Consider the following 46,979-nt stretch of genomic DNA (forward strand, 5'->3'; position numbering starts at 1 on the left):
TCCAGCCGACCATCGTGCCGAGGCCGAGCGCGATCGCAACCGCGACCTTGACCCACGTCGGGATGAATTTCGTCGCGCGATCCATCTGCTTCTTGAACGCATCGAGCGCGCTCGCGTCCTCGACCGGGAACGCCGGCGCCTTCGCCTTCACCATCAGGCGGATCGCCTCGGACGCGACGTACATGTTGTTGCGCACGTTATCGACGAGGTTCTGCGGCACGCTCGAGATGCCGCCGGCCTGCGCGACCTGGTCGGCGATCGTGTCGGTCAGCTTACCCAGCGCAGGAATCGTCGCGGGCGTCAGCTTGTGCGTGCGCACATATGCTTCGACGTCGGCGCGCGGGTCGGCGGACTGCGCGGCCGGGTCCGTGTACTTGACGAGCGTCGTCGACGCGTGGCGCGCGACCGCGACGAACGTGCTCGTCTGGTCGGGCGTCACGGCCTTGTTCAGCGCGTATGCGGTCGGCATCACGCCGATCAGGATCAGCATGATCAGCCCCATGCCCTTCTGCCCGTCGTTCGAGCCGTGCGCGAACGACACGCCCGTGCAGGTAAGGATCAGCAGCAGGCGGATCCAGAACGGCGGCGGCTTGTTGCCCTTCGGCTCCTGGTACAGCGCCGGCGCGCGCACCAGCGCCTTCAGCAGCAGCAACACGAGTGCGGACAGCACGAAGCCGATCAGCGGCGAGAGCAGCAGCGCCTTGCCGACGCCGAGCGCCTGGTTCCAGTCGACGCCGCTCGTGCCCGACGGGCCGCTGACGATCTGGTTCATCAGGCCGACGCCGATGATCGAGCCGACCAGCGTGTGCGAGCTCGACGACGGCAGCCCGAAATACCAGGTCGCGAGGTTCCACGTGACGGCCGCGATCAGCAGCGAGAACACCATCGCGAAGCCGGCGCCGCTGCCGACCTGCAGGATCAACTCGACGGGCAGCAACTGCACGATGCCGAATGCGACGGCGCCGCTCGACACGAGCACGCCGAACAGGTTCCAGAGGCCCGACCAGACGACCGCCAGGTGCGGGTCGAGCGAATGCGTGTAGATGACGGTCGCGACCGCGTTCGCGGTGTCGTGAAAGCCGTTCACGAACTCGAAGCCGAGCGCGATCAGCAGCGCGACGACGAGCAGCAGGAACGGCAGGACCGAACTTTCCCGGACCGGACTGAGGTCGGCGCTCAGGTGAATCGCGATATAGACGATGCCGCAGGCAATGATCAGAAAAAACAGCGCGAAGCTGAGGGTGCGCGTGCGGTGGCTGGCCGCGCCGCTGGTTTCCGTTGCCGCGAGATTCGGCATGAAGGAGGCTCCGGATAGGTGACTCGGTGTCGCAGGCTATCGGGCGGCCATGACGCAAATGTGACGTATCGATTACAGGACATTAACAAGTCATCGTTCGGCATCCCGACGGCCGCCTTTCGGGCCGCCGGCACCGGTTGCCGAATTCAAATATCGCGGGAATAAAACCGTCGCCAAGCCGGTATGGCACACGAAGGCGCCGGTTTATTCCAGGACGACCCGGCCGTCCCGTTTCGTCATACGATTGCGAGGCTCCCATGTCTTCATCGAATCCCACCCGCCCGTCGCGCCGCAAGGCCCTGCAGTGCATGGCCTTCGGCGGCCTCGGCACGCTGTTTACGCTGTCGGGCGGCATCCTGACGCCGTTCGACCTCGCGCTCGCGCAAACCGGCGACGCGCGCCCCACCGATGCGGGCCGGCCGCTGTTCGTACAGATCAGCGACACGCACATCGGCTTCAACAAGGACGCCAATCCCGACGTGTCGGCCACGCTGCGGCAGACGATCGAACTCGTCAACGGGATGCCGGCGATGCCCGCGCTGGCCATCCATACCGGCGACATCACGCACCTGTCCAAGCCGGAGGAGTTCGACCATGCATCGCAACTGCTGTCCGCGCTGCGCGTACCGGAACTGCACACGGTGCCCGGCGAGCACGACGTCACCGACGGATCGGGCGCCGAATATTTCGGCCGGTTCGGCAAGGCGTCGGACAACCGCGGCTATTACAGCTTCGATCACGCGGGCGTGCATTTCATCGGCCTCGTCAACGTGATGCATTTCAAGCCGAACGGGCTCGGCAGCTTCGGCGACGACCAGCTCGCATGGCTCGCGCAGGATCTGAAGGGCCGCTCGTCGAGCACGCCGATCGTCGTGTTCTCGCACATGCCGATGTGGACCATCTACGAGCCGTGGGGCTGGGGCACCGGCGACGCACCGCAGACGATGGCGATACTGCGCCGCTTCGGCTCGGTCACCGTGCTGAACGGGCACATCCACCAGATCGTGTCCAAGGTCGAGGGCAACATCACCTTCCACACCGCGCGCTCGACCGCTTTCCCGCAGCCGACGGCCGGCAACGGCCCGGGCCCCGTACCGCTCACGGTGCCGCGCGACCAGTTGCCGAAGATGCTCGGCGTGACGACGGTGGAGTTCGCCGGCCACCCGGCCGCGTCGGCGCTGCACGACGCGACGCTGGCCTGATAGCCATAAGGAGACCGACATGACCCGCTTCAAGCAACCAAAAATCATCGCGGCGCTGATCCTGTGCGCGGCCGCCGCCGGTACGCCGCTCGCCGCGTTCGCGCAGGGCCCGGACGGCCCTCTGGTCACGATCCGCAACTTCATGTTTTCGCCGATGTCGACCACGATCAAGGCCGGCACGACGGTTACCTGGAAGAACCTCGACGGGGAGCCGCACACCGTCGTCAACGACGCGGGCATCTTTCATTCGAAGGCGCTCGACCAGGACGAGACATACTCGTTCCGCTTCGACAAGCCGGGCGTCTACAAGGTGTTCTGCGGGATTCACCCGTACATGAAGGAGACGATCACCGTCGAATGACGCGGCCCGCCACGAAACGCGCGGACGAACGGCAGGCGGCGGCCGCCTACAATGGCAACCGTCCCATTCGCCCGCGTGGCAAACGGAGCCGCCCATGCCCAGGATCGACCTCAGCGCCGTGCCCGAACGCCGCGGCAGCGGCTATCCGCGGCCGTTCGACGGCCCGTGCGCGCAGCGCATCCGCCAGCGCCTCGGCGACGCCGGCGGGCTGCGCGATTTCGGCGTCAACCTGATGCGCGTGCCGCCGGGCGGCTGGTCGAGCCAGCGCCACTGGCATTCCGACGAAGACGAATTCGTGTACGTGCTCGAAGGCGAACTCGTGATGATCGAGGACGGCGGCGAGACCGTGCTGCGCGCGGGCGACTGCGCGGCGTTTCCGAAAGGCTCGGGCAACGGCCATCACCTGATCAACCGGTCGGACACGGTCGCCGTCTATCTCGAGGTCGGCTCGCGCTCGCCTGACGACGTGATCACCTGCCCCGACATCGACATGATGAGCCCGAGCCGCGACGGCCGGTTCCTGCACAAGGACGGCACGCCGTACCCGGACGCGTGACGCCGGCCATACGGCGGCGCATGCGTGCGGATGCGCGTCAGGCGATCCCCCGCCGCCGATCGCCTACACTGAATCGAACTGTTCGGATCCGACCCACCGTCACACGCAGCGAGGCAAGCCATGACCGCGAGCCAGCCGGCACGAATGGACCTCCCCGGGCAAGTCGTGCTCGTGCTCCAGGGCGGCGGCGCCCTGGGTGCGTACCAGCTCGGCGTGTTCCAGGCGATGGACGAAGCCGGCATCCGGCCCGACTGGGTGGTCGGCACGTCGATCGGCGCGATCAACGCGGCGCTGATCGCCGGGAATCCGCCGGAACGACGCTACGAGAAGATGCTGGCGTTCTGGCAACGCGTGACCGAACGGACCCGCTTCGACGTGCCCGCGCTGCTGCCCGGCTGGGACAAGACGCTGGCCGAACTGATGATTATCGGCGGCGGCATCACGGGCTTCTTCCAGCCCAATCCGGCGTCGTGGCTCGGCCCGATGGTCCGTCTCGGCGTCGATCGCGCGTCGTACTACCGGATCGCGCCGCTGCGCGACACGCTCGCGTCGCTGATCGACCACGACCTGCTGAACGCGGGCCACCCGCGCCTGACCGTCAGCGCGGTCAATGCGTGCACGGGCACGATGCGCTATTTCGATTCGCGCGACACGCACCTGGGAATCGACCACATCATGAGTTCGGGCGCGCTGCCGCCCGCGTTCCCGGCGATCCGGATCGACGGCGAGCCGTACTGGGATGGCGGCGTGTATTCGAATACGCCGGTCGAGGTCGTGCTCGACGACAACCCGCGCCGGAGCTCGATCATCTTCTCGGTGCAGATGTGGAATCCGGCCGGCCCCGAGCCCGAGAGCATCTGGCAGGTGTCGGAACGGCAGAAGGACATCCAGTACGCGAGCCGCACCGACAGCCACATCGCGCGCCAGCAGCAGATCCACCGGCTGCGCCACGTGATCCGCGAGTTGGTCCGGCACGTGCCGGAAGCCGAACGCGCGTCGCCGGCCGTGCACCGGCTGGCCGCATGGGGATGCGAGACCACGATGCACCTGATCAAGCTCGCGGCACCGCGGCTCGACGGCGACAATCAGTTGAAGGACATCGATTTCACGCCGGCCGGCATCGCGGCCCGCCGGCAGGCCGGCTACGACGCCGCGCAACGGGCCATCGCCGCCCGTCCGTGGGACCTGCCGATGGACCCGACGGAAGGATTGACGGTATTCGATCCGGACACGCCGCCGGTTGCTGAAAAACCGGCATGACGCGCGGCGCCGCACCGCGCGCCGGTTGCAACGGCGCGATCAGGTGGGCGCGGCCGGCGCGGTTCCGGCGACGATCGGACACGATTGCGGCAACGCCTGGCCGAACAGCACGGCCAGCCCGCAAGCGGATGTGAACATGCCGAGATTGTCGTGCCCGACGCCCGGCACTTCGACGACCTGCTGCGCGAGATCGTCCGGATGCCGCTTCTTCAGGTAATCGAAATACGCGAGCCCGCGCGCGAGCCGGTACGGCCCTTGCGCCATCGCCGCGCACGAGCGGTCGATGAAATGCGTGTACGGGTTCGTATCGGCCTGGCCGAGCAGGTACACGACATGGCGCGCGACGTAGCGCGTTTCGAGTTCGCGCACGTCCTGCGACGCGACGTAAGGCGGCGCCGACTTCAGCCCGTATTTCCATTCCGTCGCGCGCGGGCAGGCACCGCCCGCGATTGCCTGCGCGTCCGGCCGTTCGTCGTCGAAATACAGGTAGCTCGACGGGTTCGCGACCACATAACGCACGGCGATGCCTGCCTGCGCCAGCGCATCGCCTTCGTGCCCGGCCACCGCGTAGCGCTGCAGCAATTGCGCACCGGCGGAATGGCCGATCACGACCACGGTCGACAGCGCGGGGTACAGGCTGCGATCGGCGAAATGCGCGAGCAATGCATCGAGCGCGGCGAACGAACTGACCGGGCCCGGCTGGCGTGCCGGTTCGCCGCCCTTCCATCCTTCCTGGGTCCAGGCCAGCGTCTGCACGGGAAGCGAGAACGCGTGCGTATCGGCGCGCGTCAGGAACTGCGGGGCGACGACCATCGTGCCCTTGCCGGCCACGCCGGCCTTCTCGACGACCTTGAGCCCCGACGCGTAGTACGCGTCGGCATTCCGCAACGTGCCGTGAATCACGATGAAGACGCGCGTGACATCGGGCGCGGCCGTGTCGAGCGGATGATCGGCGTAGACGGGTAACACTGCACCGGCCTGCGGCGTAGCGACGGCCACGCGCTGGTCGGCGACGGCCTTGACCGGGGCCTCGAGACGTTCGCGCTGCGTGGCGGCATCGGCCGGACGCAAGCCGCCCAGCACGCCGATTGCGGCACAGGCTGCCGCGAGCGGAATCGCGTATGACAGGGCTCGGGCGGCCGGCAGCACGCGCGAGAGCCGGATTCTTGCAAAGGCGACGGAAATGAGCGACATGGCGACGGACCTGGATGCGGATATGACTTTAACGGCGATGGTCGCAGAATCCGTCGCGCGCTGCCGACCCGTTTCCAGCATGATCCGGCACGATGCACGGCTTCGCATGAAGCTGCTGTATCGTAACGGCTTCCGATATTCCCGGGTGTGATGTGTCAGATGACTCCGCTCCTTCGCAATCCAGCCTTCTATCAGTTGCTTGCCGACAGCCATGCTCGACTGCTCGGTCGCCCGCTCGTGCCGGCCACCATTCCCGAGAATGACGCAACCGAGTGGCTCTATGAGAGCGCCCCGTTCGCAGTGCTTGCACACAACACCGACCCCGATCCGCTTTTTATCTATGCCAACAAGGCCGCGCAGCGCCGATTCGGATATGGCTGGGATGAAATCACCCGACTGCCGTCCCGGCTCTCTGCGGAAGCGCCGAATCGCGAGGAACGGCAGCAATTCCTCGCACGCGTACAGCGGCTTGGTTACGAGACCGGATACAAAGGGGTTCGCATCACGAAATCCGGCCAGCGCTTCATGATCGAGGAAGCAACACTGTGGCAACTTCTCGATACGGACGGCAGATTGCACGGCCAGGCAGTCGTCATTCCCCGTACACGTGACATCTGATTGCATTACCCGCGGTCCGCGCGAGACAACGCAAAGCCGGAATGGGTTGCGTCCGCCAACTGTAGAAGGAGCACCTGCGGCAGCCATGCGTGCAGCGCCGGACCACCCGGCGCATCGTGATCGATGGTTGGCTCTGGCCCCATGGCATGTGCCGGTCAACCTCGCGCGACGATAGCGAATCGCCTCGATCGACAGCTATCTGTGGGTACACAAAAAAGACCGTACATCGACTGCTTGTCTGCACGGGGTTCGGGAGTTCCACGTTTACTGCCTGAAATCGTGGAAAGTCTGCACCTAGCGTGATAACGTGACTGCATCGCCGCCGTAGATACACGAGTATCCGCACTCGGCAGTAGCGACGAGCAGTTTGGAGCAAACATTAAATGGGGATGCATCGAAAGACTAGCGAACGTTGACGGCACAAGTAGCGACGTCCGCTCGTTGAGGAGTTTTCTTGTGTATCGAAGCTACCGGCACGAACGATGTTTCGGCGATTTCCGCGATGCAATCGGCGTACTCGGCTGAGCACGAGTACGTAATCGCTCGTCGATCGATAACATAGAAGAAACGGTGGCTTGGGGCGCCCCAATTCGACGGGCGATTGCTGCGGCCTTCATGCAAAAGCTTTTTAATCGACGCGCCTCATTATCGCAATCAGCCGACCATCGAGTGCACGTAACAATATAATATCTTCCGCCGTCACAGCACATATAAAACGCATAATGCAATCACGATCGACATGTAACGGCCCCAATCGCCGATGCACCTTCGGAAATATGTGATCAGATTATCCGTGGCAAATTCTTTCTCGCTTGCCGAACTGGAATTTCGCGCGGCGACAAATAGTCGTAGATATCTTTAAATCGCCAGTCAGCGAGAAGCGACGGTTGCTCCTCGACGAGACGCATTAACGATAACGCAATCACGTTGCGGATAGGATATTCCCTACTCCGCTCACAAAGAGTATTGAAAAATGGCAGCCCCCTTCTTAACACACCATGCATTCTCAAATATTCGTCACCAAAACACTGACTCATTAATCTATTCATACAGTCTCCATGCTTCGCGCCGCACAGATAGCCTGAAGTACTACGCATAAATTCCCGAAAGCTTTCTGCAAATCTAAAAGTGGCAATCGAAAGACTACCGCTGAGTAGATCTACGGACACTTGCGCGACCCTCTGGCAACACTTCTTTTGTCGATTGGTCAGATTCAGGTCGATCCGTGCAGCGCCACCGATCCGAATGGCTGCGGAAGGCGACACATATCCCGAGCGCCAGTTATTGGCGTACTTGCCAAGTTCCCATAGCACCTCCCCGTGCATAGGACAGACGACAACACCGGGAAGTTGGTGACTCCGGCGCCAATGCGTAACGCCATCTGCCATCTTGTCCTCGCGCAGACACGCGCGACAATATCGATGCCCGTGCCAACCAATGGTCCTGCTCGCCACCATGTGCACGCTCTTCATCCCGACGGGTCGATTTCCGCACATCCTCTCAAGAATGAGTTGGGTTCGTGCCGATGATAAAATTGCAGCGCAATACGGAAAGACCGTCATCTTTTCGGCAATCTGCACCGGCAAAAGGCCCCAACAGGCTTCGGTTTCGCGCGCCACGTGATCCAGTCCACCGTTCATGTAAGACGCTCCGAATTTCCGCCCGAACAAGCGGTGAATCGTCGGCTTGATAGCATGAGCAGGCCCGGACTCAAGGTAGCGAGCTATGATACCAAAGAGCGGTTCGTCGTCCAGTTGCTCATCAAGATAGATCGCCATGTTTCGCCACCTTAGGAGACGTACCTTTCGTTGGGATCAATTGGTTCGGCAGACTGCGTTCCAGAGCAGCGATAAAACGCCAATGCCTACAGTCCATTGCCAGCGCAGTGTCCGCTTCGCCACATCGATCAATAAGCTCAATCCAGGCAGCAAGATGTCTCGCACGCCCCCGTTGACATCGCCACGAACTGACATTGATCTGCTGTTCCAGCATGCTTTCTAGCGCTCCCTTTTTGACACCCAAACGATGGGCCACTTTGGCAATCGAATAGTTACGATTGATAAGGTACGCAGCAGCCATCGAAAGATCGAGGCCGTCATGCGTCGGCCGCAAAGCTTTGGTGCCACTAACCGGATCGCTGACGTAGAGAAATGAGAACCCACACATACAAACGCAGTGTGCTTCGCATTCGGACAGATCCCGAACCATGAGCCGATGTCGGCGATCGTGCGCTGACGCGGCTCTAGGACATACGGGAACTCTCATCATTTCCATTCGGTCTGCGCGGTCTTGAAGCAGAAATTCCACGAGCATGTATTTCAAGACACTGTTAGGTTCCCCCCTACTTCGAAAAAAAGCACGACGTATCCACGATTCGTTATGCAAAGATATGCCGACCTTCTCAAAATAAGCAGGTCCCAACATATCCACGAGATCGTCGGCCATACGCGCGATGTCGACGAAGTCGTTGGTTGAATATCCGACGGTTCGCGCGCAATTGATTCTGACGCCTCTCTCGAGATACCGGCAAGCGTTGCTCGTGCCAAGTAGCACCTTGGCGCAGAGCGAGGCGAATCGAAAGCGTGCTTCACACTGATCTGTTGAGCCGCGCAGTTCCATGCGGTGTCCCACGTCGAACCGAGTGCTGGTTTCAAGGAGTGTTTGCGAGGCCCCACAACCGCTATAGTTAAGCGGATGTCGGTGCGACAAGCATGTGAGCACGCCGGGTATTTGATGTGTTCGCCGCCAATACCGAGGAACGCCGATAGCAATATCCTCCTTCCAGCACATTTCGCAATGTCGCAAACCTAGGCGACCCAGAGTCGCGCTACTCGCCCCCGACGGCCGATAGACTCCGTCGCCCTTTATTGATTCGGCCGTGCTCGTGTTGCACAGCACCACATAGTATGGGTAAAGTGTCAACCGATCGCGTATTTCGGCCGCGCTCATTCCCCATATCATGGTGGTTTCGCTAGCGATGCGATCCAGGCTGCGTGCAATACCAGTCAACAGGCTGACGCTTGGGTCGGTGGTGGCTTTCAGAAACGTGTTACGAGGCGTAACTCTGGCGTCCACCAGATACCGTGCAATTACGCTGAACAGCGCTTCATCAGGCAATGGTTCATCGAGAAAGAGAGCCACTGGGACCTCCGTTTACCTATCTGGCGCGAGATTTTGCGGATGCAAGTCAGGTACGTTTCGACCTCGCCCGCCCGCGCGCCTTTGGTGCAGTAGACGCATTTGGCGATTCCGCCTCTGCCAGAGCTCGACGTATCACTTCTTCGGAAGATAATTTTCGGTCGGTCTCCAGAATTCGACGTACAAGGGATTCGGCTTCGATCTCCGTCCGCCCCATTTCAATCAGCATCGCGACGGAGAGCGAAAACGTTAACAGGAATCGTTCGCTCGCCGCATCTGTACCGAGTTGGTGCCGCCGACCTTCACGCTCCACCCTTTCTCGAAATGCGTCGACGTCCGCGGTTGCCAGGTCTTCGCATTTGGCCAGGGTTACGTAGTCCCTAGTACGCAACGCTTGTAGCAAGCCGTCAACCGGGCCGAAGCCGACCTTGACCGCTTTCCGGATTAACGCCGGTGTAATCCTCTTTTCTCCCGCGCGCAGCCCCATGTACTGCGTGAGCGTCAACGCCAGTTTGGCGAAAGCGGGTAATCCAGCACTCACCTCATGCAACACGCGTATGATCTCGTCGGGATCGCTCGGCGGAAGCGGAAGGAAATCGATATTGATAATTGCTTTCGCTAGACGCGTCCATTGCTCATCTGCCGAAAACGGGTCAATCGGCATATACCCGTCACTGCTCGCACGACGGGAAGTACGCAAGCTCTTCACGATGTATCGGCGGGCGTCAGGCGTTCCGAGCAAGATGAATGTGCAGTGGTTACTATTGAGCAGATTAGTTAAAAAGTCTATCAGCTGAGTCTTCTCTGCTGACTTCAGAGCAAATTGGATTTCATCAATCACCAGGGTGCCCGCAAAATGGCGACGCAGCACGTCATCCACCTTCAAGATGTAGTCCGTAGTATTCGAGCGGTACTTCACTTCGTTGACATAGTGTGTTCCAAGGTGGAGATCAAACCAATGCAAGATACCCTTCATCAGCGTCAAGACAGAACCGTTGGGCGGACAAGAAACCAAAACCCATACCACCTGCACGAACCGTGCAGCAACTCCCTGATACTCTCGATGCTCGATGATCATCGGAAACGTGCTCAATACCATCTTCGCAAGTGTCGTCTTTCCCGCGCCCGAAATGCCGAATATCAGTTTGCATGCTGCATGTGAATCGCCCGGATGACAGATCGGCCTCGGAGTTCCCGCCTGAGTCAAGGCATAGTTTTCTTGCGCACGCTTCTTCAAGGAGCGCGTCGGTGTAAGGCCGTGGTAGCGATGTCGCAATGCGATATGCAGCCAACTCAACAACTCAACATGAGCAGTGGTCAGCACCAACACCCGTGAGACACGATTGACCGCTAGAAGCCGCCGCTCTAAGGGCCACGCTCGATAGCTCTGAGCATGGGGCACAGCAAACGCCATCGCCATTCCTTCTGTAATGTCCGCCATCGGACCGAATGGCGGCAATGCGAGGATAAGTGGATTATCGGCATTCTCATCTAACTCGAACTCTTTCGCATGATAGAGCGCGGAAACAGATGGACACACCTTGAGAAAGATACGATCACTCTCGATGTCGACCGGCACTTTTTTATAATCATCTTCCTCAGAATTTACACTAGATCTACTTTTCATAATAGTACTCCTAATAAAAATATCTTCAAATAACGATGCGATTCGATACGGCAGCGTCACTCTCTGTCAGAGCTCATGCGCCGCTCATCGCCACCCGTCTAGTCGCCGAGCAAATCAAGCGTGTTGCGGCGGAGACGATCCGCGATGTCCGATTCGGTTGGATCCTCCGTCTGGTCTGAGTCGTATGGACCAACCGTTGACGTCGGCACCTGCGGCGCCTTGGCAGTCCTCCTTTCTTGTTTGCGCGCCGCATGCATCCCGACGGTCTCAGGATGAGTTAGCCCGGCGCGATCCAATGCCTCCCTTTGCTCCCGCTTCGCACGATGACTTTCCCGCGCATTGTTGAGGTTTTCCATCACGCGCTCAGATTGCATCGCCTGTTTCTGTTTCCTGGAGTTCGCCCGATCGACCAGACACTTGATGTTCCACTCCATAAGGTTGACGTCGCCTGGCATCTGCTTGTTTGTACCAGATTGATAGCCATATTCCGGGCGGTCCTTCCCAACCAGGATGATTTGAGACATATCGCCAGGATTGAACTGAATCGGCACTGCCTCGCGATGCTGTTTTCCCCAGCAATGAATAAGGGTGCTTTCAATGTAGGGAGAGGTGTAATACACACCTTGCCACTCGAGTCCTCGGTCCGTGGACGTGGCGGTCGCACGCGGCCACGTAGCCAGACGGATTTCGTCCAGCGAATGCTGACGCAATGCCCCCGTGCGATTGTCCATGCCCCAGTTCCAGCGATTGAGCGGCGTATCGGCCATGCCCCGGAAAATCATGTCAGGGTCTGCGCCTTCGCAGCCAATGGGCGTTTGGATATAGACAAGGATGGCTCGCAGCAGCTTTTTGGTGAACTCGCTCAGCGTGTCCGTCGCATCCCAGGCATAGTGCGGCGCGCCGCGTATAGTCGCGTCTTTTTCAACAACACCGAAGCTCTCGCGCTGGAAGTGAACCGGAATCACCCCAAACCTGCGCTCAACCAGTGCGCGCATCAGAGGATCACGTACTTTGACGTTGCTGATTGAAAGATGCATGTGTTGAGTGACCATCTTCCACGCATCGGCCTTCATGTAGTCGCTGCCGCGATCGGCCACAAATCCGATCGACGGAAGGTATTGACAAGGCCACCGCTGCTGCTCAATCTGGATCCCATACCTCGCACAGAACTCAGCTTTGGGCGTGATGATGTTCTCGAGAACCAGCGCTACCGCCGCAAAGGATGGCGGGTCCAAGGTGACGAGAACCCCGACAATCATGCGACTCCAGACGTCCATGGCCAGATAGACAGTCGGCCTCCCGACCACAAAAATCCGGCTGAATCGCGATACCAAGTACACGTCTGCGACGGTAGCGTCGATCATGAATTCGGCACCAGGTCCGACACTGTGTTGCAGCGCGTGCCCATGTTTCGGACGTCCTGTCAGCGCGTACGTTCGCTCTCCCATGGCGCGGCGCTTGCGAACCGCGACCGGAACCCGCGTCAGCCAATAGTGTTGAAATTGCCGCAGGGTGACCTCTTCAAACGGTGCCAGCTCAAGCGTGATGACTTCGCCAGCGGCATCCCGCAATTCCCGAGTGCAGCGACAAACATAGTTGAGGTGATCCACCATCTCTTGCATGGTTCGACGCCGGCGCTTGCCATCTCGCGTCGGCGCCGCGTGCGGCCATTGCCCGGCGCGTGCTCGGCCGGTCTGCCGAGCTTGCTTCTCTTGTTTGGCTGGGCGCCGCGCTGGAAACGTTGCTCCAGCGCTGGCGCGCCTGATGTGCTCCATTAGCTCATCGGGCACGTCAACGTGCCATGGCCCCTCCTTGTTGGTCAAATAGATATCGACATATTGGGCAAAAAGCTGGTTCAGCAGTTTGGAGGGGATAGCGTAGTGACCAACGCCAGATGGCCGGCGCCCCGGTCGATTCGTGAACTGCCTCTCCTTACTCTCGGACTTCACGTCGCTCTCGTCGAGAAGACGTGGGGGTTGCTCTGCGCGGCCGCATCGCCATAAGTTGCTAGCTAACGACGACGGAGTCATGCCCCGCTGCAAATACAATCGATGTAGTCGCCGAATCAGTTGCACGCTGACGTGCTGGCCGTCCGCATATTTTTCGAGAATACGCCGCCGTTGTGCTCCGCGATATAAAGTCTTCTTGAATAGATCAAGGTCCTCCACCAACGTCTTGATACGATTCCAGTTATCTTGGCTCTTCCAAACGTGGCCCTCCGTTCGGCTTGTGACTTGTTTGAATTCATCAAACGGGTCTTCCTTGACGCGAACGAACCGGTCCTCGCTCTGGCAGTCGGATGCTGAACGCCTCTGAAACTCCGAAATTGGCACATGTACGATTTCCAAGCGACTGCCAAATACATGGCAGAGCACAACGTCAGGCGCCCCGCCGCCGGCGAGCACCACTCGATACAATTTCCCATTCGATTCGTCGCGAACTAACTCGCGGCACGCCGGCAGCGCGAAGAGCCGTATCTTTTCCTTCATTTCATTTCCCCTCAACTGATGACGTACGCAAAGCTCGGACGACATCGCCAATTGATCACGTGCTCCTTTTGCCGGATTGCTTCGTCGGTTTCGAATGCCCCTGCTCGCCAGCCCACTCGTCATCGAGACGCAAATCGGAGTCGCGCTCGACGAACGAGCTCACGCATTGCTGTAGGTCGCTTGCAATTCGGATGGAGCCCGTCGGTTGTTCCAGCAGAATCGGCACATCGAGGGGGCACTCAATCGCACGGCAGGCGATTAACTGAAGCACTGCCCGTGCACATTCGGCGCGCGTGAGACCACTCGCGCGCGCAGCGGCACCGCAAGCATCCGAAATCCGGCTGTCGTTGCCGCGACTCAATCGTCGAATGATTACCTCTTGTGCATACTGCTCTCGATCAGTGAGACCGTACGCGACGAGTTGCTCACCGTGCCCGAACAGCAACCAGAGATTGCGAATACGGAAGCTGTTCAGCCCAAGCGAGTACACGGCACGTGAGGGCACACCAGCGCGCCGCCAGAATTCTCGGACGATCAGGTTCTGCGAGGACATTCCAGACTCGCCACTGCGCGCCGAAACCGATTGAACTGCCGCCCAACTGTGGTCCTCCGATTCGAGCTTGAAGACCAATAAGTCTGTAGTCAAAATGCGTGGACTGCCGTCTCGATATGTCGGATGGCGGACCCCAATGGAACGCGCGACACGAACCGTTTCGTCTACGTCCATCAACGGAAAGTATTCACGCAGATCGCGCGTCTGGCGATCCCAGTGCTCGTCGAGAAAGGTCGCCAGTGCCATATCCGAAGGCAGCACGATCTGACGTCCGCCGCAGCGGCTGCAGGAGAAGCGGTGCATGCGGCCGACGCCTCGCAGTTCACGAAATGTCCTGCCCGGCACGTAGGTACCCCATGCGCCTGTGCCGCGTCCCTCTTTGGCAAAGCGGACTCGGGCTTTCTCGGACAGACTGCTGGCGCCCAATAGTGAGGCGCTGCCGTCCGACCTTTCAAGTTTGCTTGGATCACTGTAGAACCCGTACGGATAGGACATCACGAGAGACCCTCCACTGCGAACACAGATGTGCGGTACCAGTCAATGCGCTACCATGCACGCGCCATAGACATTCGCACTGCCGATGGTGCAACGAGCGGTTTCCTAAATCGCTCGTCAACGCGACGACAGTTGTTGCGCACGGCAGGTCCGGATGTGTTGGGACATGCGTTTCCCGCGATTTTTCGAAAAAAATCGGGGTTCGCTTGACTCCCGGGGAATGGCTGCGTAGGATGGGACTGTCGATTCTCGTGATTCGATGCAGTTCCGAAAAGGCCTCTTGGGTTGCAGCCCAAAGGCCTTTTTTCCTTTCAGCCCCACAATCTATGGTCCGTTCATAGCGTTGACTCCGTGTTCCAGGACAGATGCAACTCCGCCGGCGCCTGCATAAATTCGGCGCACGTTCTAGCAAGACAGCTTAGCGAACGCATGGCGAATAGCAAAAAGGATGCACCCAAAAAATAGGGGCACCCCGGAGAACGCGATGTGCCGGGATTCGGCGTGTATTGGGGGCAGTTTTACCCACGTGCAATGGTGTATTCGGGCGCAGTCCGCGACCCACCCCAGCAAATGGATCTCTTGCCACCCAACGAATTTCGGTACTGGCGTGAGCTTCGCCCACCACCGGCCGATGTGCAGGAAAAAAGAAAGGTGCCGATGCATCGTCGGCTAGCAGGTCTGCGCGGGATGGCATGGGGCGCGGCCGCCGTTTTGTACACCGATAGAACGGCGTCGTGTTTGAGCCGATTGCCGAGTCTGGATCGGCCAAGCCGGGTGGACCCGCGGGGTGGTCACACTGCGGCTAACAGCAAGATCATCTATCAATATCTGCGGGGTGAACGCGAACCGATTCCGGGGGCGCGGGGGAAATACGGGCATGATCTGACCGGAACCGTGCATGCACTGCCCGGTGGCGCGATGGCGCGTCTATGGCTTAGCTCTCCGCTCTGGGAACTGCTGGAGGGCCATCTTTCGGCTGAGCGAACGAGAAGCATCTTGCTAATGATCGAAATGCCTCTGCCGGGAATGCCGATGCTTGAGTATATCCGGGCGTGGGCTCGCTACCGGCTCGCCACGCTCGAGCACATGTTGAGTGCAGTGCAGCAGGAAAGAGCGGGCGCGATTGCGCACCTGCATGGCGCGCTGGATAGGGGCGATCCGGTGTTTCGCCATATCTACGGCCCGCTGCAACGCTACCTCCTGAAATGCGAACCGCAGATACCGATTGAACATGCTCTAGCGAGATCCAGTCATAAATCGCGGCTGGCCCGCCTGATAGAAAAGGGCAGAGAGAAGACCAACCGGCGAAACAATCAGTTTCAGGATGGCGCCCAACGATATCTCAAGTCAGGACGTTTACCTGATCGCCGGTTTCTCAAGGAATTCGCTGGTCCTTGGGACACCTTCTTACGATGGCGTGATCCCTGTGACACTCCGCATATGGAATCGGAATTGCGACAACACCCAGAGTCTGGATGGAAACCACTCTATCAAGCATGGAACATTCCGATATGTCCCGGCAATTACTTGCTTCCGCAAGAACATGCCAGCGCGTGCCCCGGTACCGCGGAGAACTCGGTGTTGAGTGCCGCTAGCCGAAGCGCGGAACCGGGCTCGGCGTGAAGCATGTTGATTGACGAATGTCGGACTAGAGCGATGGCAGAAGTGGCCTCCTGAAACCGATTCCTCATCCGGAAGCAGGGGTTTTCTTAGCAAAAATTGATGCTTTAGCTGTACAGCTAAGGAAGCCTCGCATCTTCTTGATGCCGCTCGACCACTTGCCGCACTCGTATCCGGCCGGTCGGCGCTTCGTCGTCAGTTCGTCGGCGTGATTCGTTGTGGAACAGCGAGCGCGAAACCCCTACCAGCCCTCAGGCCCGGGTAACACCCATCGCACGTCCGGTCATCAACATTCGGACCGTTTCGCGCTTGGCCTGCGGGCTTGCTATTTTCGAGCCAGCAGGTCCTTCAACGCAGCGTTGTCGAACAGCGATTCGGCCAATAGACGCTTGAGCTCGCTGTTCTCCAGCTCTCCAGCTCCAGTTCTTTCAGGCGCTGAGCTTCGGGGACCGTCATCCCGCTGAATTTCGCTTTCCAGTCGTAGTAGGTCGCTTCCGAGATGCCGTACTTGCCGCACAGCTCCGCCGGCTTCAGGCCAGCCCCGGCCTCCTTCAAGATGACGGTGATTTGTTCTTCGGTGAATCGCTTTTCATTGTCGTTCCTTTCTGGAACGGACCCTACACCGTCACCGTACTAAACGCGGAGAGCAAGTCAGATACTCTCGCGAGCCATTTGCGATAAATACTCTTATCGCATGAGCTCCGCGGGCGACCTAAACTGTTTCCATGAAAACCACTCCCGTCCCGCGCTCGCGGACGGGGAACGGACCGTCCGACGGAACGCCCGCTGCCCTGCCCGACCTCCCCAGCCTGGCCGCGCTGGCGGCGCTGCGCGCCTGGCATGAAGGCCTCACCGCCCGCGCGGCGGTCGCGCGCTATCTGCCGCACCGCAAAGCCGACGGTCAATCGTCGCGCGGGATCCTCGGTCGCATCCGCCGCCAGCTCGTCGCGTGCGCGACGGTCCGCCAGCGGGACGATCTGATTCCACTGTTCATGCACCTGGCCGCAGACCGGACCCGCCATGCGGCGCAGGTCGTCGTCGCACTCGACGTGCTGCGCACCACGCCCATTCCCGTGCCGCAGCCGGCCGACCCGGTGAGCCGGTGGCTGCCGCCACGCATCGAACGCGCGCTCGCCGCAGCCCACATTGACTCGCTCGCCGAACTGCTCGTGCACCGGGCCCACCGCACGCGCTGGTGGCAGAACATTGCGGGACTCGGTCGTCAGGGCGCGCAAAGCATCGAGACTTTCCTGGCAGCCCATCCCGAGCTAGTTCAGCGCGCCGCCGTGCTCATCGCCAACGAGGCCAAAGAAGCTCAACTGGTCCCGCTGTGGTCCCTTGAATCTCTGCCCGCCGCCCTCGATGGCTCGCAGGGCCGCTTCCGGGCCCCACGCGACACATGCGGCCTCGTCGCGGCCAACGACTACCAGGCCATCGAGGCGTGGGTGGCGCTGCACGAGTCGGTACACACCGCACGCGCCTATCGGCGCGAGGCCGAGCGCCTGTTGCTGTGGGCGATTGTGGAACGCCGCGCCCCACTCTCGTCGCTCACCACCGATGATGCGATTGCCTATCGCGCCTTCTTGCGGCACCCCACGCCCGCCGCGCGCTGGACCGGGCCGCCGTGTCCACGAGCCACACCTGCCTGGCGCCCGTTTGCCGGGCGCCTGACGACGCGCTCAACAGCCTACGCGCTGGCAGTCCTGCGCGCCCTCTTCGGGTGGCTGGTGGGTCAGCACTATGTCGTGCTCAACCCGTTTGCGGGCGTCACCGTGCGCGGTGGCACGACACGCGCGCCGTTCGATACCGGGCGGGCCCTGACCGGTCGCGAGTGGAAGATCGTGCGGGCCGCCGCCGACCGACTCGAGCGGACCGGCTGGACCGAGCCGGCCGCCCAGCGGCTGCGTTTTGTGCTGGACTTCGGCTACGCGACAGGCTTGCGAGCGCAGGAACTGGTGGCCGCGACGCTCGGCAACATCACGGCGGACGCCCGCGAAGCGTTATGGCTGGAGGTAATGGGAAAAGGGGCGAAATCAGGGCGAGTCGCCTTGCCGCCACTCGCGCGGGACGCGCTGCGGCGCGCGCTGAAAGCGCGGGGTCTGCCGGTCATGCGCACCCGCTGGCATCCGGCCACCCAGTTGGTGGCCGCCCTCAATGTAGAGTATCGCGCGAAACACAATGCCGACACGGGTATCAGCGCGGCGCGATTGCGGCAGGTGTTAGGTGAGTTTTTTCGGGAGACCGCGGAACGCGTGAACACACGCCATCCAGCGCTTGCCGAAAAGCTACGGCGCGTGAGCCCGCACTGGCTGCGCCATACACACGCCACCCATGCACTGGACGCCGGCGTGGAACTGGTTGTCGTGCGTGACAACTTGCGCCACGCCTCGGTGGCAACCACGTCGACCTATCTCCATGGGGAAGAGGCGAAGCGCGCGCGCCAGGTCGCCGCAGCCTTCCGGCGTCCGCCGCGTGGATCGCGCCGTCAGAACCTTCCCCCGTCCGGCACGCGGCAGTGACGTATCAATCAAAAAAGCGTCAGTGTAAATTATGTCACGTTAATTCGTTATCCGAATGTAACGGCGGAATGCGCATGAAGACGACTTACGCCGAGCGATGGTAGACGCGGCAGATTGCACGTCGGCTGCGGATGGTCGAAGCCTTGCCGCTTGCCACTCTCGTTTAACCCGGTTCAAACCCGGTTTTTTGGGGGACCAGTCGCGACTGCGCACGTCACGTACCGTCGCAACCCGACCGCACAAGCGTTTTCCTTAGGTGCAAAGCACTGGCAATGACTTCTGTCCACCGACGCGATACGACGACCGCAGATTCGGAATCGCCAGACTGGTACCGGGAGCATTTAATCAGGAACGCCCCCGAATCCCGAGCAGCCGGAGCTTGGGCATCGTTGACTCATGTCAACGGCGACCGGTCGCGTGGGCATAGATTCAATTTCAACGGGAGATCCCTATTCCCGGGAAAGGAGACCACATCATGGATACGTTCCGGAAGTCCATCGTTTCGGCGATCATGGGCACGGCGCTCGCAATTGCCATCGTGCCTGTTCTGGCTCATGCCGCCGGCCCGACCGCTCATATCACGGTCTACGTTCTGCGCGGCGAGCAAGCGCCGAAGGGGCCCGATGGGCACGGACACGACATGATCGTGCCTGCCAATGTCGTGCTCAAGGCGGGCCAGCCGGTCGATCTCACCATCGTCAATTATGACGAAGGTGCCCATACGATCACGGCCGAAAAAATGAACTTGAACGTCATGATCGCCCCAGGCCATGAGCATGCGGATCAAACGGTGACGCCAGTGACCACGCACTATTCGTTCACCCCGGCTAAAAAGGGTGTTTTCAGGTGGCATTGCCTGACTCCCTGCGATAAGGGAGGCCATTACTGGGCGATGTCAAAAGGCGACGGTGGCGACGACCAGGTTGGCTACATGGCGGGCTACTTCATCGTGATGTAAGTTCCAAACGCTTCGGCCATCACGCTAGCGCGGAGCCGACGATGGCTGCGCGCCAGCGCCGAATGCGGGCAATCGCGGCGAATCTGATCGACTAGTTGGAATCGGGTACCTCATTCGCCCAGCGCGCGCTCTTGCCCCGATTTGACGTCGGGGGTACTTGGAGACTTGCCTATCGATGCTCATCAATCACCCGAGTTCTTCTCGTCAATTTAACTCTGACCAAGAGCACCGTGTGAGCCACGCGGCTTTTTCGGCCCCTCATCAGAAGTCACCTGTCGGCGATATAAGCCGGCTTCATTGAACGGATATTACATTAGGTGGATTTGCTTTCGATTATCCACGCTCGTGCCGCCACGCTGTCGCCACTCGCAAATACCCGCACGTCCCCCGGGATCACGAATCGAAACGCCGCCAAAGCAAATCGAACCCATTCAACGTCCGTCACGACAGCAATGCGTTCCCATTGCGTGATGTGCTGAACGCCAAGCTTGAAGTCTTCCCAGGCTGCGCCAGGATCCATGCCTGAGAAATCAGAGCCCAGCTCGTAATAACAGCGCACCCTCCTATGAGCGGCTAGGATCTCCGTCATTTTGGGGATCAGAATGTCCTCATAGTCCTTCCTGGTCACCTGTCCCTTGGCTACAAAGCCGACGACACCCGGTGGCATCTCATTGAGAATCTCGATCATCTCAGCTCCTTTTCCAGGTCAGCTCAGGTCAACCGACAAACTGCGGCCGGCACGATCGTCGTACACCGGGGCATGTGCGAGCGCCACACGAAGCCTGAGCGTCAGACGACGGTCGGCGCCCCGCCCTCACGGAACGATTGCCGCCGGTACAGGCACAAGGCCGACGAACAGTTCGTGACACACTGCCAAACACCAAGCTGGTCGCGGCCGCGTAAGATCAACCATTGAGTTCCCCGAGGACATGAGGCACCTCAAGGATGCGCGATCGAATCGCCAAACGCTTCGTCACGTTCTGCCTCATCGGACAGCAGGAACTCACGTCTCGCATCTTCAATCACGCGGCGGACATAGGCGTCGTGACCCGGCTGGCCGACTGTCTCCATATCCCAGTTGCGTTCTTCGGCGTCCGAGGGGTGAGGCTTTGGCAGCGGGATGGATACCTGCATCGGATCGTTCCCGCTGCCGTCACGGACGCGCTTGTACACCTCGTCCCGGATTTGTTCGGCGGTGAGTAGAGTTTTTGCCATGTCTTCCTCCCGTTCTCATCGGTAGTGCTGAAGCGTCGCTCCTGGGTAAGCTTCAATCGGCGGATGTGGGTATATCCCAAGCGCTCAGCGCACGACAAACTTTCCGAACATGCCTTCCTTGGCGTGCTGCGGCGTCGGGCACACATACCAATATGTGCCGACTTCATCTGCGACAAACGTTGTCGACAGCTTTGCGTAAGTAGCCTGCTTCAGAGTCTTCTTGCTGCGCCACGGCAGTAACGGCATGATCCGAGCGAGCCCCGGGCCGGTTGCCATCATCGCCATGTACGGATAGGGCGGCGGCTCCGGCGTCAGGATCAAGCCGTGTTCCATGTTAGCTCCGAAATCCATGTTCACCAGATTGAGGTGAACCACTGCCTTGGCGGGCACGATCAGCGTGGGATTCGTCAAGCCGCGAACTTCGAATGTCTGGTCATCATGTCCTGGTTGAACGGCGATCATGTCGATCGTGACGTCCGGTGCATCGAAAGTGACTGTATTCGTTTTGATATCGACCCTGCCTTGACGATCGCCGTCGCGGATGAAAGCCTGAACCTGGTCGTATGTCATTGAGTCTCGCCCCCAACCACCGCCGCCCGGGCCGATGGAGAAACCGCCCATCATGCCCGGTCCCATGCCGTAGCCGCCCATCATGCCCCACGCGTCTGAGCCACCCGAATAGCGCTGCGCCGACACTGGCATGGTGACGCCGAGCAACGTCATCGCCGCGGTCACGGCGAACACACGAATTCGAAAATTACGGGACATCATGTCCTCCTTCCACGCAGGGACTGGTTCCGCGCGCAGGAACTCCAATGCTTCCGGTCGGCGTGCCGCTTCTTGTACTCGCTTGCATCGATGTCGCGGCATGCATAGCGCTCGTCCAGAATGTCCAGCGCCGTGCCGTCACGGACATGACGTTCTACACGCCTGAATGCGATACACCCGTGTGATCTTCAACACCCTTGACACCCGGAATACCCTCGGCCGCGACGCGCATCGCTTGCACCTCGTTCGGCGCCCATGCGTAGTAACCCCAAAGATGCACAATCCCGTTCTTGACGATCACGTTTCGACCGGGAAAGCTCCATTTATGACCTGCGATTTCGGCCAACAGCATGCCTCGAATCTCGCGGTCACTTAGGACTTGCTGCAGGTTGGGCGTTGATGGCGAAATTGCGAGCGCCTGAACGAGATTGGCCCGGCTTACGATCCCGACAACCTCATTGCCGCGGACGACGGGGACGCGCCTGACGTGTGCCTTCTCAAGAAGGTGAGCCAGCTCGTCGATGGGCGTCATCTCCTCGACGGTCACGACGTGCTTGGTCATGACGTCCTTCACGAGATGCGCGTGCGTTTTCACATAATCCGCAGCGTCGTCGCGGCGGGCTGTCAGCAACTCCAGCCACCAGGCGCGGTGCGGCCTGTCGGTGTCGATCTCGACGCGCCGCACCAGATCCGACTCGCTAATCATCCCGATCAGACGTCCATTCTCGTCGATCACGGGCGCTCCGCTTATGCCGTGCTCGACGAGCAGCGCTGCTGTTTGCTGTACGGTCATGTCCGGCTTTACGGAAATCACTGCGGGTGTCATGACATCTATTGCGTGCATTGTCAGTCTCCTCGAATCCGCGTCAGGCAAGCGCCCTGCACGGCGCTTCCTGCATACCCGATATCGAGGTTAGGTGACCTGCGCATCGGTTCGTTGATATGAGTCAATGCCGTAGCCGTAGCTCGCCATGCCGAATATTCCAGACGTTTCGGCTTGGCTGCGCACATAGCCAAGCTGCCTTGGCCGCCCCGCCTGTCGATGTGCCCTTTGATCACGATCAATCGTCGACAGTTTGCATCGCAGTAAATATTGGCTAGTACCTTATGCCCGAGACACAAATCAGTACAGCACTCAGCGGCACACGGACATCAACTCCAACAGCGAACAGAACTGATGAACACCGCATCGACCGACAACGCCTCCCTCCCGAAGATTCCAGGACGCGTTGTGGCAGTCCGTGGCGCAGTCGTCGATATCACGTTCCCGACCGGCATGCTGCCGCCGGTGGACACTTCAGTTTCGATCGAAGTCGATGCCCGCAACTCAATCATTGCCGAGGTACAAGCCCACCTCGATGAGCGGACCGTTCGAGCACTGGCCATGCAATCGACCAGCGGGTTGCCGAGAGGGGCGGCGGCGAAAGCTTCCTGTCAGCCCATCGCAATTCCGGTCGGCAACGCTGTGCTTGGACGCCTGATCGACGTGATGGGTACGCCTGGCGACATGGGCGAGCCGCTTCCTCTCGATGTTCAACGCCGCCCCATCCACCAGCCACCGCCGGCATTGTCTGAGCAGGATAGTGCAACCGGCATATTCGCGACTGGCATCAAGGTCGTCGATCTCCTCGCCCCGCTCGCCCGGGGTGGCAAGGCGGCGATGTTCGGCGGCGCCGGCGTGGGCAAGACCGTTCTCGTCATGGAGTTGATTCATGCGATGGTCGAACGCTACAAGGGAATTTCCGTGTTCGCCGGTGTCGGGGAACGTTCGCGAGAAGGCCATGAACTGCTGGTGGACATGCAGCATTCCGGCGTGCTGCCAAAGACCGTGCTCGTGTACGGTCAGATGAACGAACCCCCAGGGGCGCGCTGGCGTGTTCCCCTAACCGCCTTGACCGTTGCAGAATATTTTCGCGACGAACAGCACCAGAACGTGCTGCTCCTGATGGACAACGTATTCCGCTTCGTCCAGGCCGGCGCCGAAGTATCGGGTTTGCTCGGGCGACTCCCGTCACGCGTCGGCTATCAGCCGACGTTGGCGAGCGAAGTCGCGGCGTTGCAGGAGCGCATCGTTTCCGTTGGCGGGGTCTCGATCACGGCGATCGAGGCCGTGTACGTTCCGGCGGACGATTTCACGGACCCCGCTGTCACGACTATCGCCGCGCACGTCGACAGCATGGTCGTTCTGTCGCGCACAATGGCCGCCGAAGGCATGTATCCGGCGATCGATCCGATCGCATCGTCGTCGATTCTGCTCGATCCGCTGGTGGTCGGAGCCGAACACGTCCAGGTCGCAACCGACGTGCGGCGCACGATCGAGCACTACCGCGAGTTGCAGGACGTCATTTCGCTGCTCGGCATCGAGGAACTGGGAGCGGACGACCGCCGGATCGTCGGCCGGGCCCGCCGTCTGCAGCGATTTTTGACCCAGCCGTTCGCCGTCACCGAAGCGTTCACGGGTGTGCCGGGCCGCTCCGTCACGGCCGACGACACCATTGCAGGATGCCGCGCGATTCTGGACGGCGAATGCGACGCGTGGCGGGAACAATCGCTATACATGGTCGGAGCGCTGGACGAAGCACGCGAGCGGGAGCGGGAAACGTCATGAGCACGGCGCTTCACATGACCATCGCGACGCCCGCAGGGATGCTGGTCGATACACCTGACGTCGTCGCCTTCCGTGCGGACGACGCCACCGGCAGTTTCGGTGTTCTGCCCGGGCATACGGATTTTCTGACCGTGCTGTCACCCTGTGTCATGCGTTGGCGCACTGCAGACGGCACACGCCGGTTTTGTGCAGTGAGCGGTGGAGTTTTACGGGTCATCGACGGAAAAGACATCAGTATCGAGTGCCGTGACGGAGAACTCGGCGATGCGCTTCAGACACTGGAAGCCCGCGTACGGGAAAGCCGCGAATCACGTCTCGATGCGACGCGTAGAGTGCGAGTCGAACAAACGCGCCTCAATGCCCAAGCCATTCGGCAGATACTGAAGTATCTGCGTCCCGGCACACCGGGCGCAGCCGTACGCGCGGACGGTACAAACGAGGGCGCCGGCCATGAGCGGTAATCCCGGAAAAGAGTCGCCTGCTCGGCCCGGTCCGGAGGCGAAAACTCAGGAGCCCGACGCGCCGGTACTTGAACAGACCGCGCAACGCGCCGTTCAGCGAGACAGGCAGGCACGTGACGTGCCGGAGCCGACACTGGGCTCCAGACTCGGGCAGATCGGAATGCTCGGCTGGATTATCGTGATTCCGGCCTTGCTGGCGTTATGGCTGGGCCATTGGCTCGACCGGCATTTTCAAACCGGCGTGTTCTTCTCCGCGCCACTACTGATGCTGGGTGCGGCGTTCGGCCTGTGGTCCGCATGGCGCTGGATGCATCGCCAAGGTCCAGGGAGCTGAAACATGATGCAAATCCAGACGTTGTCGGTTCCTGTCCAGACTGCCGCAGGCGGCTTAACCGGTGGGGCCGTCGGCCTTGCCTATTTTGCGTCGCTGCTCGCCAACGTGCGCTGGTACGTACGGGATGCCATCAGCATCGCCATCATCGTGCATCTCGTTCGTTTCGGCATGATCGTCCTGGTGCTATTTGGACTGGCGCAAATTGGATACATCGCGTTGCTGTGCGGCCTCGCCGGCATCATGCTCGCTCGCCGCGTGATGATCCGGCTGCCGGGAGGTTCGTCATGATGCATTCACCGCTCATGACCGAACCGCTGTTTCGCATCGGGGGGGTGCCTGTCTCTACGCCGGTGGCGACCACCTGGGCGCTGATGGCGCTCATTGCCGTCGCCGCGGTAGCGATGCGACGGCGGCTGTCGCTGACCCCGGGCAAACTCCAGACCGCCGCCGAGTTGTTCGTCTCGACGCTCGACAACCAGTTGCGGGACACGATGCAAGTTGAACCTGCGCGTTGCCGGACGTTGATCGGGACGTTGTTCCTGTTCATCCTGACTTGCAACTGGTCCGGCGTGATCCCGGGTGTCGAACCCCCTACCGCCCATCTTGAAACCGACGCAGCCCTTGCCGGTGTCGTCTTCGTGTCGACGGTGTTCTACGGCATCCGCGAACGCGGTATCGCCCGCTATCTCGCCTCTTTTGCACAACCGACCTGGATCATGATTCCGCTCAATCTGGTCGAGCAGATAACCCGTACCTTTTCGCTGATCGTGCGCTTGTTCGGCAACGTCATGAGCGGCGTGTTCGTGATTGGCATTGTACTGTCGCTCGCGGGCCTGCTGGTTCCGATTCCGCTCATGGCGCTTGACCTGCTGACAGGTGCGGTTCAGGCATACATTTTCACGATACTCGCGGCAGTCTTCATCGGCGCCGCGCTCGGCAGCGAAGGCGCGCCCGCGTCGCATCCACCGCAAGGAGCATCATGAACAACTGGATTCAAATCGCAAGCATCGTCGCCGCAGCCATTGCTGTTTCATTCGGCGCAATCGGCCCGGCACTGGCTGAGGGCCGCGCCGTGGCCGCCGCGATGGATGCTTTGGCACGCCAGCCTGAATCGGCTGGCACGATTTCACGAACGTTGTTTGTCGGTCTGGCGATGATCGAAACCATGGCGATCTACTGTCTCGTGGTCGCCCTGCTCGTTCTGTTTGCCAATCCGTTTACCAAGTAAGCATTGGCCATGCGAATCGACTGGTGGACACTCGGCTTCCAGACGATCAACGTCCTCGTCCTGATTTGGCTGCTGTCGCGCTTTCTGTTCAAGCCGGTTGCCAAGATCATGGCGGATCGTCAGCAAGCCGCTGCGCGTCTTCTGCAGGACGCATCGGCCGCCCGCGACGCGGCGCAGCAGGATCGCGACAAGGCGGCGAGAGATGTTGCCGAGCAAGAGGCAACTCGCCTGAAACGATCGAGTGCGGCCACAGTCGAGGTCGAGCACCTTAAGGCATCGCTGCTCGCCGACGCACGTGCCGAGGCCGATGCGCTGAGAAAAGCCGCCGAGGCTGAAGTCGAAGCGATGAAGAAGGACGCGCGGCGTGACAACGCGGCACGGGCCAGCCAGTTTGCGATCGACATCGCGGCCCGATTGCTCACGACACTCCCTGCAAGCACGCTGGTGGAAGGATTCATCGAGCCACTCGCCGAAGCGGTCAGGGCACTGCCTGCGGAGGACCGCGCACGCCTCGGCCGCGACGGTGAAATGCCGCGCCTGATTGCCCCGCGTACGTTGCGGGACGACGAGTTGGCTCGCTGTCGCTCGATGCTCGCAACGGCGTTGGGTTACGACACGCCGATACAGGCTGACGTCGATCCGACTTTGATCGCAGGGCTCGAACTCGTCGCGCCCCACGTCATCGTGCGAAACAGCTTTCGACATAGTCTGGAATCCCTGAAAAGCGACCTCATTTCCCATGGCGACGAACGAAACGCGTGAAGGCACCGCCGATGCGTGGCTGGCGCACGGCAGAACCGTGCTGGCGGCGCTGAATCTCGCACCGCAGGCGGAATCGGTCGGGCGCGTCGAGCACATCGCTGACGGCATTGCACGGGTGAGCGGCCTTCCGTATGTTCGCCTGAACGAGTTGCTGCAATTTGACGGAGGACAGTTCGGCTTCGCGCTGAATCTGGACGTCGACACGCTCAGTTGCGTGTTGCTCGACACCGAAAGCGGCATTGCGGCCGGCACGCGCGTCTCGGGTACCGGCCGCGTCGTCGAAGTGCCGGTGGGCTCGAACCTATTCGGGCGCGTCGTCGATCCGCTAGGGAGGCCACTCGATCGCGGCCAACCGCCGAAATGTTCGTCGTCCCTTCCGATCGAACGCGCCGCGCCGTCGATCATCGAACGCGCAGCGGTCTCTCAACCAGTCGAAACAGGCATCCTCTTGATCGACGCGCTTTTCGCGATCGGCCGCGGACAGCGCGAGCTGATCATCGGCGATCGGGCAACGGGCAAGACGTCCATCGCGGTCGACGCAATCGTCAACCAGAAGCATTCCGACGTGATCTGCGTGTACGTGGCGATTGGCCAGCGGGCCACCGCAGTCGAACGCGTAATCGATGCGGTTCGACGTAACGGCGCACCGGAACGCTGTATCTTCGTCGTCGCATCGGCGGCCGATCCGCCCGGTCTGCAATGGATCGCCCCGTTCGCCGCGTTCAGCATTGCGGAATACTTCCGCGACCGGGGTCAGCACGCACTCGTGGTCATCGACGATCTGACCAAGCACGCCGCAACGCATCGTGAGCTGGCGCTGCTGGCACGAGATCCGCCCGGGCGAGAGGCCTATCCTGGCGATATCTTCTACCTGCATGCCCGCCTGCTTGAGCGGGCAGCCAAGCTTTCCGCGGAGCGTGGAGGCGGCTCGTTGACCGCGCTGCCCATTGCGGAAACCGATGCCGGGAATCTCGCGGCGTACATTCCAACCAATCTGATCTCGATTACCGATGGGCAGATCGTTCTCGACTCCCACCTGTTCGCGGCCAACCAGCGTCCCGCGATCGATGTCGGGCTTAGCATCAGCCGAGTCGGCGGCAAGGCCCAGCTTCCGGCACTGAGAGCCGCCTCTGGAAGGTTGCGACTCGATTACGCACAATTTCTCGAGCTCGAGATGTTCACGCGCTTCGGCGGGCTCAGCGATACGAGAATCAAGGCGCAAATCGCTCGTGGGGAACGCATTCGCGCATTGATTGCGCAACCGCGATTCGCGCCGCTACGCCCGGTAGGTGAGATCGCATTGCTGTTTGCGCTGGCCGACGGCGTATTCGATGCATGCGCACCGTCGGCGATCGCGGCGGTGCGAGTCGCTCTTCCCGCCCGCCTCGATTCGACCGGCATCGCGACAAAGCTCGGTCCCATGCTCATTGCCGGCGACAACGTGTCATCCGATGATCGCGCCGAGCTCATCCGCATCGTCCGCGATCTCATACCGCAATCCGCGGAAATCCGGAGCGACCGATGAGCAATCGGCTTGGCGACGTTCAGAACCGACTGGGTACGGTCCGCGAACTGGAATCCGTGGTGAGCGCAATGCGCGGCATCGCGGCGACACGAACGCGAGAAGCACTCGCACGCCTGCCGGGAATCCGGGCATGCGCCGATCTGATTGGCCTTGCGATCGCTGACGCGATGAGCATTGCCCTACTACAGTCACCCGAGAGTCCGAGGTCGCCGCTTCCAGACGACACCCATGTCTATATCGTTATCGGCGCGGAACACGGCTTCGTCGGAACCTACAATCAACGTGTGCTTGAGGCAATCCGCCGGCCGGCAACCGGAGCCATCGAGTATTTCGTCGTGGGCGATCGCGCGCGAAGTACGGCCGACGAATTCGGTCTCCCGGTGGCCTGGTCATCGGCAATGATCGTTCACGCCGATGCCGTGTCTGATCTCGCAGCGAAGATCATCAATGCGCTGTATCGTCGCCTGCGTCACGGCAACGCATCGCATGTAACGCTCGTGCACGGTGTACCGCAAGCGATCAGCGAAGCGGCCATCCTGACGACATCGCTGCTGCCCTTCGATTTCCGGCGTTTCAAACCGGTCACACGCCCCTTTCCGCCGGTCGTCTCGCTCCCGGTGCAGCAATTGCAGGAGAGACTGGCCGAGGAATACGTGTACACGCAGATTTGCGAGGCCATTATCCTGTCGTTCGCCGCGGAAAACGAAGCGCGCATGCGCGCGATGATCGCGGCGAAACGCAATATCGATGACACCGCACAGCGCCTGAACCGCGACTATCACCGCTTGAGACAGGAGCAAATCACTGCCGAAATCGTTGAACTATCAACCGTCGACGGAGGCTTCGCCTCATGATTCACTAACGGATTGCGATTGATTGCTTGAGATCACCGTCGGCCGCCGAAGAAACGGTCGGCGCACCGTGTCATATGTCAGCGCTGAAAAACAACGACTTTATTGCCACGGCCACGATCGGGATTCGCCCTATCGCCCGGTCTCACGGTCATGTCATACGATCCTTCGACACCATTGCCGCACATGATGTCCGATGCCCTTGTCAGGTATCGGCGAGCGAGTCGCGAGTACGAAACACTGATTTGCCACCGGACGTATCATCGCCAGCATCCCGCCAAGGGATCGCACCAGCGATGCGGCCCCCTTCCAACATCGAGACCTTTACGTTTCCGCTCAATCGACTACCTTAGCTAGGCATACGGGGATTTTTGCAAACGAACCAACAAAGCGGCCGCATCCGATTCAGGATATTTTTCTCCTGAATGGCGTGTGACGCGACAAATATTCGATGCTTAAGCGAAAAAATATGCTTGGCCACCGGCCGTGGCGCACAAAGGTCGTACGGTTGTCCAGTTGCGTGCCCTATGTCGGCCTGCTCATCGCGATGCTCATGACAGCAATATGTGCGCTCTCGTTGTATCAGAGTCGGCGCGACGCCACCACGTATACCCGCGAGAACCTCAGAAATATCGCGCTCATTGCACAGCGGGACATCGAGCGAAACTTTGAACTGTACGAGAGTTCGTTGCAAACGCTCGCTGGCAGGCTGGGAAATGCCCGAATCATGCAGATGCCACCGACGCTTCGCCGCCAGTTCTTGCTCGATGGTCTGGCGAACTCGAATACGCTGGGCTCCATCCTTGCCATCGACCCGACGGGACGCGTGATACTTGATTCCGAAGACGCGACACCCCACACAAGAAATTTGTCCGATCAAATCTACTTCACGGCACAGCGTGATCACCCCACACTGGGTTTTTTTCTCAGCCCACCTTTTCACTCCAGGGCGCGGCGCGGCGATTTATGTGTCGCTTTGAGCTTGCGAATCCCCGCGCCAGTCGGCAAATTTGGCGGCGTCGTCGTCATGATCATCAGTCTCGACTATTTCCGTCAGCTGCTGTCGGTGCTTTCTCTCGGTCCAGGCGGATCAGCGTCGCTTATCGGAAAAGACGGGATGATGGTGATGCGCGTGCCATACCAGGCGAGTGTCATCGGAAAAAATATCAGTGGCGCCTCCACCTTCAAGCGCTTCATGGCCTCGGCTGAAGGATCGTTCAGCGAGACGGCAAGTCTTGATGGGGTACGTCGCCTTTACTGGTTCGCCCAAATGGGGCGCCTGCCGTGGATCATCATGGTGGCTGCCGCCCATGACGACATCTACCGCCCCTGGGGTAAGCGTGCGGCAACCATCGGGGCACTGGTGTTGTCGCTCGGCGCACTGATTGTCGTCTTGTCTTATCTTCTTGGCGGACAACTACGACGACGGGCGCAGATCGAAGCCGAGCTGCAATTGCTGGCAGAAACCGACGCGCTGACCGGGCTGAACAATCGCAGGCTGCTGGACAGGATCCTCAAGGCCGAATGTCATGAGGCAATCCACGCGCGAACTCCGATTTCGTTGCTGTTCATCGACCTGGACAGATTCAAGGGTTACAACGACACGTATGGCCACGTGGCAGGTGACGCGGCACTTGCAGCCGTGGCGCGATGCATTGTCGAGAACCTTCGACAACCCGGCGACCATGCGTGTCGATACGGCGGCGAGGAATTTGTGGTCGTGCTTCCAAATGCAACCGAGCGGCACGCGTACGACGTGGCCGAACGGATTCGAACTGAAATCGAGAATCGGAACCTTGCACACGCGCTCAACGAATCGGGTTGCGTGACTGTCAGTATCGGCATCGTGACGTGGCGGCCGGACCGGGGCGATGACCTCGCGGCATTGCTTCACGCTGCCGATTCTGCCGTCTACCGTGCCAAAGCCCGGGGCCGTAACCGGACCGTCGTCTTCAACGAATAGAGGGCGACGTGGTGGTTCGTCACGTACCGCACCACATCGGTTCGAGCCATCCCGTCCGTCTCCCCCGCGGCTTGCAATACTGCGAAGCGTCGATCACGGCCCTTTCAACGCCCGTCGTCAGGTCGCGACACGTAGAGCGAAAGGTATGCAGAACATCCTGTCGTCACCCTCGATGGGCCTGCCCGACGACACCATCACGCTCGACGCACTGCGCTGGATGCATGGATATTCGTCGATCCACTGTGGCGACGGGACGCCCTGATCCCGTCTTTTAAGCGCAATTTAATTCTCGCGACCTACGGTAAAAGCGTCGCGGCATGGAAGCGCCGTAGCCGTGTTTTTTGCCCGGTACGTTTGCCTCTGCGCGACAGGAGCGTGGTCATGGCAAGCATCGGATTCAAGCGTATCGCGGTCGCCAGTGTCGCAATTGCAGCGTTGTCGGCAAGTTGCATGTCGAAGACATCACTTGCCGCGGCGCCGGCGACGCTTGCTCCGCAAGGCGTTCTACCGGCAACGTCTGGCATGGGGGCCTATCCGGGAATCGTGTCCGACTTCGAGAACATGGCGAGGGTAGACGGGCCCGCTGTCGTAGCAGTCAACGTGTCTCAATTTGACAAGACATCGAGTGTGCAGCAGCTATGGCCTCCGCCAGGCACCGCAAACGATCCGTTCCTTCGCTTCTTCAGGAAATTCTCTCCCGCACCTGGCGCCGATCGCGGTGCCCTCACATGACAACACGCCAGCGGCTTCATCCTCTCGCCGGACGGCGACATCCTCACAGATGCCAGCGACATTGCCGGCGCCTCGAGAATTACCATCACCCTCTCTGACGGGAAAACGTATCCCGCCAGAGTAATCGGAAGCGACCCGGCAAGCGGCCTCGCGCTGCTTCAAATTCGCGCGAAAGGGCTGCCGGTTGCCAGAATCGGATCGCCCTCAGCGCTCAAAGCCGGCGAATGGGTCGCATCGATGGGTTCCCCATACGGACTCGGAAACTCGATCGTGAAGGGCATCGTAAGCAATACCTCCCGTCTGCTTCCTGACCAATCGTACGCTCCATTGATCCATACCGATCTAACCGAGAACGCCGGCGATGGCGGTAGTCCGCTCCTGAATCTCAAGGGCGAAGTCGTCGGTATCGAAATGCCGCTTCCGGACGACGGCCACGCGTACCAGGGTCTGGCCTTCGCGATGCCGATCGACGAAGCCATGAAGGTTGAGCGCCAGCTGAAGTTGCACGGCAAGGCCACCCATGGGCGCATCGGTGTCGCAGTGCAAGAAGTGACGGATCCGCTCGCCCGATCGTTCGGGATGGCGCGGCCGAATGGCGCGCTCGTCGCGTCGATCGACTCGGGTGGTCCTGCAGCAAAGGCAGGCTTGCGGGCAGGCGACGTCATCGTTGGGATCAACGGCACGGCAGTTTCGGATTCGACACATTTACCGGCGACTGTGGCCGATCTGAGCCCTGGCGCCACGATCGATCTCGGCTACTGGCGAAATCACGCTGTCCATCACGCGACAGTGGTTCTGTCGTCGATGGACTCCCACGACCTTCCCGTCAACACGATGAATCGCGCGTCCTCCGGCGCATACGGACTTGGGGTACGCAATCTGACGGGTGACGAAGAACGGGCCGCCGGAGTTCAGGGTGGCGTACGCGTCGAGCAAAGTAGCGGGCCGGCTGCGCTAGCAGGAATCGAACCGGGCGACATCATTCTGCGGATCAACAGCACCCCGGTGACGAGCACGGCTCAGTTCTTTAAGAATATCGCGCGTTCCGCTCATAACGTAGCGCTCCTGGTCGACCGGAGCGGCTCGCGAATGTTCGTCACCATGGAGGTGAGCTGAAGACGTTTCGGAGCAAACACGTCGACACGGAGCACAGCAGGAGGCAATCATGAAGTCCTCATCCAGAATGGCGCTCGGCGTCGCGACAGCAGCGATTGCCGTGTTCGCCCGAAGCGGGTTGGCCGCAGAGCTGACGTCGCTTCCGTCACTCGAGCATTCAGGCCAGGTTACTTACCTGTCCGGCGGAATCGGGAGCGATCAATCGGCCGCGATCAAACAGGAGATGGCCAAATATTCGCTCGCGCTTGAGTTCGCGGGACACACGAGCAGCGGGAACGAATATTTGGCAGATATCCCAGTGCAGATCGTCGACGCACATGGCAAGACCGTGCTCTCGACGGTGACTGCCGGACCTTTTCTGCTCGTATCGATGCCGGCCCGGCACTATGCCGTAACGGCCACATATCACGGAAAAGTCATGCGTCGGAGCGTCGCAATACAGGCGTCGTCGCATTCCCATGCGGTGTTCGTCTGGACGATGTGAATCGGCACGAGGCGCCGGGCTACCCCGTTCGGCGACCGTTTCAGGAACGGCAGCAGCCGTGACCGCACGAGCGCCTTTTGTCTCGAAGGAGTTGGCATGAACGAGAAGCCGATCGAGTCTACGGGACCCGATGTCAATCGCCGTCGTTGGCTCATCGCGACAACCGTCGCGAGCGGCGTCGGCTCAGTAGCAGCGGCTATTCCCTTCGTGGATTCGCTGACGCCGCCCGCCAGCGCACTCGCCGCAGGCGCCCCGGTCAAGGTCGACATCAGTCAGTTGTCAGAGGGCGGGCTGTTGACGGCTGCATGGAGAGGCAAACCGGTGTTCATCGTCGACCGATCGCCGGCCATGCTCGCAAGCGTCATCAAGGCGACCCCGCTGGTCGCTGATCCCGACTCGCTTCACGCGTTCTCGATGCCTCTGCCGAACTATTGCAAAAACCCGTTTCGCTCGCGGCCCGACCACCGGAACATTCTCGTCGTGGTCGGCGTTTGCACGCATCTCGGTTGTACACCGACCCCCAGGTTTCAATCCGGGCCCCAGCCGAACCTGCCGGACAACTGGCCAGGCGGTTTCCTGTGTCCATGCCACGGGTCAACCTACGATCTGGCCGGACGTGTATTCCGCGACAAGCCGGCCCCGCAGAACCTCGACGTTCCTCGCTACATGTTCCTGTCACCAACCGAATTGCTGATCGGTCAGGACGAACATTGCGCAGCATAGCGTCGACAAACCCGCGGAATTGTCCATTCCCGCGCTCAACGCCCACGGTTGAAGCGCAAGGGTGGCGCATTTCCCATCAGGTACGCCTAAAGCGTCTAGCTCTTCCTGCCATGCGAGAGTTCCAGTCATCGATCCACCGCTGCCACTCATCTTTTATGTCACACTGTGACGCAACTTGGCCGATGGATTCGGCTTTTGCCGCGTGGCATCGAGAGGACACCGTTGAACATCTGGCACATGACAATTGCCGCGGGAATCTGCTTGCTCCTCATCGCGTGTTCTCGTCGCGAGGGTGTATTGGGACAGTCGCCTGTGTTCTCCGCAACGTCCAACATATCTGCGACAAAAGTCGCGGATTGCGTCGCTCGTCGGTGGAAACAGAGCACGCGGCAGTTGCATCTCGGCGAGCGCGCAGGAACGATTACGTTGCGCGCCGAATCGTTCTTCAGAGGTGTGCCAGTCGGACTGCGTATCGTGCCGGACGGGCATCATTCACGCGTCGAGTATTTCCGTCTGCGCAATGCCGACGGACTCTATTTGTCGATGGTTCGCGGCTGTCTCCATCACCACGTGATCCATGGTGCGGCAGGCACGCCGGCCGACCCGCAATCATGAGGACGCGAAACCTGGCCGCGCAGATCCGCCGATGTTGGTGAGGGTCACTCGTCAACGCACAGACCACAACACGCGACCGCCATCGTCATCCCGCAGGACAATGGCACCGATATATCACTGCTCGCGAATACCCGGGTAGCGGTCGCAGTTCAGGATAGACGAGCGCGTCACTGCAATTCCGACGGTTTCAGCATGACGCTCACCACGTGCGCACGCCAGACTTTGCACTTCGCGGTCACGGGGATCCACGCACCACGAGGCCGCAGCCGCGCTGAAGCACGAACAGTCACCGTTGAATCGACCAGCGGCTCGCTGTTGGACTGACCCTCCGTCCCGCGAAAAGCACGAACCTTGGCTCTCAGTAACCGGACATCAGGCGCGAGAAACATGTCGTACTTCGCCGACGTTCGAATCCATCGGTCGATTTCCGCGACGCAATGGATGACGATCGGACGAACGTTCATACGTGCCAGGTAGAGGTAATCCTCGGGAATCGTATCTTCGGCACGCACGCGTGCGACAGACACAAACAGCAGCAGCAACGTGACAAGAAAAATCAGCAGGCCCTTCACGAGTCGAGACGAACGCGGTTAATGATCTTCGATGCCCTGGAACAATGCCCCGGAAGGTCATCGGTGGTCAGCGGGAAAATAGCGTGTCGACAACGCTTCGTACAGCGGCGGAGCAAAGAATCGCGACACGCGGCTGGCGATCAGCGCCGTGGCCATCAACGAGATGACGAGTGCGTGGCCGTTGATCATCTCGATGACGATCACGAACGCAGTGATCGGGCTCTGCGTGACCGCAGCAAGATAGCCGACCATGCCAAGCGCGATCAGCATCTGCAGTTGCATGCCCGAGAACAGGGTATGCAGCGTGTTGCCGATCCCGGCACCGATCGCGAGCGACGGTGCAAACAACCCGCCCGGCGCGCCGGGCAGGTACGAGCCGATCATCGAAACCATCTTGAACACCGGGTACAGCACGCTCACGTTCGTGTGGCTTTCGAGCATGCTCCGGGCTTCCGTGTATCCGCTGCCGAACGTATGGCCGTGCGTCGCCACACCGACGACCGCGACGACCAGCCCGCACGCCGCGCCGAACAGCACGGGCTGGCCGGCACGAAAATCCTGAAGCCGCCGCGGCATCCAGCGTCGCGTGTTGAGCAACAACCAGCAGAAGATTCCGCCCATGACGCCCGCGATCACACCGATGAGGACGACAGCAAGCGCCAGCGACTGAGGCAGGTGCGCCCCTACGTCGATCGTGCCGAAATAAACGTAGTTACCCTGAATGCCGAGCGACACGATACCGGCGAAGATGATCGCCGTGATCAGCACGCCACTCGTCCGTTGTTCGAAACTGCGCGTGAGTTCCTCGATCGCAAATACGACACCGGCAAGCGGTGCATTGAACGCGGCGGAAAGGCCTGCCGCCGCGCCCGCGAGGGCCAGCCGGTGCTCGAGCACGCCCGGGCGAATCGCACGAAACCGCTGAGGATAAAACTGCCGCAGGTTGAACATGAGTGCGGCCCCGACGTGAATCGTCGGGCCTTCGCGGCCGATCGTGAACCCGCCGAGAATGGCCAGGAACGAGACGAGTATCTTCCCGATCAGGATCCGGATCTTGAGCAGCCGCGCACCCGTGTTGCCCGGCGCATGCAGCATGGCAATCACCTGTGGAATGCCGCTCCCCTCCGCACCATCGAAGAATCTCCGCGTCAGCCAGACCGTCACCGCACCGATCAGCGGCGTGACGATCAGCGGCAACCATGCATGTTCGGCGGCATAGCCCAGAAACACCGCGTAGCCGAAATCGATCAGCTTCGCGTAAAGCACCGCGACGAGGCCGACAGCCACCGCACCCAGCCAGAACACGCCATAGTGAAGCCACAGACGCCGCGCATGCAGCAACGCGCGTCGATCTGCGAGCGCGGAAATGCGGATCATCGGTCTCCCCCTACCCACTCGTCAGTCTTGTTCATTTTCAAACGCTGTCCGGATCGTTCAGGTTCGCCGCGGCGGCGGCGTCATACCGAATGCGATCGCCAACCATACTGCAACCATGCCGGCACACATCAGAAACACCATGTTCGGGCCGCCTTGCTTGAGCAGCCAGCCGCCGACGATGCCGCCGAGCGCGAGCCCGATCGACTGCGTGGTGTTGTAAACCCCCGTGGCCGCGCCCTTGCGCGAACCCGGCGCGAGCTTCGACACGAGCGACGGCTGCGACGCTTCCAGGATGTTGAACCCGAGAAAGTAGACGAACAGAATCGCAGCCACAATCAGGATGGTATGCGGCGCGCTGCCCAGCAGCAATTGACCGATCAGGATAGCCAGAATGCCGCCGAGCAGCACCGGCTTCATCTTGCCCCGTTTTTCAGCGACGATGATCGCCGGAACCATCATCACGAACGCGAGCCCCATCACCGGCAGGTAAACCTTCCAGTGCGCGGCGACCGGCAGGCCGCCGTCGACGAGCAGGCGCGGCACGACGAGGAACAGCGCCGTCTGCGTCGCGTGTAGCACCAGCACGCCGAAGTTCAGGCGCAGCAGCTCGACGTTGTGCAGCACCTCGGCGAACGGTGCCGGCACGTGCACGGGCTTCGCCGCGTCGGGCACGATCCACAGCACGACGCCGATCGCGAGGATCGACAGTACGCCGACGATCGCGAACAGCCCGCTCATCCCGACCCAGTGGAACACGATCGGCGCACCGACGATCGCGACCGCGAACGACACGCCGATCGAGCCGCCGACCATCGCCATCGCCTTCGTGCGGTTCTGCTCGGAGGTCAGATCGGCGATGAACGCGAGCACCGCGGACGACACGGCGCCCATCCCCTGGATCACGCGGCCGACGATGATCCACGTGATGTCGTGCGCGAACGCGGCGACGAAGCTGCCGATCGCGAAGATCACGAGGCCCGTGGCGATCACCGGCTTGCGGCCGAACTTGTCCGACGCCCAGCCGTAGAAGATGTAGAACAGCGACTGCGTGACGCCGTAGGCCCCGAGCGCGATGCCGACGAGCAGCACGTTATCGCCGCCCGGGATGGTTTTCGCGTAGACCGAGAACACCGGCATGATCATGAACAGGCCGAGCATGCGCAGCGCGAAGATCGCCGCGAGCGACGTGGTCGCGCGCAATTCGGGCGCAGTCATGCGGGAAGACACGGTGGACGACTGGGACATCGTTGACGCGATTTACCGAACAAATCAAACAACGGACAAAAAAAACCCAGCTGGGGAGCCGGGTTCAAGAAGCTCGCCCCGGTCTTTCGTATCGGGACGACCGGACGTCGAGTGACGCGAGCTGAGGGAGCACATCTGAATTCAACATTCCGCAGAATTTCCGCATCGTAACATGGCAACTAGTCATGATGTGACATTTCTCCTACTCTTGTTAAGGTGGCTGTATTCACCCCTCATGTGACCGAGAAATTCTTCGATTCATCCTTCAATTTATTTACAAAACTCCGCCGCCCGTCAAAATGGAGCAGCACCGTTCACTGCGCTTCCAGCAGGGGGGCCGCCATCCGTTCCGTTGATCTGCGACCCATTCCGTTCGATCGAACGCCCTCTTCGGGAGACCCGTGATGAAAGGCTTGATGCGATATGCGGTAGTGTTGACCGTTGTGCTTTTCGGCGGATGCCACTCCGCAACAAAGACGTCCAGCACTGCTGGCATGATGAATCAGGGAACCGCAAATGGTCAGGCAATCGGAACGCCGTCGACCATGGCTGACGAATTGAACAACCCCAACAGCCCGCTCGCGAAGCGCAGTATCTATTTCGATTTCGACAGCTATGAAGTGAAGCCTGAATACCAGTCGACACTGCAGGCACATGCCGACTATCTGCGCCTTCATCCGAGCCGACATGTCCTGATCCAGGGGAATACCGACGAACGTGGCACCAGCGAATACAACCTCGCGTTGGGCGAGCGCCGGTCGCAGGCCGTGCTTCGCACCCTGGAAACGCTCGGCGTACCCGATGCACAGATCGAGGCAGTCAGCTTCGGCAAGGAGAAGCCGGTTGCATTGGGCCACGACGAAGCGTCGTGGGCACAGAATCGTCGCGCGGATATCGTTTATCGATGAAGCGCCAGCGTGGCGGGAGCCCGCTCGCGCCACGCATTGACCGACAGAACGGTTCGGCACCGATATCGCGGTCACAAGCCCATGAAGTACGTCCGGACATCCATCTCGGCGGACCAGGACTGCACATCGGAGAGTTCATCGAACTCGACCGGCTTCCCCCGGTAAAGACAACAATATCCATTCGCCGTTCGGTAGACGATGACCCACTCGCGGTCGTCACTCGCCACGTCTTGCAGGTTGCCGGCCAACACTTCCTTCCAGTCATCGAGATGCAGGGCCACCGCAAGGCGCCGGCGCAGAACGGCCAGCTCAACGCTGAGTTTCATGCTGCCCCTCCTTGCCGGCATGCGCTTCGGCCCGCGTCGACGCGTGGCTGTCACCGTGCTGTTTCCCTGACCGCAGGCTGCGCTCCGTTCCGCGCCGGTTCTCGGGAAAGATCCTGATGCTGCTCGCCACCGCGTCTGCGATGTGTTCCTTGGCAATGACCCCGACCACCTCCATTGCGCCCTCTTCTTCGGGCTGGGTGACGACCACCGCCATGGTCGCGCGCTTCTGGCGCAACTTGCTGATCACATCGAATGCCGCTTCACCCGGCGCGACCACGATGAAATTGCGTTGAGCGAGCACACCGAGCGTCACCGACGGATGGTCGTGCGAGATCGCCCGGCGCAACCCCGTGTTGATGCGAAGCACCCCCTCGATCCGGCCCGATCGCGTGACGACCACGTGGCGGAACGGGGGGCCGTCCAGATTGCCCAGAATGTCGCGGAACAGCACCTCGGCGTCCTGCACGAGCACGTCCGTCTCCATCACTTGCGCCGCGTTCTGGACGAGGAACATGTTGGCATGCAACGCGTTCGGAATCACGTGACCGCGACGCACGAGCTTGAGCGTATAAATGCTTTCGCGGCAAAGCAGGCGCCGGGTCGCAAGACTGACCGCAACAGCAATGATCATGGGCAACACGATGTCGTAATCGCGGGTCATCTCGAAGATCATCGCGACCGCCGTCATCGCCGCGCCGGTTCCGCCGCCCACCATCGCCCCCATGCCGACCATGGCGAACGCGGGTGCACTGACGGGTGCGGCGGGCAGTACGGCCTGGACGAATGCGGCGAACGCCGCACCCAATGCCGCGCCAATGAACAGTGACGGCGAAAAGACACCACCTGAAGATCCCGAGCCTAGGCTGATCGATGTAGCGAGGGTCTTGCAAAGCGCAAGCACGATCAGGAACAGGCAGCCGCCGAGCTGTCCGTAAAGCAGCGCCTGAATCGTTGCATATCCCACCCCTTCGACGTAGTAATGTCCGGCAAAGCGCATCAACAGATAGATCGTCACTCCGACGAGCAACATCCCCAGCGCGTGACGCGCATAGCGGCCCGGAATGCGCTCGAAGGCATCCTCCGCAAAATGAAGTCCGTGGGTCAGTAGCGCCGCACCCGCGCCCGTCAAGATGCCGAGCGCGGCATACAGCAGGAGCGTTAGCACGCTGCCTGGTCGATCGGGAATCGCACCCAACTGGGCGGGTACCAGAAACGCTGGCGCACTGCCGAAGAACAACCTTCCGACGAAGGTGGCCGTGCCGGTCGCGAGCGCGACGGGAAGGAACGTGTTGACGCTGATTTCCGGCATCATCAGCTCAGTCGCGAACAGGACACCGCCGATCGGCGTATTGAACGTCGCGGCGATCCCGGCGCCTGCGCCTGCCGCCACGAGCGTGATGCGCTGGCCGGCGGTCATCCTGACCGCTTGTCCCAGCGTCGAGCCCAACGCGGAGCCGATCTGGATGATTGGCCCCTCTCTACCGACCGCCGCGCCGGTGCCGATTGCGAACGCGGACGCCAGCGATTTCACAATCGCGACCACCGGTCGAATCACGCCGCGCTTGAAGTAGATCGCGTCCATCACCTCGGGCACCCCGTGCCCCTTCGCTTCCGGCGCAAAGGTGCAGACGAGCCACGTCACAACCAGGCCACCGACAACCGGCACGAGTATGACGAACGCCCCCCATACGGAAGTGGGCGTGAACTCGCTCGCGTTGTACGAGGCCGAAAACCGGCCGAGGAAAAACGCGTTGTGCACGAAACCGATCAAGCCGCGAAATGCCACGGCGCCGATTCCGGTGACGACGCCGACCACGATCCCGAGGCAACTCAGGCGATACATGTCGATCGGCGACGCCTCGTCTTCCGTTTGTGTCGAACGCTGGACGCGACCGGTTTCCACGCGAAGCGATGCGAGTTCGCCGGTCGCGCTGTCCTCTCCTCCTGTCGATCCCGATGTCATGACGCCCGCCTGTGTCGAGTGTGTCGATCCGTCAACTGGTCTCGTTCATGCGCCCCATCATCTCCGACGTCTCGCCGGCATCGAGCGCACTGCGCATGGCCAGCACGAGCACCACCACGCTCCAGGCGGCGACCAGCAGAATGTCCCAGCCGAAGCCGATGACGCCCAGGCCGCCGCCGATACCGCCCATCCACGACAACAGCCACAGCCCGCCGAACCACGGGAGCAACCACGCGATGTGCTTCCAGCCGAAGTCGCGTGCACTACGGCGCAACACGACGTGATGGTGAAGCGCGTAGAGGACGAAGCCGATCGCCACCAGCGAGAACAGGAAGTTGTTGGTCTTGAAGCCGGTCCAGTAGATGACGAGGTTGCTGCACACGAATGCGAGCGGCGCGATCAACCCGGCCCCGCTCATGCGGAACGGCCGCTGCAGTTCCGGTACGTTACGTCGCAGGACGAGCAGCGCGATCGGCCCCAGCCCATACGTGAGCACGGTGATCGACGTGATATAGCTCACCATCTGCTGCCACGCCGGGAACGGCATCAGGAACAGCACACCGACCGCCCACATGATCAGTACGGCAACCCAGGGAATCTTGTTGGTGTTCAACCGCGTCAACATGCGTGGGCCCGCGTCCAGTTCTCCGGCCGCGAACAGGATGCGCGAGCCGCCGGTGACGTACATCAGGCCAGTGCCCCCTGGCGACACGTAGGCGTCGATGTACAGCAGCGTGGCCAGCCATCCCATGCCGAGGGTCGTTGCGAGCCCTGCGAACGGTCCCATTTCGCCCTTGAAGCTGAGGTTGTTCCAACCAGCGGCAAGATCGGCCGGCGCAAGCGCGTAGATGAACGCAACCTGCAGCAGGATGTAGATGATGGCCGCCAGAAGGACCGCGCCGATCACGGCCAGCGGAATGTTTCGATGCGGATTGGCGCTTTCGCCGCCCAGGTCGATCGCCGTTCGAAAGCCCAGATAGCTGAAGACGATGCCGGCCGCCGGCAGCGCGGTGAACATGCCGGACAAGCGGTAGCTGTCAGGCGCCGCCTGCATGACGCCCCAGTGCGTACTCGCACCCAGCAAGCCGGCAATCGTCAGAAGCGGCACGAGTATCTTCCACCACGTGATGGTCGAGTTCACGCTGAGCAGCCAGCGGATCACCATCAGGTTCAACAACGCCATGACGCCGAGCAGGCCGGCGCATGCGACGAAGCCGACGGCCGTCAGCAAACCCGCGCTTCCGGGCTGGATGAACCAGGGGAGATAGTTGTTCGCGTACGTGACGATCGCTTCCGCCTCGACCGCCGGAACCGGCACGTACGCAAGAAACAGGAGGCCGCACCAGATCCGGCCCAGTCCGACGCCATGACTCGCATGGCTCATGTGCACCAGCGCCCCGCTGCGCGGAAACATCGCCGCGAGCTCGGCGAAACACAGTGCGATCAGCATGATGATGATCGCACCCATCACCCAACTGCCGATGCTCAGCGGGCCGGCGATGCGCGATGCGTGATAGGCGCCGAACAACCAGCCGGAACCGACCATGCTGGTCGTGCTGGCGAACAACAGCCCGATGATTCCGGCGTCACGCCGGAGCTTGCCTTCCAGATCGAGACTCGAGGTCGTGCTCATATGCCGCTCCTTGCAAACGACCTCCCCCTGCTGCGTGTGTATTCGTTCTCCCGCCCTGCCCGTTGTCGCGACGACCGACAAATACCGCCGTCCCGGCGAATCCGCGCACGTTGCCGACGCGCGCTCAGTTGATATCGGTGACGTCCTGGAAAGCCCAGCCGAACGACTGAATTTCCGACTTGTGCAAGGCCGCAACCTTGCGCAAGCAATTCGCCCCTTTTTCCGTCAGATGGATTTCCACTTGCCTTCGATCCTGCTCGCTCGTCTGCCGCCGGACGAGCCCGGCTGCTTCACAGCGTGTGACGAGCGCCACCGTGCCATGCGAGGACGCCTGCAACCGCTCGGCAATCTCGCCGACTGTCGCCCACGAACGGTCCGGAAACGCACAGGTGTGCAGCATCAGCATGTATTGCAACGGCGTCAGCCCTTCGGCCCGCAGGATTTCCTCCGAGAAACGCAGAAAACGCCGCAGCCGGTAGCGAAATTCGGATAGCTGCTCGAGGTCATGTTTCGTGGCGCTTGCGCCGGCCCTTCGATTGCTTGACGCCATCACGAACTCCGTGAACACTGGGAGTTTTCTGGAATCATGTCATCACGTGACCTAAAATATAGGCGCGCGTGACGGGTAGTGCAAAGTGCTTTCATCGATCGCTACTCTAGTCTGGTCGCTGCGTGGATTGACCCCATCAACGTGAATCGGTGAGGAGAAGTGGACGGCATTTCGATACCGCTGCTGGTCGCCCTGGCCGTCGTACAGCCTGGTCATTCGATAAGCTCACATGCGGGACCAAGCAGCTACGTCGTTGTCCCGGCGCGAAATATACTGCATGTGAGCCAACCGCACGCGTCGCCCGGTTCAATACTGAACGCACGCCACCGGGCGGTAACCGATTCAACTCCCATGCCGGTCTACATCCCCAGCGTGACGTATCACCCCGACGGCTGGGGTGCGCACTCGAGATTGGCCGGGGATCAATTCCGGTGGTGAACAGTCGACTCAGGATTTCGCACTTCTACCGCGGCCGGTGTCTTTCTCGCGGTGTCATTCCTTGATGTTCCTCCGCCACCTCGTGTCCGCGCACCCGGCAGATCAGGCCCGATGACACACACCCTCGCGTGGGAGTTTAGCTCGGTGCGCCGAGAGTCACGGCAGCTTCCTTGCTGACCGCTATCGAAAACCGAAATCCCCCTTAGAGACCCCGACAGGGAATATGCGTTGCTCCGTCGAGCATCGAGTTCGCCGCAGTCCATCGGCGAACCTGTACTGCTCTTCCTTGCGGGGTTACGCGATGACTTTCGGAAAATTTCCGTTTTGGCTACACGCACTATCCGTTGTATGGGTTGCTTCAGGCAGGGGCCGGCGCGACCTCAATGACAACCGCCGCCCAGTGCCTGCATGCAATCCCACAGCGACTGGCAGCCCGACAGGGCCACGACACTCGCCAGCAGTAAAATCATCCCCATCCACGTCCTGATCATTCCGTGATCCTCTCTGAAAAGAACCGCACCGACCCTCGGCGTCGGCCAACCACCGCGGGGCTACACATCCACATAGGACGTTTGCTGCGACGGCACCAGGCGCGGCGGCGGCGTGCACAGGCAGACACACAGATCATCGCTCAGTGCCGCTTGCCGTCCGTCGGGACCCGTCGTGGAAACGCGCGACCCATCGCACTGGATATGTCCCATGGTCTTGCAGACGGGACACCAGACCGGATCGGTCTCGTACGCCTGCTCGCGGCCACCGATCAGGTCGTGCGCGTCGCCGCCCTGCACGACCCCGCCGACCGTCGTCAGGTCGCCTTTCACAATATCGTAGCGGCGCATCGTTCACCCCGCTCAGGCCGCACCTGGTCGCGCGCGCAGGCTGTTCACCAGCGTGTCCCACGTCTGCAGTGCCCCCGCTTCGTCGACCGGCGAGGTGGCCTGGTCCGGCGGCAGGTCATCACGCGCCGGCGCGCCCAGCAGCAATTCGACCGAGGTATGCGGCTGCGCCACCGTCGCGGGATTCCCCGGCGCGAGCAGGTAGAAGCGATACACCGTGACATCGCCGTCTTTCAGCGCAAACAGCACTTCCTCGGCGTCCATGCCAGCCACCGTCCGCTTGCCCTGCCGCAGGATACGATAGCTGCCGGGCATGCGATCGAGTTTCGCACGCAACGCGGACAGGCTGCTGGTCAGCGGCTGGGCCTGATCCCCATCCACCGCGTCGCGCAACTTGATCACCAGCAGCGCTGGCCGGCCCGGCATCAACGCGAACGACTGGCTGACCTCTTCCGTGTAGGTCGACGAACCGGTGACGATGCCGCCATCAAAGCAGAAGCCCGATTCGGTCGGCACGGTCCAGTTATCGCGCACCTTGATGCGGCGGTAGGTGTCGTTATAGATGCTCTCGGCCCGCTCCAGGACATCCGCGCCGATCATGCCCGTCGTATGGACGAGCGTACGGTTCGCGAACAGATAACCTTCGGTATCGAACGGTAAGGTCGCCGCCTTTGCCACCGCATTGTTGAAGATGAAAACCCGCGAGTGCGGCACTGGAGAAAACGCCTTCTCCAGCCACGCATGCCCCGTCTTTTCCTCCAGATTGACGGGATTCACGCGCTGCTTCGTGCGCAGTTCCTTCTCCCGCGCCGCGACCTTGGCGTCGTAGGTTTCCACCGGCACATTATGGGTCGTGACGAGCTTTTCCCCGCGGTACTTGTAATTCTCATTCGAGATCTCGCTCGATACGGGCCGGTCGAACACAAGTCGGCCGATGCACCACGGACGTGCTTTGGACAGCAAAGGATTGTTCATCGTCGGTTCCACGGAAAACGCTAGAGAGCAGGCACACAGACCCGCCAGCAAAAAGAGTGTGCGAATGAAACGTGCCATCACGCCCCTCCCGGCACATCGATATCCTTCACGATCTGCACCACGCTGTAGAGAAGCGCCCAGCGTGTCCAGGGGTGCGCGTAACTCTTCATGTGCTCATATCCGGCCTGCACAAACGCCATCTGCACGCCCTTGGCCGGATCGCCCGGCACATCCGGCTTCAGGCCACGCGCCTGCGCGTCCGCCGACCACGCCGGCACGGTGCCATCGCCGCGAATGATGCCGGTCTTGTCCGCCACGCGATCCCACTCCGTCGTGGCGCTCACGTCGGGGACCTTGTTGGTCTTCTGCATCGTGAACGTGACACTCAGGTTGCGTTGCTGTAGCAGCACGCGGAGTTCGCCCTTGCCCGAATCGTGCAGCAGCTTGGCGGCGCGGAGCTCGGCAGGCTGCACATCGGCCGGCACGTCGCCCGTCCAGATGGCATTGCCCCAAGCCAACAGGTTCTTCGTCGGTTCGCCCTGTTCGACGGTGGGCTTGTCCTTGCTGGTGGCCTCGGTCGCCGTGCCGGACGCGGGCGATCGTGTATCCAATCCCCCATTGCCATACGCCACATACGTCTTGCCATGGTACTGGTTCTTCAACTGGCTCTGCCGGATGACCGTCTGCTTCAACGTGGCCTGATAATGGTCGACCAGGACATGGGCGCCGGTCGCGTCCTTGCCCAGCCGCTTTTTCATGCGGATTCAACCCGTCGATGCAACACACTTGAGGCTGCATAGCAGCGAGGAGTGTTGCAATGAAACAGAGACGGCGGATCTACTATACAGACAGCCAGAAAGCGCTAATGTGGGAGCGCTGGCGCA

At 61.0% G+C, this 46,979-nt stretch carries 44 protein-coding genes and 4 pseudogenes (1 of these 48 only partly in view); 26 read left to right on the top strand and 22 right to left on the bottom strand.

Annotation, left to right across the window (positions count from 1 at the left end; genetic code table 11):
* On the bottom strand, nt 1–1,297 hold the 5' portion of the coding sequence (locus GD429_RS13660; protein WP_152857396.1) for an inorganic phosphate transporter. Its footprint begins 293 nt before the window's first position; the window shows 1,297 of its 1,590 coding nt (coding positions 1–1,297); the start codon lies at nt 1,295–1,297; its stop codon lies beyond the left edge, outside the window.
* A gap of 257 nt (nt 1,298–1,554) precedes the next feature.
* Between GD429_RS13660 and GD429_RS13665 the strand changes: the two genes are divergently transcribed.
* The 4 genes from GD429_RS13665 (at nt 1,555) to GD429_RS13680 (ending at nt 4,676) form a co-directional block, all read left to right on the top strand.
* On the top strand, nt 1,555–2,499 hold the full coding sequence (locus GD429_RS13665; RefSeq protein WP_152857397.1) for a metallophosphoesterase family protein: 945 nt from the start codon (nt 1,555–1,557) through the stop codon (nt 2,497–2,499).
* A gap of 19 nt (nt 2,500–2,518) precedes the next feature.
* Nucleotides 2,519–2,860 (top strand): cupredoxin family copper-binding protein, encoded by a 342-nt coding sequence (locus GD429_RS13670; protein ID WP_152857398.1) that lies wholly within the window; start codon nt 2,519–2,521, stop codon nt 2,858–2,860.
* 94 nt (nt 2,861–2,954) lie between these two features.
* Entirely contained in the window at nt 2,955–3,416 is a 462-nt protein-coding gene (locus tag GD429_RS13675; RefSeq protein WP_152857399.1) for a cupin domain-containing protein, read from the top strand.
* Between the two features lie 120 nt (nt 3,417–3,536).
* Complete coding sequence (locus GD429_RS13680; protein WP_152857400.1) at nt 3,537–4,676, top strand: patatin-like phospholipase family protein; 1,140 nt, start codon at nt 3,537–3,539, stop codon at nt 4,674–4,676.
* A 39-nt stretch (nt 4,677–4,715) separates the two neighbouring features.
* Here the strand turns inward: GD429_RS13680 and GD429_RS13685 are convergent, their stop codons facing one another.
* Nucleotides 4,716–5,870, bottom strand: coding sequence for an alpha/beta fold hydrolase (locus tag GD429_RS13685; RefSeq protein WP_152857401.1), 1,155 nt, complete (start codon nt 5,868–5,870; stop codon nt 4,716–4,718).
* Between GD429_RS13685 and GD429_RS40435 the strand changes: the two genes are divergently transcribed.
* Both GD429_RS40435 and GD429_RS13690 read left to right on the top strand, forming a co-directional pair.
* Nucleotides 5,860–6,021 carry a hypothetical protein gene (locus tag GD429_RS40435; RefSeq protein ID WP_193727106.1) on the top strand — a complete coding sequence of 54 codons (162 nt, stop codon included), beginning with the start codon at nt 5,860–5,862 and terminating at the stop codon, nt 6,019–6,021. The two genes, GD429_RS13685 and GD429_RS40435, sit on opposite strands and share 11 nt — an antisense overlap.
* 8 nt (nt 6,022–6,029) lie before the next feature.
* Nucleotides 6,030–6,488: an MEKHLA domain-containing protein gene (locus GD429_RS13690; RefSeq protein WP_152857402.1), complete on the top strand. Its 459-nt coding sequence runs from the start codon at nt 6,030–6,032 to the stop codon at nt 6,486–6,488.
* Nucleotides 6,489–7,270: 782 nt separating this feature from the next.
* On the opposite strand, the gene GD429_RS13695 is transcribed toward GD429_RS13690, so the two are convergent.
* From GD429_RS13695 to GD429_RS13715, 5 genes are all read right to left on the bottom strand, one after another.
* Nucleotides 7,271–8,266, bottom strand: a complete 996-nt coding sequence (locus tag GD429_RS13695) for a TniQ family protein (RefSeq protein WP_152857403.1) — start codon at nt 8,264–8,266, stop codon at nt 7,271–7,273.
* On the bottom strand, nt 8,250–9,629 hold the full coding sequence (locus GD429_RS13700) for a TniQ family protein (protein WP_152857404.1): 1,380 nt from the start codon (nt 9,627–9,629) through the stop codon (nt 8,250–8,252). The genes GD429_RS13695 and GD429_RS13700 overlap by 17 nt, the downstream gene beginning before the upstream one ends.
* Before the next feature lie 46 nt (nt 9,630–9,675).
* Entirely contained in the window at nt 9,676–11,253 is a 1,578-nt protein-coding gene (locus GD429_RS13705; RefSeq protein WP_152857405.1) for an ATP-binding protein, read from the bottom strand.
* A 98-nt stretch (nt 11,254–11,351) separates the two neighbouring features.
* Nucleotides 11,352–13,742 carry a hypothetical protein gene (locus GD429_RS13710; RefSeq protein WP_152857406.1) on the bottom strand — a complete coding sequence of 797 codons (2,391 nt, stop codon included), beginning with the start codon at nt 13,740–13,742 and terminating at the stop codon, nt 11,352–11,354.
* Between the two features lie 55 nt (nt 13,743–13,797).
* Nucleotides 13,798–14,790, bottom strand: coding sequence for a hypothetical protein (locus GD429_RS13715; protein WP_152857407.1), 993 nt, complete (start codon nt 14,788–14,790; stop codon nt 13,798–13,800).
* Between the two features lie 579 nt (nt 14,791–15,369).
* Here GD429_RS13715 and GD429_RS13720 point away from each other — a divergent pair.
* Complete coding sequence (locus GD429_RS13720) at nt 15,370–16,413, top strand: hypothetical protein (RefSeq protein ID WP_152857408.1); 1,044 nt, start codon at nt 15,370–15,372, stop codon at nt 16,411–16,413.
* 289 nt (nt 16,414–16,702) lie between these two features.
* Here the strand turns inward: GD429_RS13720 and GD429_RS13725 are convergent.
* Nucleotides 16,703–16,977: pseudogene (locus GD429_RS13725) on the bottom strand (transposase); the annotation flags it as partial.
* Nucleotides 16,978–17,135: 158 nt separating this feature from the next.
* Here GD429_RS13725 and GD429_RS13730 point away from each other — a divergent pair.
* Together GD429_RS13730 and GD429_RS13735 are read left to right on the top strand one after the other, a co-directional pair.
* Entirely contained in the window at nt 17,136–18,929 is a 1,794-nt protein-coding gene (locus tag GD429_RS13730; RefSeq protein WP_152857410.1) for a phage integrase family protein, read from the top strand.
* A 475-nt stretch (nt 18,930–19,404) separates the two neighbouring features.
* The gene (locus GD429_RS13735) at nt 19,405–19,887 is read left to right on the top strand and encodes a hypothetical protein (protein ID WP_152857411.1); all 483 of its coding nucleotides are present in this window, start codon (nt 19,405–19,407) and stop codon (nt 19,885–19,887) included.
* Nucleotides 19,888–20,200: 313 nt separating this feature from the next.
* Here the strand turns inward: GD429_RS13735 and GD429_RS13740 are convergent, their stop codons facing one another.
* From GD429_RS13740 to GD429_RS13755, 4 genes are all read right to left on the bottom strand, one after another.
* Nucleotides 20,201–20,575, bottom strand: a complete 375-nt coding sequence (locus GD429_RS13740) for an STAS/SEC14 domain-containing protein (RefSeq protein ID WP_152857412.1) — start codon at nt 20,573–20,575, stop codon at nt 20,201–20,203.
* 251 nt (nt 20,576–20,826) lie between these two features.
* Entirely contained in the window at nt 20,827–21,102 is a 276-nt protein-coding gene (locus tag GD429_RS13745; RefSeq protein ID WP_152857413.1) for a hypothetical protein, read from the bottom strand.
* A gap of 84 nt (nt 21,103–21,186) precedes the next feature.
* On the bottom strand, nt 21,187–21,873 hold the full coding sequence (locus tag GD429_RS13750; protein ID WP_152857414.1) for a hypothetical protein: 687 nt from the start codon (nt 21,871–21,873) through the stop codon (nt 21,187–21,189).
* Between the two features lie 151 nt (nt 21,874–22,024).
* Complete coding sequence (locus GD429_RS13755; protein WP_152857415.1) at nt 22,025–22,714, bottom strand: CBS domain-containing protein; 690 nt, start codon at nt 22,712–22,714, stop codon at nt 22,025–22,027.
* Between the two features lie 333 nt (nt 22,715–23,047).
* On the opposite strand from GD429_RS13755, the gene atpD reads away from it, so the two are divergent.
* The 16 genes and pseudogenes from atpD (at nt 23,048) to GD429_RS13830 (ending at nt 35,272) form a co-directional block, all read left to right on the top strand.
* Nucleotides 23,048–24,478 carry a F0F1 ATP synthase subunit beta gene (gene atpD, locus GD429_RS13760; protein ID WP_152857416.1) on the top strand — a complete coding sequence of 477 codons (1,431 nt, stop codon included), beginning with the start codon at nt 23,048–23,050 and terminating at the stop codon, nt 24,476–24,478.
* Nucleotides 24,475–24,939, top strand: a complete 465-nt coding sequence (locus GD429_RS13765; RefSeq protein ID WP_152857417.1) for a F0F1 ATP synthase subunit epsilon — start codon at nt 24,475–24,477, stop codon at nt 24,937–24,939. The genes atpD and GD429_RS13765 overlap by 4 nt, the downstream gene beginning before the upstream one ends.
* Before the next feature lie 118 nt (nt 24,940–25,057).
* Nucleotides 25,058–25,273 (top strand): annotated as a pseudogene (locus GD429_RS42030) (AtpZ/AtpI family protein); the annotation flags it as partial.
* A 3-nt stretch (nt 25,274–25,276) separates the two neighbouring features.
* Nucleotides 25,277–25,561, top strand: coding sequence for an ATP synthase subunit I (locus GD429_RS13775; RefSeq protein ID WP_152857418.1), 285 nt, complete (start codon nt 25,277–25,279; stop codon nt 25,559–25,561).
* Complete coding sequence (locus tag GD429_RS13780) at nt 25,558–26,256, top strand: F0F1 ATP synthase subunit A (protein ID WP_152857419.1); 699 nt, start codon at nt 25,558–25,560, stop codon at nt 26,254–26,256. The genes GD429_RS13775 and GD429_RS13780 overlap by 4 nt, the downstream gene beginning before the upstream one ends.
* Nucleotides 26,253–26,501 (top strand): F0F1 ATP synthase subunit C, encoded by a 249-nt coding sequence (locus tag GD429_RS13785; protein ID WP_152857420.1) that lies wholly within the window; start codon nt 26,253–26,255, stop codon nt 26,499–26,501. Before GD429_RS13780 ends, GD429_RS13785 begins: the two co-directional genes overlap by 4 nt.
* Nucleotides 26,502–26,510: 9 nt before the next feature.
* Nucleotides 26,511–27,263, top strand: coding sequence for a F0F1 ATP synthase subunit B (locus GD429_RS13790; protein ID WP_152857421.1), 753 nt, complete (start codon nt 26,511–26,513; stop codon nt 27,261–27,263).
* Nucleotides 27,241–28,767: pseudogene (locus tag GD429_RS13795) on the top strand (F0F1 ATP synthase subunit alpha); the annotation flags it as partial. The gene GD429_RS13790 and the pseudogene GD429_RS13795, both read left to right, overlap by 23 nt.
* A 17-nt stretch (nt 28,768–28,784) precedes the next feature.
* Nucleotides 28,785–29,642: a F0F1 ATP synthase subunit gamma gene (locus GD429_RS13800; protein ID WP_152857423.1), complete on the top strand. Its 858-nt coding sequence runs from the start codon at nt 28,785–28,787 to the stop codon at nt 29,640–29,642.
* A gap of 448 nt (nt 29,643–30,090) precedes the next feature.
* Nucleotides 30,091–31,602 (top strand): diguanylate cyclase, encoded by a 1,512-nt coding sequence (locus GD429_RS13805; protein ID WP_227791641.1) that lies wholly within the window; start codon nt 30,091–30,093, stop codon nt 31,600–31,602.
* 381 nt (nt 31,603–31,983) lie between these two features.
* The gene (locus GD429_RS13810) at nt 31,984–32,334 is read left to right on the top strand and encodes a hypothetical protein (protein WP_152857424.1); all 351 of its coding nucleotides are present in this window, start codon (nt 31,984–31,986) and stop codon (nt 32,332–32,334) included.
* Between the two features lie 18 nt (nt 32,335–32,352).
* Nucleotides 32,353–33,450 (top strand): PDZ domain-containing protein, encoded by a 1,098-nt coding sequence (locus GD429_RS13815; RefSeq protein ID WP_321574597.1) that lies wholly within the window; start codon nt 32,353–32,355, stop codon nt 33,448–33,450.
* Between the two features lie 49 nt (nt 33,451–33,499).
* Nucleotides 33,500–33,934: a carboxypeptidase regulatory-like domain-containing protein gene (locus tag GD429_RS13820; RefSeq protein ID WP_227791642.1), complete on the top strand. Its 435-nt coding sequence runs from the start codon at nt 33,500–33,502 to the stop codon at nt 33,932–33,934.
* A 96-nt stretch (nt 33,935–34,030) separates the two neighbouring features.
* A complete protein-coding gene (gene petA / locus GD429_RS13825; RefSeq protein ID WP_152857425.1) occupies nt 34,031–34,657 on the top strand; it encodes a ubiquinol-cytochrome c reductase iron-sulfur subunit in 627 nt (208 codons plus the stop codon).
* A pseudogene (locus tag GD429_RS42035) lies at nt 34,621–34,839 on the top strand (hypothetical protein); the annotation flags it as partial. The gene petA and the pseudogene GD429_RS42035, both read left to right, overlap by 37 nt.
* A gap of 40 nt (nt 34,840–34,879) precedes the next feature.
* A complete protein-coding gene (locus GD429_RS13830) occupies nt 34,880–35,272 on the top strand; it encodes a hypothetical protein (protein WP_152857426.1) in 393 nt (130 codons plus the stop codon).
* 167 nt (nt 35,273–35,439) lie between these two features.
* Here the strand turns inward: GD429_RS13830 and GD429_RS13835 are convergent, their stop codons facing one another.
* From GD429_RS13835 to GD429_RS13845, 3 genes are read right to left on the bottom strand one after another with little or no spacing between them, the layout of a single operon-like run.
* On the bottom strand, nt 35,440–35,844 hold the full coding sequence (locus tag GD429_RS13835) for a BspC domain-containing protein (protein WP_321574595.1): 405 nt from the start codon (nt 35,842–35,844) through the stop codon (nt 35,440–35,442).
* A 57-nt stretch (nt 35,845–35,901) separates the two neighbouring features.
* A complete protein-coding gene (locus GD429_RS13840; protein ID WP_152857427.1) occupies nt 35,902–37,221 on the bottom strand; it encodes a chloride channel protein in 1,320 nt (439 codons plus the stop codon).
* Nucleotides 37,222–37,278: 57 nt separating this feature from the next.
* A complete protein-coding gene (locus tag GD429_RS13845; protein WP_321574596.1) occupies nt 37,279–38,466 on the bottom strand; it encodes an MFS transporter in 1,188 nt (395 codons plus the stop codon).
* 404 nt (nt 38,467–38,870) lie between these two features.
* Between GD429_RS13845 and pal the strand changes: the two genes are divergently transcribed.
* A complete protein-coding gene (gene pal / locus GD429_RS13850) occupies nt 38,871–39,374 on the top strand; it encodes a peptidoglycan-associated lipoprotein Pal (protein WP_152857429.1) in 504 nt (167 codons plus the stop codon).
* 71 nt (nt 39,375–39,445) lie between these two features.
* On the opposite strand, the gene GD429_RS13855 is transcribed toward pal, so the two are convergent.
* The 7 genes from GD429_RS13855 to GD429_RS13885 form a co-directional block, all read right to left on the bottom strand.
* Nucleotides 39,446–39,700 (bottom strand): hypothetical protein, encoded by a 255-nt coding sequence (locus GD429_RS13855; protein ID WP_152857430.1) that lies wholly within the window; start codon nt 39,698–39,700, stop codon nt 39,446–39,448.
* Nucleotides 39,684–41,663 (bottom strand): chloride channel protein, encoded by a 1,980-nt coding sequence (locus GD429_RS13860; protein ID WP_152857431.1) that lies wholly within the window; start codon nt 41,661–41,663, stop codon nt 39,684–39,686. The genes GD429_RS13855 and GD429_RS13860 overlap by 17 nt, the downstream gene beginning before the upstream one ends.
* A 31-nt stretch (nt 41,664–41,694) precedes the next feature.
* Entirely contained in the window at nt 41,695–43,377 is a 1,683-nt protein-coding gene (locus GD429_RS13865) for an APC family permease (RefSeq protein WP_227791643.1), read from the bottom strand.
* A 43-nt stretch (nt 43,378–43,420) separates the two neighbouring features.
* Nucleotides 43,421–43,846 (bottom strand): MarR family winged helix-turn-helix transcriptional regulator, encoded by a 426-nt coding sequence (locus tag GD429_RS13870; RefSeq protein WP_152857432.1) that lies wholly within the window; start codon nt 43,844–43,846, stop codon nt 43,421–43,423.
* A gap of 989 nt (nt 43,847–44,835) precedes the next feature.
* Nucleotides 44,836–45,123 (bottom strand): PAAR domain-containing protein, encoded by a 288-nt coding sequence (locus GD429_RS13875; RefSeq protein WP_059506574.1) that lies wholly within the window; start codon nt 45,121–45,123, stop codon nt 44,836–44,838.
* Nucleotides 45,124–45,135: 12 nt separating this feature from the next.
* The gene (locus tag GD429_RS13880; protein WP_193727107.1) at nt 45,136–46,095 is read right to left on the bottom strand and encodes a T6SS immunity protein Tli4 family protein; all 960 of its coding nucleotides are present in this window, start codon (nt 46,093–46,095) and stop codon (nt 45,136–45,138) included.
* Nucleotides 46,096–46,172: 77 nt separating this feature from the next.
* Nucleotides 46,173–46,853, bottom strand: coding sequence for a hypothetical protein (locus tag GD429_RS13885; protein ID WP_193727108.1), 681 nt, complete (start codon nt 46,851–46,853; stop codon nt 46,173–46,175).
* Nucleotides 46,854–46,979: the final 126 nt, after the last annotated feature.

The sequence above is a fragment of the Burkholderia sp. BE17 genome, from assembly GCF_009362305.1.
GTDB lineage: Bacteria > Pseudomonadota > Gammaproteobacteria > Burkholderiales > Burkholderiaceae > Burkholderia > Burkholderia pyrrocinia_C.

Bases quoted from the DNA above. Each gene is read 5' to 3' on its own strand.
- GD429_RS13665 (WP_152857397.1), top strand. From the start codon at position 1,555: ATGTCTTCATCGAATCCCACCCGCCCGTCGCGCCGCAAGGCCCTGCAG.
- GD429_RS13690 (WP_152857402.1), top strand. From the start codon at position 6,030: ATGACTCCGCTCCTTCGCAATCCAGCCTTCTATCAGTTGCTTGCCGAC.
- GD429_RS13685 (WP_152857401.1), bottom strand. From the start codon at position 5,870: ATGTCGCTCATTTCCGTCGCCTTTGCAAGAATCCGGCTCTCGCGCGTG.
- GD429_RS13785 (WP_152857420.1), top strand. From the start codon at position 26,253: ATGAACAACTGGATTCAAATCGCAAGCATCGTCGCCGCAGCCATTGCT.
- GD429_RS13810 (WP_152857424.1), top strand. From the start codon at position 31,984: ATGGCAAGCATCGGATTCAAGCGTATCGCGGTCGCCAGTGTCGCAATT.
- GD429_RS13670 (WP_152857398.1), top strand. From the start codon at position 2,519: ATGACCCGCTTCAAGCAACCAAAAATCATCGCGGCGCTGATCCTGTGC.
- GD429_RS13705 (WP_152857405.1), bottom strand. From the start codon at position 11,253: ATGAAAAGTAGATCTAGTGTAAATTCTGAGGAAGATGATTATAAAAAA.
- GD429_RS13775 (WP_152857418.1), top strand. From the start codon at position 25,277: ATGATGCAAATCCAGACGTTGTCGGTTCCTGTCCAGACTGCCGCAGGC.
- GD429_RS13715 (WP_152857407.1), bottom strand. From the start codon at position 14,790: ATGTCCTATCCGTACGGGTTCTACAGTGATCCAAGCAAACTTGAAAGG.
- GD429_RS13740 (WP_152857412.1), bottom strand. From the start codon at position 20,575: ATGATCGAGATTCTCAATGAGATGCCACCGGGTGTCGTCGGCTTTGTA.
- GD429_RS13880 (WP_193727107.1), bottom strand. From the start codon at position 46,095: ATGAACAATCCTTTGCTGTCCAAAGCACGTCCGTGGTGCATCGGCCGA.
- GD429_RS13860 (WP_152857431.1), bottom strand. From the start codon at position 41,663: ATGACATCGGGATCGACAGGAGGAGAGGACAGCGCGACCGGCGAACTC.
- GD429_RS40435 (WP_193727106.1), top strand. From the start codon at position 5,860: ATGAGCGACATGGCGACGGACCTGGATGCGGATATGACTTTAACGGCG.
- GD429_RS13765 (WP_152857417.1), top strand. From the start codon at position 24,475: ATGAGCACGGCGCTTCACATGACCATCGCGACGCCCGCAGGGATGCTG.
- GD429_RS13885 (WP_193727108.1), bottom strand. From the start codon at position 46,853: ATGAAAAAGCGGCTGGGCAAGGACGCGACCGGCGCCCATGTCCTGGTC.
- pal (WP_152857429.1), top strand. From the start codon at position 38,871: ATGAAAGGCTTGATGCGATATGCGGTAGTGTTGACCGTTGTGCTTTTC.
- GD429_RS13790 (WP_152857421.1), top strand. From the start codon at position 26,511: ATGCGAATCGACTGGTGGACACTCGGCTTCCAGACGATCAACGTCCTC.
- GD429_RS13820 (WP_227791642.1), top strand. From the start codon at position 33,500: ATGAAGTCCTCATCCAGAATGGCGCTCGGCGTCGCGACAGCAGCGATT.
- GD429_RS13755 (WP_152857415.1), bottom strand. From the start codon at position 22,714: ATGCACGCAATAGATGTCATGACACCCGCAGTGATTTCCGTAAAGCCG.
- GD429_RS13845 (WP_321574596.1), bottom strand. From the start codon at position 38,466: ATGTCCCAGTCGTCCACCGTGTCTTCCCGCATGACTGCGCCCGAATTG.
- GD429_RS13675 (WP_152857399.1), top strand. From the start codon at position 2,955: ATGCCCAGGATCGACCTCAGCGCCGTGCCCGAACGCCGCGGCAGCGGC.
- GD429_RS13840 (WP_152857427.1), bottom strand. From the start codon at position 37,221: ATGATCCGCATTTCCGCGCTCGCAGATCGACGCGCGTTGCTGCATGCG.
- GD429_RS13780 (WP_152857419.1), top strand. From the start codon at position 25,558: ATGATGCATTCACCGCTCATGACCGAACCGCTGTTTCGCATCGGGGGG.
- GD429_RS13695 (WP_152857403.1), bottom strand. From the start codon at position 8,266: ATGGCGATCTATCTTGATGAGCAACTGGACGACGAACCGCTCTTTGGT.
- GD429_RS13800 (WP_152857423.1), top strand. From the start codon at position 28,785: ATGAGCAATCGGCTTGGCGACGTTCAGAACCGACTGGGTACGGTCCGC.
- GD429_RS13750 (WP_152857414.1), bottom strand. From the start codon at position 21,873: ATGATGTCCCGTAATTTTCGAATTCGTGTGTTCGCCGTGACCGCGGCG.
- GD429_RS13805 (WP_227791641.1), top strand. From the start codon at position 30,091: ATGCTTAAGCGAAAAAATATGCTTGGCCACCGGCCGTGGCGCACAAAG.
- GD429_RS13855 (WP_152857430.1), bottom strand. From the start codon at position 39,700: ATGAAACTCAGCGTTGAGCTGGCCGTTCTGCGCCGGCGCCTTGCGGTG.
- GD429_RS13735 (WP_152857411.1), top strand. From the start codon at position 19,405: ATGGATACGTTCCGGAAGTCCATCGTTTCGGCGATCATGGGCACGGCG.
- GD429_RS13745 (WP_152857413.1), bottom strand. From the start codon at position 21,102: ATGGCAAAAACTCTACTCACCGCCGAACAAATCCGGGACGAGGTGTAC.
- GD429_RS13870 (WP_152857432.1), bottom strand. From the start codon at position 43,846: ATGGCGTCAAGCAATCGAAGGGCCGGCGCAAGCGCCACGAAACATGAC.
- GD429_RS13680 (WP_152857400.1), top strand. From the start codon at position 3,537: ATGACCGCGAGCCAGCCGGCACGAATGGACCTCCCCGGGCAAGTCGTG.
- petA (WP_152857425.1), top strand. From the start codon at position 34,031: ATGAACGAGAAGCCGATCGAGTCTACGGGACCCGATGTCAATCGCCGT.
- GD429_RS13730 (WP_152857410.1), top strand. From the start codon at position 17,136: ATGAAAACCACTCCCGTCCCGCGCTCGCGGACGGGGAACGGACCGTCC.
- GD429_RS13710 (WP_152857406.1), bottom strand. From the start codon at position 13,742: ATGAAGGAAAAGATACGGCTCTTCGCGCTGCCGGCGTGCCGCGAGTTA.
- GD429_RS13875 (WP_059506574.1), bottom strand. From the start codon at position 45,123: ATGCGCCGCTACGATATTGTGAAAGGCGACCTGACGACGGTCGGCGGG.
- atpD (WP_152857416.1), top strand. From the start codon at position 23,048: ATGAACACCGCATCGACCGACAACGCCTCCCTCCCGAAGATTCCAGGA.